46 protein-coding genes (1 of these 46 running past the window's edge) are annotated in these 57671 nt (G+C 36.1%); 34 read left to right on the top strand and 12 right to left on the bottom strand.

Annotated features, from left to right (window positions below; translation table 11 throughout):
• Positions 1–23: the end of a diphosphate--fructose-6-phosphate 1-phosphotransferase gene (locus KEM10_RS17460; RefSeq protein ID WP_212217322.1), read on the top strand. It extends 1621 nt beyond the left edge of the window; only the last 23 of its 1644 coding nucleotides appear in the window; its start codon lies beyond the left edge, outside the window; it ends in the stop codon at positions 21–23.
• A 99-nt stretch (positions 24–122) separates the two neighbouring features.
• Entirely contained in the window at positions 123–521 is a 399-nt protein-coding gene (locus tag KEM10_RS17455) for an RrF2 family transcriptional regulator (protein ID WP_212217321.1), read from the top strand.
• Between the two features lie 6 nt (positions 522–527).
• Here the strand turns inward: KEM10_RS17455 and KEM10_RS17450 are convergent, their stop codons facing one another.
• Both KEM10_RS17450 and KEM10_RS17445 read right to left on the bottom strand, forming a co-directional pair.
• Positions 528–1223 (bottom strand): 16S rRNA (uracil(1498)-N(3))-methyltransferase, encoded by a 696-nt coding sequence (locus tag KEM10_RS17450; protein ID WP_212217320.1) that lies wholly within the window; start codon positions 1221–1223, stop codon positions 528–530.
• Between the two features lie 66 nt (positions 1224–1289).
• Positions 1290–3551 (bottom strand): sensor histidine kinase, encoded by a 2262-nt coding sequence (locus KEM10_RS17445; protein WP_212217319.1) that lies wholly within the window; start codon positions 3549–3551, stop codon positions 1290–1292.
• Positions 3552–3733: 182 nt separating this feature from the next.
• On the opposite strand from KEM10_RS17445, the gene KEM10_RS17440 reads away from it, so the two are divergent.
• The 11 genes from KEM10_RS17440 (at position 3734) to KEM10_RS17390 (ending at position 22003) form a co-directional block, all read left to right on the top strand.
• A complete protein-coding gene (locus KEM10_RS17440) occupies positions 3734–4309 on the top strand; it encodes an RNA polymerase sigma factor (protein ID WP_212217318.1) in 576 nt (191 codons plus the stop codon).
• Positions 4310–4360: 51 nt separating this feature from the next.
• On the top strand, positions 4361–4705 hold the full coding sequence (locus KEM10_RS17435) for a hypothetical protein (protein ID WP_212217317.1): 345 nt from the start codon (positions 4361–4363) through the stop codon (positions 4703–4705).
• Between the two features lie 2 nt (positions 4706–4707).
• Positions 4708–5214: a Spy/CpxP family protein refolding chaperone gene (locus KEM10_RS17430; RefSeq protein ID WP_212217316.1), complete on the top strand. Its 507-nt coding sequence runs from the start codon at positions 4708–4710 to the stop codon at positions 5212–5214.
• 97 nt (positions 5215–5311) lie between these two features.
• On the top strand, positions 5312–6211 hold the full coding sequence (locus tag KEM10_RS17425; RefSeq protein WP_212217315.1) for a Spy/CpxP family protein refolding chaperone: 900 nt from the start codon (positions 5312–5314) through the stop codon (positions 6209–6211).
• Positions 6212–6532: 321 nt separating this feature from the next.
• The gene (locus KEM10_RS17420) at positions 6533–7429 is read left to right on the top strand and encodes an ABC transporter ATP-binding protein (protein WP_212217314.1); all 897 of its coding nucleotides are present in this window, start codon (positions 6533–6535) and stop codon (positions 7427–7429) included.
• Positions 7426–10752 (top strand): golvesin C-terminal-like domain-containing protein, encoded by a 3327-nt coding sequence (locus KEM10_RS17415; protein ID WP_212217313.1) that lies wholly within the window; start codon positions 7426–7428, stop codon positions 10750–10752. The genes KEM10_RS17420 and KEM10_RS17415 overlap by 4 nt, the downstream gene beginning before the upstream one ends.
• A gap of 18 nt (positions 10753–10770) precedes the next feature.
• Positions 10771–12258 (top strand): TolC family protein, encoded by a 1488-nt coding sequence (locus tag KEM10_RS17410; protein ID WP_212217312.1) that lies wholly within the window; start codon positions 10771–10773, stop codon positions 12256–12258.
• An 18-nt stretch (positions 12259–12276) separates the two neighbouring features.
• Positions 12277–13341, top strand: coding sequence for an efflux RND transporter periplasmic adaptor subunit (locus KEM10_RS17405; protein WP_212217311.1), 1065 nt, complete (start codon positions 12277–12279; stop codon positions 13339–13341).
• A 17-nt stretch (positions 13342–13358) separates the two neighbouring features.
• Complete coding sequence (locus KEM10_RS17400; RefSeq protein ID WP_212217310.1) at positions 13359–16460, top strand: efflux RND transporter permease subunit; 3102 nt, start codon at positions 13359–13361, stop codon at positions 16458–16460.
• A 25-nt stretch (positions 16461–16485) separates the two neighbouring features.
• Positions 16486–21231, top strand: coding sequence for an efflux RND transporter permease subunit (locus tag KEM10_RS17395; protein WP_212217309.1), 4746 nt, complete (start codon positions 16486–16488; stop codon positions 21229–21231).
• A 43-nt stretch (positions 21232–21274) separates the two neighbouring features.
• Positions 21275–22003: a hypothetical protein gene (locus KEM10_RS17390; RefSeq protein WP_212217308.1), complete on the top strand. Its 729-nt coding sequence runs from the start codon at positions 21275–21277 to the stop codon at positions 22001–22003.
• Positions 22004–22058: 55 nt separating this feature from the next.
• Here the strand turns inward: KEM10_RS17390 and KEM10_RS17385 are convergent, their stop codons facing one another.
• Positions 22059–22328 carry a DNA-binding protein gene (locus KEM10_RS17385; protein ID WP_212217307.1) on the bottom strand — a complete coding sequence of 90 codons (270 nt, stop codon included), beginning with the start codon at positions 22326–22328 and terminating at the stop codon, positions 22059–22061.
• Between the two features lie 452 nt (positions 22329–22780).
• On the opposite strand from KEM10_RS17385, the gene KEM10_RS17380 reads away from it, so the two are divergent.
• Positions 22781–23230, top strand: a complete 450-nt coding sequence (locus tag KEM10_RS17380) for a DUF4293 domain-containing protein (protein WP_212217306.1) — start codon at positions 22781–22783, stop codon at positions 23228–23230.
• A gap of 66 nt (positions 23231–23296) precedes the next feature.
• Here KEM10_RS17380 and odhB read toward each other — a convergent pair whose 3' ends face one another.
• Both odhB and KEM10_RS17370 read right to left on the bottom strand, forming a co-directional pair.
• Complete coding sequence (gene odhB, locus KEM10_RS17375) at positions 23297–24565, bottom strand: 2-oxoglutarate dehydrogenase complex dihydrolipoyllysine-residue succinyltransferase (RefSeq protein WP_244825974.1); 1269 nt, start codon at positions 24563–24565, stop codon at positions 23297–23299.
• Positions 24566–24618: 53 nt separating this feature from the next.
• Positions 24619–27441 carry a 2-oxoglutarate dehydrogenase E1 component gene (locus KEM10_RS17370; protein WP_212217305.1) on the bottom strand — a complete coding sequence of 941 codons (2823 nt, stop codon included), beginning with the start codon at positions 27439–27441 and terminating at the stop codon, positions 24619–24621.
• A gap of 157 nt (positions 27442–27598) precedes the next feature.
• Between KEM10_RS17370 and KEM10_RS17365 the strand changes: the two genes are divergently transcribed.
• Positions 27599–30460, top strand: a complete 2862-nt coding sequence (locus KEM10_RS17365) for a Fe-S cluster assembly protein IscX (RefSeq protein WP_212217304.1) — start codon at positions 27599–27601, stop codon at positions 30458–30460.
• 136 nt (positions 30461–30596) lie between these two features.
• Here the strand turns inward: KEM10_RS17365 and trmD are convergent, their stop codons facing one another.
• Complete coding sequence (gene trmD, locus KEM10_RS17360) at positions 30597–31274, bottom strand: tRNA (guanosine(37)-N1)-methyltransferase TrmD (RefSeq protein ID WP_212217303.1); 678 nt, start codon at positions 31272–31274, stop codon at positions 30597–30599.
• 254 nt (positions 31275–31528) lie between these two features.
• Here trmD and KEM10_RS17355 point away from each other — a divergent pair, with 254 nt between their 5' ends.
• The 5 genes from KEM10_RS17355 (at position 31529) to KEM10_RS17335 (ending at position 38723) form a co-directional block, all read left to right on the top strand.
• Positions 31529–33475: a DUF349 domain-containing protein gene (locus KEM10_RS17355; RefSeq protein ID WP_212217302.1), complete on the top strand. Its 1947-nt coding sequence runs from the start codon at positions 31529–31531 to the stop codon at positions 33473–33475.
• 148 nt (positions 33476–33623) lie between these two features.
• Positions 33624–35225: a CTP synthase gene (locus tag KEM10_RS17350; RefSeq protein ID WP_212217301.1), complete on the top strand. Its 1602-nt coding sequence runs from the start codon at positions 33624–33626 to the stop codon at positions 35223–35225.
• A gap of 20 nt (positions 35226–35245) precedes the next feature.
• Positions 35246–37102 (top strand): membrane protein insertase YidC, encoded by a 1857-nt coding sequence (gene yidC / locus KEM10_RS17345; protein WP_212217300.1) that lies wholly within the window; start codon positions 35246–35248, stop codon positions 37100–37102.
• Positions 37103–37346: 244 nt separating this feature from the next.
• Positions 37347–38189 carry an SDR family oxidoreductase gene (locus KEM10_RS17340; protein WP_212217299.1) on the top strand — a complete coding sequence of 281 codons (843 nt, stop codon included), beginning with the start codon at positions 37347–37349 and terminating at the stop codon, positions 38187–38189.
• 69 nt (positions 38190–38258) lie between these two features.
• Positions 38259–38723, top strand: a complete 465-nt coding sequence (locus KEM10_RS17335) for a hypothetical protein (RefSeq protein WP_212217298.1) — start codon at positions 38259–38261, stop codon at positions 38721–38723.
• A gap of 79 nt (positions 38724–38802) precedes the next feature.
• Here the strand turns inward: KEM10_RS17335 and KEM10_RS17330 are convergent, their stop codons facing one another.
• Positions 38803–40257, bottom strand: a complete 1455-nt coding sequence (locus KEM10_RS17330) for a glycoside hydrolase family 30 protein (protein WP_212217297.1) — start codon at positions 40255–40257, stop codon at positions 38803–38805.
• Between the two features lie 233 nt (positions 40258–40490).
• Between KEM10_RS17330 and KEM10_RS17325 the strand changes: the two genes are divergently transcribed.
• Positions 40491–41360 (top strand): 3-keto-disaccharide hydrolase, encoded by an 870-nt coding sequence (locus KEM10_RS17325; protein WP_212217296.1) that lies wholly within the window; start codon positions 40491–40493, stop codon positions 41358–41360.
• On the opposite strand, the gene KEM10_RS17320 is transcribed toward KEM10_RS17325, so the two are convergent.
• Both KEM10_RS17320 and KEM10_RS17315 read right to left on the bottom strand, forming a co-directional pair.
• Entirely contained in the window at positions 41361–42359 is a 999-nt protein-coding gene (locus KEM10_RS17320; protein ID WP_212217295.1) for a diacylglycerol/lipid kinase family protein, read from the bottom strand. It lies immediately after the preceding gene.
• A 16-nt stretch (positions 42360–42375) separates the two neighbouring features.
• On the bottom strand, positions 42376–43707 hold the full coding sequence (locus KEM10_RS17315) for a DEAD/DEAH box helicase (RefSeq protein WP_212217294.1): 1332 nt from the start codon (positions 43705–43707) through the stop codon (positions 42376–42378).
• 185 nt (positions 43708–43892) lie between these two features.
• Here KEM10_RS17315 and KEM10_RS17310 point away from each other — a divergent pair, with 185 nt between their 5' ends.
• From KEM10_RS17310 to KEM10_RS17300, 3 genes are read left to right on the top strand one after another with little or no spacing between them, the layout of a single operon-like run.
• Positions 43893–44768 (top strand): nucleoside phosphorylase, encoded by an 876-nt coding sequence (locus KEM10_RS17310; protein WP_212217293.1) that lies wholly within the window; start codon positions 43893–43895, stop codon positions 44766–44768.
• A gap of 3 nt (positions 44769–44771) precedes the next feature.
• Positions 44772–45659, top strand: coding sequence for a transglutaminase-like domain-containing protein (locus KEM10_RS17305; RefSeq protein WP_212217292.1), 888 nt, complete (start codon positions 44772–44774; stop codon positions 45657–45659).
• A 30-nt stretch (positions 45660–45689) separates the two neighbouring features.
• Complete coding sequence (locus KEM10_RS17300; protein WP_212217291.1) at positions 45690–47147, top strand: aminoacyl-histidine dipeptidase; 1458 nt, start codon at positions 45690–45692, stop codon at positions 47145–47147.
• 43 nt (positions 47148–47190) lie between these two features.
• Here KEM10_RS17300 and KEM10_RS17295 read toward each other — a convergent pair whose 3' ends face one another.
• The gene (locus KEM10_RS17295; protein WP_212217290.1) at positions 47191–47391 is read right to left on the bottom strand and encodes a FeoB-associated Cys-rich membrane protein; all 201 of its coding nucleotides are present in this window, start codon (positions 47389–47391) and stop codon (positions 47191–47193) included.
• A 4-nt stretch (positions 47392–47395) separates the two neighbouring features.
• The gene (gene feoB, locus KEM10_RS17290) at positions 47396–49867 is read right to left on the bottom strand and encodes a ferrous iron transport protein B (protein WP_212217289.1); all 2472 of its coding nucleotides are present in this window, start codon (positions 49865–49867) and stop codon (positions 47396–47398) included.
• Between the two features lie 175 nt (positions 49868–50042).
• Between feoB and KEM10_RS17285 the strand changes: the two genes are divergently transcribed.
• Complete coding sequence (locus KEM10_RS17285; protein ID WP_212217288.1) at positions 50043–50750, top strand: hypothetical protein; 708 nt, start codon at positions 50043–50045, stop codon at positions 50748–50750.
• A gap of 29 nt (positions 50751–50779) precedes the next feature.
• Positions 50780–51091, top strand: coding sequence for a thiamine-binding protein (locus tag KEM10_RS17280; RefSeq protein WP_212217287.1), 312 nt, complete (start codon positions 50780–50782; stop codon positions 51089–51091).
• Positions 51092–51128: 37 nt separating this feature from the next.
• Here the strand turns inward: KEM10_RS17280 and KEM10_RS17275 are convergent, their stop codons facing one another.
• Positions 51129–51497, bottom strand: coding sequence for a DUF3276 family protein (locus KEM10_RS17275; protein WP_212217286.1), 369 nt, complete (start codon positions 51495–51497; stop codon positions 51129–51131).
• Positions 51498–51938: 441 nt separating this feature from the next.
• On the opposite strand from KEM10_RS17275, the gene nusB reads away from it, so the two are divergent.
• The 8 genes from nusB (at position 51939) to KEM10_RS17235 (ending at position 57285) form a co-directional block, all read left to right on the top strand.
• A complete protein-coding gene (gene nusB, locus KEM10_RS17270) occupies positions 51939–52832 on the top strand; it encodes a transcription antitermination factor NusB (RefSeq protein ID WP_244825972.1) in 894 nt (297 codons plus the stop codon).
• Positions 52832–53233 (top strand): DUF1573 domain-containing protein, encoded by a 402-nt coding sequence (locus KEM10_RS17265; protein ID WP_212217284.1) that lies wholly within the window; start codon positions 52832–52834, stop codon positions 53231–53233. Before nusB ends, KEM10_RS17265 begins: the two co-directional genes overlap by 1 nt.
• Before the next feature lie 24 nt (positions 53234–53257).
• Positions 53258–53584 carry a preprotein translocase subunit YajC gene (yajC, locus tag KEM10_RS17260; RefSeq protein WP_212217283.1) on the top strand — a complete coding sequence of 109 codons (327 nt, stop codon included), beginning with the start codon at positions 53258–53260 and terminating at the stop codon, positions 53582–53584.
• Positions 53585–53634: 50 nt separating this feature from the next.
• Positions 53635–54660: a YbbR-like domain-containing protein gene (locus KEM10_RS17255; RefSeq protein ID WP_212217282.1), complete on the top strand. Its 1026-nt coding sequence runs from the start codon at positions 53635–53637 to the stop codon at positions 54658–54660.
• Between the two features lie 5 nt (positions 54661–54665).
• Positions 54666–55241, top strand: a complete 576-nt coding sequence (gene coaE, locus KEM10_RS17250) for a dephospho-CoA kinase (protein ID WP_212217281.1) — start codon at positions 54666–54668, stop codon at positions 55239–55241.
• A gap of 1 nt (position 55242) precedes the next feature.
• Positions 55243–55968: a TerB family tellurite resistance protein gene (locus tag KEM10_RS17245; RefSeq protein WP_212217280.1), complete on the top strand. Its 726-nt coding sequence runs from the start codon at positions 55243–55245 to the stop codon at positions 55966–55968.
• A 78-nt stretch (positions 55969–56046) separates the two neighbouring features.
• A complete protein-coding gene (locus tag KEM10_RS17240; protein WP_212217279.1) occupies positions 56047–56472 on the top strand; it encodes a DUF5606 family protein in 426 nt (141 codons plus the stop codon).
• A gap of 111 nt (positions 56473–56583) precedes the next feature.
• The gene (locus tag KEM10_RS17235) at positions 56584–57285 is read left to right on the top strand and encodes a hypothetical protein (RefSeq protein ID WP_212217278.1); all 702 of its coding nucleotides are present in this window, start codon (positions 56584–56586) and stop codon (positions 57283–57285) included.
• Positions 57286–57671: the final 386 nt, after the last annotated feature.

Genomic DNA, 57671 nt, shown 5'->3' with positions numbered 1-57671 from the left:
CTTTGCAATACGAGCAAAAGTAAATCATAAATAATATTTGACCCGTAACTAGTTAGTTGCGGGTTTTTTTATATTTTAGTGCCAATAAAAATATTTAGGTATTCAATAGCTGAATCAATATTATGTCGAAGATTGTTACTCTTTCAGAGGCGGCTTCAATTGCCTTACACTCAATGGTTCTAATTGCCAGAAGCGAAAAAAAGTTAAATGTTAATCAAATTGCTGAAGCAATTGAGAGTTCGAAGCATCATGTTGCTAAAGTAATGCAGCGTTTGGCCAAAGAGGATTATGTGAGTTCTAACCGAGGACCGAGTGGGGGATTTGTTCTAAAGTGTGACCCAAATACTTTGTCTCTTTTAGAAATATATGAAGCTATTGAAGGCAGAATAGCTATTCAAACGTGTCCTGGCGATAAACGTTCATGTATTATTGGAGCTTGTATGTTGGGAGATTTAGCTAAAAACATGACCCGAGAATTTAAATCCTACATGGAGAGTCATTATTTAAGTGAGTATGTATAAGTCTTACTATTCATTTAAAAGATGTATAGTATGACAAGCTGCAATTCCAGCTGTTTCAGTTCTTAAGCGACTTGTTCCCAAGGAAACCATGTGGCACCCTTGTTTTTGAGCCAATTTTACTTCATCTATAGAAAAGTCACCTTCAGGACCAATACATAGTACAGCATCCGTTTTTAATTGGTAGGCATTTTTTAACGGTATTTTTTTCTCATCATAACAGTGCGCAAAGTAAGTCTGCGATGATTTAACCTTATTGATAAAGTCTTGAAATGAAGTAAGGTCATTAACAATAGGCATGTATGCTTTTAACGACTGTTTCATTGCTGATATGGCAATTCTCTCAACCCTGTCAATTCTTAACTTCTTGCGTTCAGAGTGTGCGCAAAGTAAAGGTGTAATTTCCTGAACACCCATTTCAACAGCCTTTTCTATTAGCCATTCAAATCGGTCGATACTTTTAGTGGGAGCAACTGCTAAGTGTACTTTGTATTCGGGTTCTTTATGATGTATAGTTTCAATGGATGTTAATTGACATCGTTTATGGTGAGCTTCTGTTATACGACACTTAAAATAACTCCCATAACCATTTGCAATGGTTATAATATCACCTGTTTTATGTCGTAGCACATTTATACAATGTTTGCTCTCAGGTTCGCATAAAACTCCTTCTCCTTTGAAATCAGGATCGTAAAATAACTCCATAAAAATGCATTTTCTGCAAAGTTAGTAATTACAAAAGTATTTTTACGTCTTGATTTATGTGGAATATTATTCTTCTGCTAAAGCAACCGTTTTGGATACCAGGCAAGGTAACGATACAATAAACTCAGCACCTTTTTGGGGGCGATTTGTAACGGTTATGGAACCATTCATTAACTCAGTAAGACTTTTGGTTATTGATAATCCGAGACCGGTTCCTCCATGTTTTTTTATGGTTGATTCATCTATTTGCCTGAAACGGTCAAAGATTATTTTCTGATCATTTTCAGATATTCCGGGACCAGTGTCTTTAACTGAAATATGAAGTGTTTTAGAATCAAGCGAAGAGTAGCTTATATCAATAAAACCTGTTTCGGTGAACTTTACGGCATTTGAAATTAAGTTGAGCATAATCTGATAAAGCCGTATACGATCTGTTTTAATATAGAAAGGTACGTTAATATCCGTAACTAATATTCGTAATTGAATTGATTTATTAAGTGTTTTAATCAGCGAGCTACCAACAGATTGAAGATCAATTAAAGTGGTGTGTAAATCTGTTATTTGATAATTTATTTTCAATTGTCCTGATTCGATCTTGCTAATATCAATAATGTCATTAATTAGCGTTAAAAGGTTTTCACCACTCTTTTTTACCAATTTAAGGTACTCGAACTGCTCTTCTTTGGTTATTTCGCTATCAAGTAATAAATCGGTAAATCCCAGAATTGCATTCATCGGGGTTCTGATTTCATGCGACATATTTGCCAGAAAAGATGATTTTAAACGGTCGCTTTCTTCAGCTTTGTCTTTGGCCAAACGCAATTCATACTCTGAGTTTTTTTGCTGATCGATGTTCTGAATTACACCGGTAATTCTGTTTGGAGTGTTATTGGAATATTCAGTGATTTTACCAAGTATTGAAAACCATGAATACTGACCGTTTTTTTTACGTAATCGGGCCTGTGTTCTAAATGTGTCCGAATTACCCACTTTGTGCTGTTGATAAGCTTCTCTTAAATGAAAAAGATCCTCACTATGAATATTTGAAATCCAGTTCTTGTCAGAAAGATTCATTTCATCTATTGAGCTGTATCCTAATAAAGAGGCAAATCGATCATTGAAATACGTTTCGTGGGTAAAATAATCGATATCCCATAAGCCTTCACTTGCTCCGTCAACAGCTAACTCTAAACGTTTCTCGCTTTTTATTAAATCAAGCTCAATTTTTTTACGTTTAATCATATCTGATATTAACAGCGTGATGACAAAAAGTAGAGTTAATAGAATAATTAGCAGAAAGATTAGTTCATGCTTAAATTCAGCTATAAAATTTTGTGGTTTATTAACTATCTGGTAATTATCGATTGAATCAGGTATTTGAAAATGGTATGTTTTTAACTTTTGATAATCAAATATATTATACTGGTTTGGAGAGGTGAATAAGGGCGTGTTTTCATTGTTTAACAACTTCTCCATTAAGTAGGACGATAGCTTACCCTGATCGGCTCCTTTTAATATTTTTCCTCCCACAATGCAGTTGGGTATTAAAAAGTCCCAATTGCTGTAAATGGGTATATTTAAATCATTAAAGAAATATTGACTTTCATGAATCATTTCATTTGCAACGCCATTTCTATTAGTATACAGGCTTAATAAATAGATGGCGGTATTGTTTTTATTTATGTGTTGCAAGTGCTCTTTTAGTTGTTCTGGATCAGTAGCATCTATCGATCGGTATGAAATTCTATCAGAGAAAGGCTCCAAAGCTTCAATAAATTGTTCAAGAAAAATTTTACCAGATAACGTCTGATCAGAAATGGCTATTATCTCTTTAATGTTGGATTGCATTTGAGAGATTAATTGTATAGTACCTGAAATATCTATCTTTTCATGTACAATAGCATGCCTGGTTGAGTCGACCAGGTGGGTATATTGCTCAATATTATTAACCCCGCAGAATACAGCCGGTATATCACCCCAAATATCAGATCCACTCTCAATAAAAAACTCGAATGCTTTATTGTCAACACAAATTATACCATCAATATGTCGATCCTCAAATTTCTTTAAGTAAGTGGCTTTTAGTGCGTCAAAGTATTCATTACTCTGAAATCGTTTACTGTCCATAAACTCATTATAGATACGAACTGACTCATCATTTTTAAAATACTCACCGATTGCTTCATCAATATCCGATGACCATTTAAAGCCGATGTGGTACGAATTAAGTACCACAATTTCTTTCATCTCCTTGGCAAAAAAGCGTTGAGGATGAGCAATGAATAATATCGCAACTAAGCAAAAGTATATAACTTTTCTTCGCTTCATTCAGGGGGCGTTTGATCAATGTTTATGTTAGAGTTAAATATAGCAATTAATTTATTATTTATTAATAAGGTAGTTATTGTAGATTTGGCCAATGTATACCTGACGTAAATAAATGTTGTAAATTTATTGGTTGATTTGAAGGATATAATAATGAATGGCGTCTAAAGAGTAGATGACAGAAAATGATTGACGATAGATTATTAATTAAACAGGTTAAAGAGGGGAATAAAGATGCATTCCGGCAGTTGGTGGTTATTCATCATCAACGGGTGATTCATATCTGTATGTCATTTGTTAATCATTTAGTAGACGCAGAAGATGTAGCACAAGAAGTTTTTGTTGAAGTCTTCAAGTCGGTTTCCAGTTATAGAGAGGAGGCCAGCTTATCAACCTGGTTGTATCGTTTGGCTGTTAATAAATCATTGGATTATTTACGACAGAAGAAGCGAAAAAAGAGAGGATACGGGGTGTTGTCTACCATGGAAAATGCTGAGTTGGCAAACTTATCGGTTGTTGATTCTGATGATGTAAGTCAGGAATTGGAACTGGAAGAGCGCAAAAGAATTTTATTGATGGCTATGGATAAGCTTCCCGAGAGGCAAAGAGTTGCCTTGAGTTTGTCTAAGCTTGATGAGTTACCTCAAAAGGAAGTTGCAGAAATAATGAGTGTTTCAGAAGGATCGGTTGAGTCGCTGTTGGTGAGGGCTAAAAAGAAATTGAAAGAAATTCTTATGCAGCAAAAACAGGAAATTCTTTAAAAAGCGCAGGAAAAAAAAATAGATGACGTCAAATATAATGAAAGGACGGAGATGAAAGATAATAATAAACATAGTAATAGGATTGATTCCATAATTAACACACCTCTGGTTGATTCAAACATGAGAATTAGTGTTGATTTTGTTGATCAGGTGATGAATAAGGTGGAAAAAATTACTCCTTCAAATCCTTATTTAAAATACATGGTTAACATTGCAGCCTCTTTAGCATTTTTGATGTTAGTTGGTAATTTGTTTCTGGTAATGCAGCAAATTAACACTTCTGCCCAAAATCAGGTTATTGATGAATGGACAAGTGTTTATGAAAACAGCGATGAAAGTAGTTGGTCGGTGTACTATGATATTGAACTTTTAGCATCTTCGGATAAAACAAAATAGTTATGAGCAGGAGTTGTAAAATATGTTGGATTATTCTGGCAGTGTTTTTTGTAGGTAACCTGGTTGTTTTAAGCCTCTGGTTAACCAACTCAGGCAATAGTTCTCAAACGGGGCAATTAGAGAATAAAAACAAAGAAAAAATAAAGGCCCAGTGGAAGCAGCGCTTTATGCAAAAACTGGAATTGGATGATGCACAATTTGATGAATTTGAACGATTACGTAATGAACATCTTAAAGACGTTTTTATTTATCAAAAGCAAATAGACAGTTTGAAAGAAGGTTTAATGAATCAAACTTTTACCAAGTCAAGTGATTCGGCTGTAGTACATGATAATATTAATAGCATAGCTGAATTGCAGAAGGAAATAGAGTTTTTGAACTTTAATCATTACAGAAAAGTTCGTTCTGTTTGCAGAAACGAAGACCAAAGAGAGAAATTGGATCAAACCTTCCGCCATTGGATGGAAAAGCCTCCCGGAAGACATCGAAGAGGAAGAGGACCTCGTTAGTATTTAATCATTATTAAATTATTGATTCAGAATTAATAGCCGATCTGTCAATTGGCTAAATGGGGAAATTATGTCAAAAATTGAAAGAATTTTAAAGATGAAAACAAAATTATTTTTGGGATTGATAGCTTTAGCTATGGTAGCTGTATCAGCAACCGCCCAGCAGCAACGAAAACAAGCTTTTAACCGACAAGATTGTGTTTTAAAGGATGATTTAACGCAAGAACAGAAAGATAAAATGGATGAACTACGAGTTGCATTTTATCAAAAAACAAAAGCGGATCACAATCAGTTAAATGAATTGATTACCAGAAAACATACGCTTGAAACAACAGATCCTGTTGATAAAGATGCGTTGTTTGAATGTTTAGCTTCTATTAATACAATTCAAACGAACCTTCAAAAAGAAAGAATCAGACATTTTCAGGATGTAAAGGCCAACCTAACTGACGATCAGGTTATTTTGTTTGATGCACGTAAAAAGGGCCCCAAAGGTCAAATGGGGCAAGGCTATGGTTTGGGTAAAGGAAACCAAGGTCAATGTCCAGGTTGCGATAGAAATAGCTTTGGAAGAGGTAATGGTCAACGAGGCAATGGTCAAGGCTATGGAAAAAGCCAGGGGCAGGGAAGAGGTCAGAGAAATCAAGCTGGTCAAGGCAGAGGAACAGGGCAGAGACGAAACCTGACAGCTTTGGATTTAACAGATGCTCAAAAAGAGTTTATGGATCAATCGCGTTTACAGTTATTGAAAAAAGAACAGACTCTTAAAAATAAACTGAATGAATTAAATGCTCAGTTAAAAACTCAAACAACCGGAAAAAACATCAATTTAAAACAAGTTGATAAAACAATAACTGAACAGTCGGAGATAAAACTTCAATTAGCAAAGCTTAGGGCAGAGCATAAAATGGAAGTTCGTAATCAAATGACAGATGAACAAAAGATGGCCTTTGACAGCAGGGGATTTGGTAGAAAAGGAAGGCATGGCAGACGTTAAAAATTAGAAAACTATTATAGTTAGCTTAATTGTTAATAAAGAGGTGTTCATAATAGCTTGAGCGCCTCTTTTTATGTCTATCCGTAATTAAATTTTAGTAGATTATTAAATATTATTAAAAAAAGTGGAATTTTATTGAAGGATTAATAGTCTATCCAACGTCAAATTAGAGTAATTGTATACAGTGTTCGATTACGAACATGCTGTATCATAAGCGTACACTTTTTTGATCTATAAATAGAGCTAAATAGCAGACAGTAAATGTACTGTGTTTAATAGTACGTTTTTTGTTTATTGTAGGTTAACCTAAATCTAAATGTCTTGAATATAGAAATTAAAGATCTGAGTCAGGTTTATAAAAATGATTTCAGAGCACTCAACCGAGTTAATCTTGAGATTAACCCGGGAATGTTTGGTTTATTAGGACCCAATGGAGCCGGAAAATCAACATTAATGCGAATACTGGTTACTTTGCAAAAGCCTACTCATGGAGAGGTGTTTGTAAATGGTATGCCATTATCTAAGAATCGTAAAGAAGTACGCTCGTACCTTGGATATCTGCCTCAGGATTTTCGTTTTTTTGCTAAACTACGTACTTGGGAATTTCTCGATTATGCCGCTTCTTTGGCGGGAATAAAAAGTAAAAAACAGCGCTTATCAGCTGTAGATGATTTACTTGAACAAGTTGGTTTATTTGATGTTCGAAACCGATTTGCCAATAAGCTTTCCGGAGGTATGAAGCGTCGTCTTGGAATAGCACAGGCTTTAATAGGTGATCCTAAAATCATTATTGTTGATGAACCTACAACCGGATTGGACCCCGAAGAGCGTATACGATTCAGGAATATACTTTCTAATCTTAGTCAGAAAGAGGTTATTATTATCCTTTCTACACATATTGTAGGTGATATTTCATCTACCTGTAGTCAAATGGCGTTATTAAATTCCGGAGAAGTGCATTTTACGGGTTCACCCGAACAATTTATTAAGCAGAGTGAAGGTCATGTATTTAAAACTTCAGTCACTTTTGATGAAATGAAACGCATTAGTGAAACATTTCCGGTTATTACTTCAATCCCCGATCCTGCCGGATATGAGGTGGAGTTTGTAGCAGATAAACCCAATGGCTGGAAAGCATCGGAAGTTCAGCCCAATTTAGAACATGCCTATGTGTACTTTATGGAATACCTGACTAAATCCAAAATTGAATTAGAATGATCTCACTATTTAATGTTAGAACGATAGCTCGTTTCGAGTCTAAAACACTGCTCAGGAGCTGGTTCTTCAGAATATTTTCTGCAATAGCCTTATTTTTTCTTTTAATGTTTAACATGTTTGCGGTGGCAGGTATTGCTGAAGGTTCGTGGCCAGGACGTCTCATCCCGTCCGGTGTGCCTTATTTTAATATGTGGATTTTAAATATTGCCCAATCCATAATTGCCATTTTCTTATCGGCAGATTTTTTAGGCAGAGACAAAAAGCTGGATACCACAGAAGCTTTTTATGTTAGGAGTATGTCTAATATTGAATATGTTACCGGAAAGACACTAGGTATTCTTAAAGTTTTTGTTGTTTTAAATGCTATTGTAATGGCATTAGGCATCCTTTTCTCATTAATTGGAAGTGATACAACTGTAAACTGGTCTTCATTTATTCTTTATCCTTTATTAATTTCCTTACCAACGCTGGTATTTATTTTGGGTTTATCCTTTTTTGTGATGACGCTCATACGAAACCAGGCAATTACATTTGTGGTTTTATTAGGACTTGTTGCCTTATCCTTATTTTATTTGAGAAACAAGTTTTTTGGTTTAATGGATGTACTTGGTTTCTATATGCCATTTATGCGTTCCGATTTTACAGGTTTTGGTAACGAGTTAGATTTAATATTAGTTAGGTCTTCCTTTTTATTGTTAGGTATCTTTTTTATTCTGGCAACCGTGTGGCGTTTACCCCGACTGGAACAACAAAAATTTGCCAAATATACATTATTGGCAGGTATGCTTATTACTGGCTTTGGGGCATTAACTATGATGTCTTTTAAAGCTATTGGAGATAATCAAAATGTAAATTTAAGAGCAGAAGTTTCCAGGTTAAATCAACAACTAAAACCGTCAGCCTATAACATCAATAATTATCACATCAATTTAATTCATAAAGCAGATAAGATTGATGTAATAGCTCAGTTAGAGGTGGGGTTGAAAGATGGGAAAAACGGAGATCTGGTATTAGCCATTAATCCAGGTTTAAAAGTCAAAAAAGTTAGTATTGATGGGAAAGATGTGACATTTGAACGTCAGGCACACCTGTTAACTGTAAAAAAGAACTCCATTGTAAAAGGAAGCTTCACAGTTGAACTTAACTATGAAGGGACTATTAACGACATAGCCATGTTTCCTGAGGTTGACGACGAAACCTTATTATCATTAAATCGTCTCGATCCAATCATTGCCAATAAGCAATTTAGCTTTATCACCAGTAATTATGTCTTGCTTACACGCGAAGCGAACTGGTATCCTGTAGTAGCTTCTGATTTATACTGGACACGTTATCCGTTTGTTCGAATGGATCTTGATGTGCAATCAAAACCTGGTTTGACTGTCATATCGCAAGGAAATTCAAAAGACGAAGAAGAAGGTAGGTGGTCTTTTACTTCTCAGCAGGCTCTGAATGCATATAGTGTGGTAATTGGTACTTTTGAGAAAGTAAGTACAATGGTTGATAGTGTGGAGTTTAGTTTGTACTACCATCCTAAACACACATTTTTTAAACCTTTCTTTACCGAATTAGAAGATACAGCTTCGGTGTTGATCCAAAATATAAAAAATGATTTTGAGAGGCAATTAGCGGTAAGTTACCCTTTTGATAAATTCTCAATTGTTGAGTCTCCCATAAACTTCTATAGTTACCTGCGAAACTGGTCGCTATCAACCGAAGAAGTTATGCCAGAAATGGTGTTTTTTCCTGAATGTGGAGGCGGTAACTGGCAAAATGATATAAAAAATCAGAAGAGAAGAACAGAGAACCGGGGTCGCAACCGGAATGAAGAAATGTCGGAGAAAGATGTACAAATTGAAATCTTTAAGAGTTACATCGGAGATAATTTTATACGCCCACGACGTTTTTTCTTTGGAAGACGACAGTCTGGAGAACGCAGTGTTGAAAACTGGGGGAGATATCAGGTTTTTCCACTATACTTTACTTATGCCAATTCAATTGAAGAAGATGGTTATCCATTGTTAACAATAGCCCTTGAAAATTATCTTCACGAACGTTTAAGTTCCAATGTCCCAGGTGGATTTGGAGGATTAAGTACCAATGATGAAGTTATTTTGAAGCTGAAGGACAGAAGTTTAAATGATTTGATTGAGGAGGAAGATGTGAATGTGTTGGGTAATGTGTTTGCTTCCAAAGGAAATCAATTGATATCAAGTTTTAAAGTTAATACCAATGCAGTAACCTTCGACCGTCAATTAAATGAAATTGTTAAGAACACTCAATTTAAAAATATCGAGGTTGAAGAATTTACATCTTTAATGGATCAATTATCGGAATCTGATTTTAATGAGTTGTACAATAATTGGTTAAAAGATGATAATGCACCAGCCTTTTTATTTGGTAATGTTGATGTTTGGGAGATTAAAGAAGGTAATCGCATACGCTATTTTGTGAAAGTACCGGTTGCCAATAAAGGCGATATTGATGGAATTGTAGGTTTAACCATTCGTGAAGGAGAAAGAAGAGGAGGCAGAGGTCGTTTTCGTTCTGAGTTTTCAATGGATCAGTCGTCCAATGCTAAGAGCTATCTTATAAAGAAAGGCGAAACGGTTGATATCGGATTTATTTTAGATGAGGTGCCACGCGATGTATCAGTTAATACCTATTTAGCCCGAAATATACCTTCTAATCAGAGGTTAAATATAAATGCTGTAATTAAAGATAAACGGGTTGTTGATTTTTTCGAAGGATTACAACCTTCCAGCAAAAAACTGAGGTATGCCGAAAAATTTGAGGTAATTGTTGATAATGAGGATGACGGATGCTCGTTTGTAAATACCGGCGAAAGTAGAACCATTAAAGATTGGTGGCTAAGTCGACAGAATGAAGAAGATGAAAACGAAACCTACGGAAGAATTCGATTTTGGAATACTCCGGTAAAATGGTCGCCTGTTGCTGGAGAGGAATTTTTTGGAGAGTACCTCAAGTCGGGTTATTACAAACGTAAAGGAACAGGAGAAGGATATGTTAGCTGGACCGGACAGATTGAGGCTCCGGGGAATTATGCTGTATATGCATATGTTCCTGATATAAGGGGACGTTTCCGTGGCCGTGGAGACCGAGGGTATGAACGCGATTTTCATTATACAGTGAATAGTGATGACGGCGAGGATGAAGTTGAAATTAAAGTCACTCAAGATAATAATGGTTGGTTATATCTCGGAGACTATTACTTCTCTGAAGGAGCAGCCACAGTAAAGCTTTCTGACTTTACAAAAAGCGAATATGTTATAGCTGATGCAGTTAAATGGGTAAAAAAATAATAAACTTAATCATAAACCATGAATAAAAGTATAATTGGATTGTTTGTGCTTTTCTTTTCGATGTTTGCCATAAATGTGGAGGCTCAACGCCTGATGACTTTGGAGCAATCGGTGGAAGAAGCTCTGAAACAAAGTCCTGATATTGTTAGAGCACGATATAATCTGGAAAGATATCGAGAGTTGCTCAATGCTCAAAAAGCATCTTTGAAATCAAATTTTCGATTGGATTTATCACCTTTTCAGTATAGTAATAGCAGAAACTACGACCAGTCGAATCAAACCTGGTACAACGATGAAAATTTCACTACTTCAGGTGCGTTTAGTGTAAGTCAACCCATTTTATTTACCGATGGAGTTGTTTCATTAAATAACAACTTTGGCTGGCAAACGAATAAACGTGATGATATTAATTTCGATCCGTTTACGGGTTTTACCAACAGTTTGAATCTACGCCTGGAACAACCTCTTTTTACCTACAACAGGCGTAAAATGGAGTACAAAGAGATTGAGTTTAATTACGAAAACTCTCAATTAAATTATGCGCTTCAGGCCTTAAATGTTGAACGACAGATAACGCAGTACTTTTATCAGATTTATCAGGCTCAAATGCAGTTGATTACATCGCGTGAAGAACTGGCCAATAGAAAAAAGAGTTACGAAATCATTAAAAATAAAGTAGAAGCAGGTTTAACTGCAAAAGAAGAAATGCTTCAGGCTGAGTTGGATATGATGTCAAGCGAATCAACTGTGCAAAACAACGAAGTAGATCTGGATAATATCAAAGATAACTTCAAACAAATGTTAGGCATGGACTTTTCGGAAGAGATAATGGTTGTTGCTGAAGTTTCTGTTTTACCGGTAGATATTGACCTTCAGAAAGCAACTGGTTTTGCACTTGAGAACAGAATGGAAATTCGACAAAGAGAAATTGATGTTGAAATGGGGTTGTTTGATCTGATTACCACTAATGCTACCAATGAGTTTAAAGGTAATTTGGCTGTTCAGGTGGGGTTGTTCGGTAATGCTGAAAATGTGAATAACATCTACGACCGGCAAAACAGGAATGATAACCAGGATGTACAGTTTACTTTGGAAGTGCCGTTGTGGGACTGGGGAGAGAAAAAAGCACGTATGGAAGCAGCTCGATTGGCTCAGGAAACTAATGAATACAATCTGTTGGATGAAAAAAAGAACATTGTTCTATCTGTGCGCCAAATAGAACGTAATCTAAAAAATTATCTGAAGCAGATTGAAATAGCCAGGAAGAATGAAGAAAATGCCCAGCTGACATACGAAATTAATCTGGAGAAATATCAAAATGGTGATTTAACCAGTATGGATTTGAATCTGGTGCAAAATCAGCTAACTCAGGCTAAGAATAATAAAATTGATGCTCTGATCAGTTACAAACTTGAATTGTTGAATATGAAGCTTCAAACACTATTTGATTTTGAAAATCAAAGAAGCATTATGCCTGATGTTATTAATTACGAAACCATACAATAAGCCTTAAATACAAAATCGATGAAAATATTACAACATACTCTTTTAGTTGCTGCCACACTGGCTGCACTGTCGTCTTGCAGAAACGAATCTTCGAGCTTTGATACGGATGTTGCCGTTAATGTATCAGTTGAAGAAGTAAAATATAAACCCATTGAGCAAACTTTGGTTACAACAGGTTCTATTACTCCAACAATGGATGTAACAGTTACCTCCGAGGTGGCAGGTAATTACCTTTTACAAACCAATCCGGCAACAGGACAGAAATATAAGATGGGTGATCTTGTTAAAAAAGGACAACTCATCATTAAGCTGGAGGATAAGGAGTACGAAAACAATACTAATATTGAAGGTACTAAGCTGGAAATGGAAATTTCTGAGATGGAATATACCAAGCAACAAGCCTTGTATGAAAAAGGCGGTGTAACCAAACGAGAACTGGTTAATTCAGAGAATACACTTCTTTCTGCTAAACAGTCGTATGAGAATGCTCAGATTGCAATGGGCAAAATGGATGTGAGAGCTCCTTTTACAGGTGTAATTACTGATCTGCCTTATTTTACTCCCGGCATCAGGGTTGAAAGTGGTACCGAAATAATGAGTATGATGGAATATACCACCATGGTAATGGATTTAAGTATGCCTGAAAACCTAATGGGGCATGTACAGATGGGGCAACCGGTAAATATTATGAATTATTCATTACCTGATGACACCTTAAAGGGACGTATCTCTGAATTGTCACCAGCCATTGATGTGGAGGCCCGTACTTTTAAAGGACGTATAAAAGTGGAAAATAAAGATGCTTTGTTAAAGCCAGGTATGTTTGTTAAGGCTGAAATTGTTGTGGACCATCGCGATAGTGCTTTAGTTATTCCAAAGGATGTAATTTTAACAGAAGGAAACCGTAAATTGGTTTATGTAGCTAAGAAAGAATTAGCAGAGAAAATATATATCCGCACAGGTATTGAAACTATAAACGAAGTAGAGGTGCTAGGAAAAGAATTGCAGGAAAATGACCGACTGATTGTGAAGGGCTTTGAGACCTTGAGAAATCGATCAAAGATTAACATCGTTAAAAAGTAATCCTTTAAATTGAATTTATGAGAGCCATTTCACGATTCTCAGTTAATTATCCGGTCACCGTTGCAATGATTGTTTTGGCCACTATTTTGTTGGGCATAATATCATTATCGCGTTTGGGAACGGATTTATTTCCTGAAATGCAAAATCCACGCATTTATGTTGAGCTGGATGCGGGTGAGCGATCGCCCGAAGAAATAGAAAAGCGTTTTGTTGATCAGATAGAGGCACTATCGGTACGGCAAAGTGGAGTTACCAATGTTTCATCGGTCAGTAGAGTTGGTTCAGCTGTTATTACCGTTGAATATGATTGGGGTAAAGATATTGATGAGGCGTTTTTAGATCTACAGAAAGCCCTTACAACAGTTAGTCAGAATGAAGATATAGAAGAGTTAAATATTTCACGTTTTGATCCTAATGCATCACCAGTAATCAAAGCCGCATTCCGAAACGACGAAATTACTGATATGAATGAGCTACGAAAAGTGGCTGAAAACTATATTCGTAATGAATTAATCAGAGTGGAGGGAATTGCTGATGTTCGAATATCGGGCGATGAAGAAGCCCAGGTATTAGTTGTAGTTGATCCGGGTTTGCTAGAGGTTAACGGATTAACCATGTCATCGGTTTTGAGTACCATAAATAGTTTTAACCAAAATGTATCAGGTGGATCTATTGAAGAAATGGGCCAACGATATATTATTAAAGGATTAAGTGCTTTAACCCATTTAGATGATGTACGAAATCTGGTGGTTAAAACAACCGGTACATCAAATACGTCAACCGCAACTTCAACTGCTGCTACTAATACAGCAACATCAGCTATATTATTAAAGGATGTTGCTCAGGTACGATTTCAAAACCGTGACCCTGAAAGTATCGTTCGGTTAAATGGAGAGCGTTGCTTAGGTGTTTCTATTTATAAAGAGACAAAATTTAATACGGTTGAAGCTGTTGAGAAGCTTGAAACAGCATTTGCTTCCATTCAAAAGCGATTACCTTCTTATGAGTTGGTTGTTATTAATAATCAGGGAAGATTCATACAAAGTGCAATTGGCGAAGTGCAAGAAAGTGCACTTATAGGTATTATCTTCGCAGTATTTGTGTTGTTTATTTTTCTTCGTCGCTTTGGTGTTACATTAATAGTAAGTTTAGCCATACCAATCTCTATAATTGCCACTTTTAATCTGATGTATTTTAATGGTCTTACCCTTAATATTATGACATTGGGAGGACTGGCCTTAGGTGCTGGAATGTTGGTTGATAATGCCATTGTGGTGGTTGAAAACATCTTCCGGAAGATGCAGCAGGGAATACCATTAAAGGATGCAGCAATTGATGGTACCAGCGAAGTGGCAGGTGCCTTGGTGGCATCAACCCTTACAACCATTGTGGTGTTTTTACCCATTGTTTACATTCAGGGAGCATCAGGAGAGTTATTTAAAGATCAGGCCTGGACAGTTGCATTCTCGTTACTATCATCTCTGGTGGTTGCCTTATTGGTTATTCCGGTAATGAGTAATCTCTTCTTAAAAGGGAAAAAGAAGAAGGAAGTAAAGGTGATTGAGCAGGAAGCCGGATTTAAATCATACGGTAGGTTTTTAAACGGAGTTCTTGAAAAGAAAGGGTGGATAATAGCTGGTAGTGTTGCATTGGTTGTATTAACAGTTTTGGTTATTCCTATGGTAGGAAGTGAATTTATGCCCGAGACACAATCAAACGAAATAACTGTTGAAACTGTTTTGCCTGCCGGGACTTCATTAAACCGAACCGATGCTACTCTGCTGCAAATGGAAGAAATGGTGAAAGGTTCTTTTGGTGATCAGTTAAAGACAATCTATACGCATGCAGGTCCTGAATCAAGCGAATCAACTTCTTCAACTGAGCAAGGTGAAAATACTGGTTATTTAAAACTGGTTTTGAAAGATGAGGTTCATATTGCCTTTACAGATTTAGTGAGCCATATCAATCAACTGTTTGATGGAGTAGAAGGTGTGGAGTTGCGATATGTACAAGATCAATCGGCTTTACAAACAGTATTAGGAACCGATGAAGCACCCTTATTAATCGAGGTTTCGGACGAAAACTCAGATTATCTGGAAGAAGCATCGGCTTTGGTTTCAGAATTACTGCGCGAGGATAATGATGTTTACAATGTTAAGAGTTCGTTTGAAGATGGTGCTCCGGAAGTTAACATTGTTATCGATAGGGTTAGAGCCGGAATATTTGGTTTAGATGTGAGTACCATAATGTCAAGCGTTTCTGATTATTTGTCGGCAAGAGATGGAGGAACAATGGAAATGAAAGGGGAATTAACCAGTATTAAGCTTGAAACACCTGATGTGCGTTTGGAAGAATTGAAGGATTTAAAAGTTTCTACAGGAGAGAGAGAAGTTTTTCTTTCTGAAGTATCAAAAATAAGTATTGGTCAGGCACCCCGTGAGTTAATTCGTAATAATCAAAAGAGGGTGGCAAAAATTACAGGAATGGTCAGCGACCGTATACCGTTTGATCATTTGGTAAATGAGCTGGAAACAAAAATTACTCAACTCGATGCTCCTCCAACATCAACCATTAAAGTACTGGGGCAGGAGCAAAGACGAAAAGATGCCTTTGGTAGCTTACAATTTGCTTTAATATTGTCTATTGTGTTGGTGTACATGGTAATGGCTTCTCAGTTTGAGTCGTTAATTCATCCATTTACCATTCTGCTGACTATACCTTTGGCAGGTGTGGGTGCTGTTTGGGCCTTCTTTTTACTGGGTAATACATTTAACATTATGGCCTATATCGGTATTGTGATGTTAGGTGGTATTGCAGTAAATGACTCCATTATACTGGTTGATGCCATCAATCAGTTCAAACGATCGGGCATGGAGTTAAAAGAAGCCATTGTGGCGGCAGGCCAACAACGAATCAGACCCATTTTAATGACCAGTTTAACAACCATACTGGCATTAGTCCCCTTAACCATTGGTTTTGGCGATAGTGCCTCGTTACGCGCTCCAATGGCAATTGCTGTTATTGGGGGACTGGTTACGTCTACATTGCTAACGCTGGTTGTTATTCCGTGTGTGTATCATGTATTTGACCGATTGTTTGCCAGAAAACAACATAGTTGATCATTATCATCCAAAGAAACAGTAAATGAGAGAAATTATAAATAGGAAGGTACTGATCAGCATGCTCTTTGTGGCACTTACCATGTTGGGTGTTATCTCATACAAACAATTGAAGTTTGAGCTGATACCCAATACCGAACTACCTATGCTTTTTGTCAATGTTCAGGCAACAGCCCAGCTCGACCCAAAGCACATGGAGCAGGAGGGAGTAATTCCCATTGAAGGTTTGGTGAGTACTCTCGAAGGAATTGAAAAAATCGAAACGCGCATCAGACCGGGTAGTGCAACCTTATTTGTTTATCTGACCAAAGAAACGAATACTAAATATGCCTATCTGAAGCTGGTTGAAAAAATTGAAGGTTCATCATCAGTGTTGCCTGATAATATGATGGCAACGGTTATTAAGGCTGATTTGGAACAGATGAACAATCAGTTTATGACTATACAGGTCCGTGGAGAAGGTGGCGTTGATCGTATTCGAAATATTATAGAACAGGATCTGCTTGAACAATTGCAGAGTATTGATGGTATTTCAAGTGTTCAGGTGAGCGGTGGTCGTCAGAAGTCGGTTGAGATTATTTTCAACCAGGAGGTACTGGATAGCTACGGTTTGACATCAGGGCAGATCAGCCGGATGATTACACAGGGGCAAAATGAAAAAGTTTTTGCCGGTGAGGTAGTAAAAGATGGACGCAGGTATTATGTGACTGCTGAGGCTGACTACAACCATATAGATGAGATTAAAAATATTGTTGTTAAGGATGAGGGACCTGTTTTACTGAAGGATATTGCCATTATAAATTTTGGTGTTAAAGAAGAAGATTCGTATAGCCGAGTTAATGGTTTGGAGACAGTTTCCATCAGTATGGCTAAGGCTTCGCAGGTAAACCTGATTGATCTTTCGAAGAATACATTAAAAGTAATTGATAGAATCAATCAGGAATATGAAAGCAAAGGACTGGAGTTGGTAGTAGAAACCAACTCAGCCGAAACCATGGAAAGCAACCTTGATAGTATCATTGAACTGGCTATTATTGGAGGGATTTTGGCTTTGTTTATTCTTTGGATATTCCTGAATAATATTCCGCTGGTGGGAATGGTAATGTTATCAATACCGATTTCGGTTTACGGAGCTTTTAATTTCTTTTATGCCGCCAACATTTCCATTAATGTATTAACATTGGTTGGATTAGCTTTAGCCATTGGAATGTTACTTGATAACAGTGTGGTGGTGATGGAAAACATCTATCGGGTAGCTTCCAAGGGTAAGCATTCGAATGATGAAAGTGTTATTAAAGGAACCAAAGAGGTGTGGCGATCGGTAGCAGCTGCTACCTTAACAACCATATCTGTCTTTTTACCTTTTGTGTTTTCCGAGAATGTAATGTTTCGCGAGGTAGCCCGTCATGTAAGTGTATCAATAGTTTCAACGCTTGTAGTGTCACTGTTGGTTGCTTTACTACTGATACCAATGCTTAGTCACTTGTTCTTGTCGGGCATAATGAAGCATAAGATTGAAGCTTTAGAAAAATTATCGTTACATAATCGTATCGTTCAGTATTACATCTTGCTGTTAAAAGCAACATTACGAAAGCCGGCTGTCACTATTTTATCAGTGATTCTGTTGTTTTTCATGGTTCTGATAATTTCAGTAGGAGTTAGCATTACCAGTGCAAGAGAAGCAGAAACACCTGAATTTAACATTTCGGTTGATATGTCGTCCGGATCAACACTGGATAATACGGATATTGTAGTGCGCGAGATTGAAAAACGCTTGGAAGATCTGGGTGAGAAAGAGGATGTTATTAGTCGTGTGCAGGACGAAGAAGCTTCATTAACGATTAAATTGGTTGAAGACTACAAAGGAGTGGCTAAAAGAACCATTCCTGAAATCAGACAAGATATACAACAACGTATTAACAATGTTAGAGGAGGTCAAATAAGCCTGACTCAAAGTTCAACCAGCTCCATGGGTGGTGGCGGTGGCGGCGGTTTTGGGGCTAACCCCGGAGCCGGCATGATGATGATGATGGGACTGGGAGAACAGGAAGAGAAAGTAGTGATTAAAGGAGAGGATTACGATCAGATGTTGATGGTTGCCAACGATATCAAATATTACCTCGAAAATAATATTGATAATATGCAAAGGGTCAATATTTCATCCTCCAATAATCGACCAGAGGTGCATTTAAATATGGATCCGTATTTAATGGGCTTATTTAACGTCTCTCCGCAAAATGTTTTATCCGAACTATCAACGTTTCGGGGAGAAGTAAGTTCCGGTGGTCAACTGAAGGTAAATAACGAGACTTACGACATTGTAATGAAGACGCTGGATGACCCACAGCAAACAGAAATACCTCCTAAAACGATGGAGGAATTGCAGAAACTTAACGTAACTACTGCAAGTAATACCATTATTCCATTACACAATTTTTCCGAGATAAATTATGCATCGGGACGTTCTGAAATATTAAGAGTCAATCAGGAAAAGCAAATTGAAGTTTATTATCGTTTTGCTGATGAGGTGAATGAATCAAACACATTATTAGAAGATGCTCGTCAACAGATAGATGATTTGGTTGCAACCATTCCTTTACCAACATCAGTATCGGTTGATGTTATTCACGAAGAGGATGTATTTGCTGATTATAAGTTTCTGGCCATGGTGGGACTGATCCTTATTTTTATGATTTTGGCATCGGTATTTGAATCCTTAACCGCGCCAGTGGTGATGCTATTCTCAGTACCCTTAGCTGCCATTGGTTCATTACTGGCATTGGTATTGACCGGTAATTCATTAATGAATTTCAATAGTTTTATAGGTTTCTTAATTCTGCTGGGTGTAGTGGTGAATAATGGAATTCTTTTAATCGATTATTCACGACAACTGCGTAAAGAAGGTTATGGTCATGCCAGAGCCTTAATGCAAGCAGGTATTTCACGTATTCGCCCTATTACCATTACTGCCATTACCACTATTATTGCCATGATGCCACTGGCTATGGGTAAGTCAGAATATGTAAGCATCTTAGGAGCTCCGTTTGCTATAACAGTGGTTGGAGGGTTAGCATTCAGTACTTTACTTACTTTGGTATTTATGCCAACTTTTGCATTTGGTTTTGAGCATTCACTCGAATGGATCCGATCTTTGCCTGTAAAATTGAAATTGGTTATTTTCTTTTTCTGGGGTTTAGGAATTTGGTTTGTTTATGCATGGTCCGATGTTTCATTTGCCTGGCAATTACTTTATTATGTGTTGATTTTTGCTGGTGTACCAGCTGTGGTATATTTTATACGCTCATCACTGCGAATGGCCAATAGCCAGTTAATTGCTCAGGATGATGAAGTTACTATTACGGTTCGTAACCTGGTAAAAGTGTATGATCGCGATGGGCGTTTTACCCGTGAAAGAAAAGCCAGAGATGGCAAGCATAAAGAGCTATTATCGAAAAAAGAGGTTGATTTGAAAGAAAGCCTGAAAAAGTTGATTTGGCAATTGCCATTATTGGCTTTTATGGGATATTTCACCTGGTGGTATCTCGAGTCAAAATTCATGGGACTGGTATTCACAATGATCAATTACTTCATCTTAAAAGCTGTTTACGATGCAATTGCATTATTATGGAGGTATAACAGACAAACGGAAACGTCTGCTAAATGGGATAAAAGAATATTATTCGTTTTCAAATATGGTTATCCTTTGGTTGCTTCAGTAGTTTATTATTTCCATTGGGAATCTTTGTCAACGGCTATTACTACTGCATTAATATGGTACCTGTTATTGGCATTAATCGCTTCAGGTAACAAGTTAAAACGTGAAAGAACCAATATAGAACGAGTGACAGGACGTTTTGCCGGTATGCGCAGAAGTTACTATAGGTTTTTGAGAGGCATTCCTTTTATTGGCAAAGAAAAAACACCATTTAAAGCTTTAAAAGGAGTTTCGTTAGATATTAAAACCGGTATGATTGGTTTGCTGGGACCTAATGGTGCCGGTAAAACTACTTTAATGCGCATTATTTGCGGTATTTTAGATCAGAGTTATGGTAAAGTTTATATCAATGGTTTTGATACAGCAGAGAAGAGAGAAGAGCTGCAAGGTTTAATTGGTTACTTACCTCAGGAGTTTGGAACGTATGAGAATATGTCGGCCTTTGAGTTTCTGGACTATCAGGCGATGCTTAGAGGAATCAATAATGATGATTTAAGAAAAGAACGGTTAGAATATGTGCTGAAGTCGGTACATATGTGGGAGCGAAAAGATGATAAGATCGGATCATTCTCAGGAGGTATGAAGCAGCGTATTGGTATTGCCATGATTTTACTTCACTTACCTAAAATATTGGTGGTTGATGAGCCTACTGCAGGTTTGGATCCACGTGAGCGTATCCGATTCCGTAATTTGCTGGTGGAACTGAGTAAAAACCGTGTGGTATTATTTTCGACCCATATCATTGAAGATATTTCAAGCTCTTGTAACCAGGTGGCTGTTATGAAGCGTGGAGATCTCAAATATTGGGGTGTTCCTAACGAGATGGTAAATATTGCCAAGGACAAAGTATGGCAGTTTGATGTGATAGCAAGTGATTTTGAAGAGGTGAATAAGAAATTTACCATTGTTCATCACATGCGCGACGGTGATAATATTCGGGTTCGCTGCTTAGCTAAAGAAAAACCAACAGAGAGTGCCATACCTGTTCAAGCTGTTTTAGAAGATGCCTACATGTGGTTGTTGAAAAATGATGAATTAAATCAAAAGGCTCAATAAACGTTTATCAATCTGTTTTCTTAAAAATGAAAAATCGAAGTAAATGGAAAATTTAAAATATAGTTTAAAAAAAGGGATAAGCGGAACCTACATCACTTTTATAAGGTATAACCTAAAGGTAGTATTTGGGAACAAATTTGTCTACTTTCTGGGAGCTTCATTAATCTTTTATTTTCTGGTTACACTAATCAATTTGTTTACATCCGATAGCGAAAGTATTCAAGGGGTTTACTATCAGTTGATGTTTCCAGCCTTTTTATTGATTTTCTTTCCTACATCATACGGGATACAAAATGATGAAGATGCCCGGATTCTGGAGATTCTGTTTGGTATACCCAATTATCGATACAAAATATGGCTATTACGTTTGGTAATTGCTTATTTTATTGTGTTCTGGTTTATATTCATTATGGCTTCACTAAGTAGTGTTCTGATTATAAATGTGCCTAAATGGGAGATGACTTTGCGATTGATGGTTCCGGTTGGTTTTATTGGTATGATGGGATTCTTTTTTAGCACAGTGGTAAAGAACGGTAATGGAACAGCTGTAGTGGTGGTAATTATTGGTCTCTTAGCCTGGATTTTAGTTGAACTTTTAGGTAATAGTGCCTGGAATCTGTTTTTAAATCCTTTTGACTTACCTAATGATATGAGTGAAGTTGTTTGGTCAAATATTGTTGCAAAGCATATCCGAACGTGGCTGATAGTATCGGTCGTAGCAGGGTTATGGGGCTTACTTAACCTACAACAGCGAGAGAAGTTTATAAAATAGCAGATAGAAAAAAAGCGCCTTTAAGGCGCTTTTCTTATATTGAGTATCGTACAGACTAACTTTCAGCCATTCTTCCTTGATGGCTTAAAATATCGCGGGCCATTTCTAATATTGTAGTATCATCCAATTCCACAATTCCACCATCCGGGCCTTGCTCTAAATGGATTCCTACACTTCTACCTCGATCGTAGTTGGCACCGCCAAAGTAATTTCTTACAGTCTCTACGTCGAGGTGTAATTCTTCTGCTATTGTCTTAATACTTCCATCAGGCAGACTATCTTTAATCTTCCTGAGTTGATTAAATGTGATTGTTGCTGTACTCATATTGATAAGTTTTAAGTAACACAATACTGAGTAATAAATATAAAAAAATAAATTAGATATTAAAATTAATTTAATATTAAAGTGTTAATTATGAGCTATATTATCGCGCGATGTTTTGTGTCGAATTCGATCGTAATGCATTGTGTTGAAAAGGATGTAATTGATTAGCCAGGTAAGGATTGCTTGTATGTTAAAGATAGAATTGGAGAGTAAGAATAGGTTACTAAAAATTGATGAAATTGTAATGTCTATGTGGCAAAAAGTTAATATTTAAGATAGTGTATATTTATACAGTTTTTAGCTCCTATTATTTCGCTCCGGAAAAATAAGAGCTAAGCTATTTACCTTGTCTTATTGAAATTTAAACCTTTTTTGGGTGTGATAAAGAATATTGTTGTGGTATTAGGGCCGAAATATTAAATTCGCATGTTCAAAAAAGAAAATTAATACACATGATACAACGTATTCAATCTGTTTATCTACTAATTAGTGCACTATTAACGGGCAGTATGTTTTTTGTGTCATTAGCCGATTTGGCAAATGATGATGCTACTTATACTCTTTTATATAGGGGATTGGCAAATAGTGAAGAATTAACTACACAAACTTTACCATTAGCTATTTTGGTAACGGTTACCACATTAGTTTCGTTGGTAACAATCTTTTTATATAAAAAGAGAATGCTTCAAATTCGTCTATGTGGTTTAAATATGGGATTGCTATTAGGTACTACAGGAATGATTTATTTCCTGGGATCGCAAGCGGCAAAAGAACTGTCAGCTGAGATTTCATATAACATACCAATGGTATTTCCAATTGTTGCTTTAATTATAACCTTTCTGGCAATTAGATCGATTGGTAAAGACGAAGCCTTAATAAAGTCAATGGATAGAATACGATAAGGAATTGTAAGAGATAAAAAACGGGATTTCTATTTGAAATCCCGTTTTTTTGGTTTTATGATGTCTTTAAAATCCCAGTACCTGTTCTTCTGGATTATAACCACCTTGCAATAACTTAGCAGGATCTTCCAGCATTTCTTTTACTTTCACCAAAAATCCAACCGAATCTTTCCCATCAATAATTCTGTGATCATAGGAGAGAGCCAAATACATAATAGGTCGTATTTCTACCTTACCATTCACAGCCACCGGACGCTCAACAATGTTATGCATCCCCATGATGGCTGATTGTGGAGGATTGATGATTGGAGTACTAAGCATCGATCCAAAAACACCACCATTGGTAACCGTAAATGTTCCTCCATTCATTTCTTCAATACTAATCTTTCCTTTACGTGCTTTTTCAGCCAGATTTTTAAGAGTTGATTCAACATTGTGAAGTTGAAGTGTTTCAACATTTCTGATAACCGGTACCATTAATCCTTTAGGCGTTTGCACAGCAACTGAAACGTCATGGTATTCGGGCATCACTATTTCATCTCCGTCAATCATGGCATTTACCATAGGGTGATGTTTTAAAGCCAGTGAAGCAGCTTTTATAAAGAAGGACATAAAGCCTAATTTAACACCATGGGTATCTATAAATTTATTTTGATACTTTTTTCTCAGTGCCATTACAGCCGACATATCTACTTCGTTAAAAGTAGTGAGCATGGCTGTTTCGTTTTTAACTGCAACCAAACGTTGACTTAGCTTCTTTCTAAGATTCGTCATTTTTTGGCGCTCCATCTCACGGCTTGTTTCACGAGCAATAAATGCTGAGCTTGTACTTTTTGAACTATCAGCAATTGGTGCATTTTTAGCTAATTCAACCTCCTTGGACGATATTCTTTTGAGTCCGTTAATAACATCATCAACTGATAGATTGGCCTCTTCCATCATTTTTTTTGCTAGTGGCGAAACCTTTGCTTTATCGTACTGAGTTGAGGTTTTTGTTGGAGCCGTATTTTCTTTAGCAGGTTCTTTTTTCTGTGTCTCTTCCTTTTGTTCTTCACTAACCGGTTCATCTCCTGATGGGGCAGAAGGTGCTTCGCCTGCAAACTCGGTATCTATTGAGCAGGCAACCGAATCAACAGCGACTGTTTCTCCGGCTTCAACCAAAATTTTAACCTTTCCGGCTTCACTAGCTAATAATGCAAGCGTTGCCTTATCAGATTCAATTTCGGCTAATTCCTGATCTTTTGCCACAATATCTCCATCTGAAACAAGCCAGCTGGCAAGCTCCACTTCTGAGATGGATTCTCCTGGGGTAGGGACTTTTATTTCAACTATCATATTTCAACATTTCTGAGTCAGACCAGAGGCCTGAAAAGGGTAATTTAGATTGTTTAAATAGAGAACCTCGGTGGTTCTTCAAAATATTTATGTTGTTTCAGAATTTCTGTTCTGGTTTTTCCTTCAACACATTGTAATCCACAGTATTTCTGTTTGCGTTTACAATGACATTTTTTGAATACTTTATTAATTATCTCTGTTTGTCCAACAACATGAAGACCATTTAACCCTGTAGCCGGACTTCCACTTGCCAGTCTTGCAACAGGAACTAATTCAACATCCTTCATTTTGTTTTGAATGTAATACCATGCTCCCATGTTTTCTGGCTCTTCCTGAACCCATAGATGCAATAAAGCATTTTTATATCTCTTATTGATAGCTTCTACCTGCTCCTTTGGATAAGGGTGAAGCTGCTCAATTCGAACAAGAGCTATATCTGTAGCATTTAATTCTTCTTTACGGGCAAGTAAATCGTAATAAACCTTACCATTACAATACACAACTCTCTTAACCTGATCTACTTCAACATTGTTATCGTCAATAACTTCTTTAAATCCATCTTTAGTAAAGTCTTCAATGGAAGAAACACATTTAGGGTACCTTAACAGACTTTTAGGAGTAAACACTACCAATGGAACCCTGAAATTACGTTTGACTTGACGACGTAATACATGAAAAAGATTGGCTGGTGTGGTACAGTTAATAATTTGCATATTGTTTTGTGCCGATAAGGAAAGGAATCGTTCAACGCGCGCACTCGAATGTTCAGGTCCTTGTCCTTCAAAGCCATGGGGAAGAAGTAAAACCAAGCCATTCATCAAGCCCCATTTTTCTTCGGCCGACGATATGTACTGGTCGATAATAACCTGAGCTACGTTGTAGAAGTCTCCAAATTGAGCTTCCCAAATGGTTAAACCACTTGGTTTTGCTAAGGCGTATCCGTACTCAAACCCCATTACTCCATATTCAGATAGCAGGGAATTATAAATATCAAATTTCGCCTGGTCTTCAGTAATAAATTGTAAAGGACGGTATCGTTCTTCACTATCTTCAACGGTCATTACAGCATGGCGGTGAGCAAAAGTACCACGTTCAGCATCCTGACCACTTACACGAACCGGATGACCTTCGGTTAGCAAAGAGGCATAAGCCAGCTGTTCTCCAAGCGCCCAATCAAGTTTATCATTATCAACCATCGAAATACGGTCTTTAACTATCTTCTCTAGCTTCTTGAAGAATTTTTTGTCCTCCGGTAAATGATTTATTCTATCCAATAAGAACTGAGCCTTTTCCTTCTCTATTGAAGTATTAGGTGATTGTTTAAAATCTGCGTCATTTGAATATTCATATTCCGTCCAGTCATCATGTAAGAAACGTTGTATAATAACCTTATCAATTTCTTTTGATGCTGATAAGGCATCCTCAAGTTGTTGATTAAAGTTATTGGCTTCTTTCAATGCGTCTTCTTTCGACACTATATTTTCCTCCTGTAGTTTCAGATTGTAAATGTCACGAGGATTTGGATGTTTAGCAATCGCTTTATATAGCGTTGGCTGGGTAAATCTAGGTTCATCACCTTCGTTATGTCCATATTTTCGATACGAAAGAATATCAATAAAAACATCGGAATTAAAACTCTGACGAAATTCAATAGCCAGCTCAACTGCGTAAACCAGTGCCTCCACATCATCACCATTTACATGAAAAACCGGTGATCGGGTTACTTTACCCACATCAGTACAGTAAGTCGACGAACGGGCATCAAGATAATTGGTGGTGAAACCTACCTGGTTGTTAATAACAATATGAATGGTGCCTCCGGTTTTATATCCTTCCAACTGGGCCATCTGAACTACTTCGTAGGCTACACCTTGCCCGGCAATGGCAGCATCGCCATGAATGACAACAGGAATTACTTTATCGTAGTTTTTATCGTATTTATGATCAATCTTTGACCGTGAAATACCCTCAATGATTGGAGCCACCGTTTCGAGGTGGGATGGGTTAGGAGCCAGGTTAACTCTAACTTTTTTGCCTGTTTCGGTTTCTATATCATTGCTGTATCCAAGGTGATATTTAACATCTCCCAATGAAATGCCATCCTCGTATTCATCGCCATTAAACTCTTTAAAAATATTTTTATATGGCTTTTGTAAAATATTGGTCAGTACATTTAAACGCCCCCGATGAGCCATACCAATCATTACTTCCTCAACTCCCATTTCAGCCCCTTTATTAATAAGAGCATTTAAGCCGGGAATAAGCACTTCAGATCCTTCGAGAGAAAAGCGTTTTTGGCCTACAAATTTTTTGTGAATAAAGCTTTCGAAACCTGCAGCCATATTTAACTGGTGAAATATCTTACGCTTTTTTTCTGCGCTGAATTTAGGAGTGTTTAGCTCCATTTCCATCTTACCTTTTAGCCAACTAACAACTTCGGGATGTCGAATGTAGAGATATTCCACTGCTACTGATTGACAATAGGTTTGCTGTAAATGTTCAATTATTTTGCGAAGTGGAGCTTTGCCAATACCAATTTCGTTACCGGCATGAAAAGTAGTATCCAAATCTTTTTCTGATAACTTAAAGTTCTCCAGGTCCAGGGTCGGATAGTATTTTCGACGCGATCGAACAGGATTTGTTTTGGTAAAAAGGTGTCCTCTTTGACGGTAAGCATGAATCAGGTCTAATACCAGAAATTCTTTATCAACCAGTCCGGAACCATTGGGTTGTGCGTAGTTTTCAACTGCAAAGTCAAATCCCTGAAAAAATCGTTGGTAACTTTCGTCTACCGACTCAGGATCGTTTTTATACTGTTGGTATAATTGATCGATGGCTTCTATGTTACTGTTGCCAACGAATGAGAATTTATCCATAAGAATTTAGTTTCCTATTGATTATAAATGTTAGTACAGAACAATAGGTTCTGCTTTCGGGGCAGCAAAGTTAAGCAAATAGTATACTAACATCTGTCAGTTATGTCTTATTTTAAGTACAAATGTTTAATTTCAACCTCGAAAATCAAATATACTTATGACATCAGGATTCCTTAACGCCATTGCCTCGTATTATTATCAAAAAACAGACTTGTCGAAATATTGTTTCGTGTTTCCGAGTCAAAGGGCTGGTATTTTTTTCACAAACCACCTCAGACAGTTAATTAAGGAACCTGCCTGGTCGCCAAAGATTATTACGGTTAACGATCTGTTTGCTTCTTTGTCATCTTCAATAGTGGCCGATAACATAACCTTATTATTTACTCTACATCGTATTTATGCGCAGGTAACCGGTAAAGAGATCAGCTTTGAAGAGTTCTTGCCCTGGGGAGAGATGCTGCTGAATGACTTTGATGATATAGATAAATACCTGGTTTCGGTTGAACAGCTATTCTCAAACCTGGTATCATTAAAAGAACTGGATGATGATTACTCTCATTTGACAGAGAGACAATTGGAAGCCATACAATCATTCTGGAGTGCATTCGAACAGAAAAAAAGATCAGAACATCAGGAATATTTTTTGGAAGCATGGAAACAAATTCCCAGAGTTTATAAGGCATATCGCGAAGAGTTACAGAAGGATGATTTGGCTTATGAAGGAATGGTTTATCGTATTATTGCTGAAAAACTGATTATTGGTGATGAGGTTGATATTCAATGGGAAAAAGTGGTTTTTGTTGGTTTGAACGCCTTAACCCCTGCAGAAAATAAGTTGATGAAGCATCTGCAAAAGAAGAAAATGGCTGATTTCTTTTGGGATTACTCGCCCTGGATGATGGAGAAAGGTGAGGAAGTGAATTACAAACGTCGTGGACCCGGGTTCTTTATCGAAGAAAATTTATTGCATTTTCCTTCACCAAAAGATTTTAAGATGCCCTTAATTCAGGAAGGGCCAGAAATAACCATAACAGCCGTTGCCAACCCAACCGAACAATTAAAATCAGTTCACCAATTTTTGGAAGACGAATATGTGAGAGATATGAAATCGGCCGTGGTATTGGCTGATGAAACCTTATTGATGCCGGTGTTACATGGTATTCCTCCTAAGGTTGATAAGGTAAATGTTACTATGGGTTATCCTTTGAATCATACGCCTGCATTTGGTTTGATTGATTTATTATTGAATATGCAGCAGCAAATCCGTAAAAGTAGCGGAAGTGATGTTTGGATGTATCATCGTCATGTATTACCGTTGTTGCAACAACAGTATATTACAATGTTAGCGGTTGAAGATACCCGAAAACTGCATAAACAACTGGTTAAGAAAAATGCCATTTTTGTAAAAGCCAGCGAATTACATATCAATGATTTGTTTGCAAGTATTTTTACAAAGGTTGATACCGGTTCTCAGTTATCGACCTATTTAATTGAAATTTTGGGTAAGGTTTATGAACTGCTTCAACCCGATGAAAATAAAATACTTGAAAAGGAATTTATTTTTGCTTTACAGAAATGTATCGTTCGTTTGCAGGATTTATTAGAGCAAAATGCCCAGGCTGATATTGATACCAAAACTTGGGTTCGGTTATTCAAAAAACTGGCTGAATTTCAAACGGTGCCATTTCGGGGGGAACCCTTAGCCGGTTTGCAAGTAATGGGTATTCTAGAAACCCGTGCTCTTGATTTTGATAAGCTAATAATATTGGATTTAAACGAAGGTGTATTTCCACGAACATCAGCACCCAATACTTTTATTCCTGCCACACTTCGGTCTGGATTTGATCTGCCAACCATAGAATTTCAGGATACTATCTTCTCATACTATTTCTTCCGATTAATACATAGAGCTAAAAAAGTTGAGGTTTTGTATTCAACCGGTGCGCAAGGAATGAAATCTAACGAAATGAGTCGGTACTTGTATCAGTTAAAGTACGAGTTTAATGCAAAAATCAGTACACGCACTCTATCTGGGCAGGTACAGTTGTTAAATCCACCCATTGTTAGCTCCGGTAAAGGCGAAAAGGTAATGGAGCGATTGTCTGTTTTTAAATCAGAAAACGATAAAATGCTTTCACCAAGTGCTCTATCAGTGTATATCGAGTGCCCGATGCGCTTTTTCTATCAGAAAATTGCCGGTATTAAAGAGCCTGATGAAATTACCGAAGAGGCTGATGCCCGTATTTTTGGATTGATTTTTCATGATGCTGTGGAGCAATTGTATCAAGATAAAATAGGGAAGGAAGTGACAGCTGAGGATGTTGATTATTGGTTGAAAAACACAATAATTATAGATCAGCTGATTAAAGATGGCTTTAAAAAGTTTTTGATGATGGATTATGATCAGGGACGGCAATCGTTTGCCGAGATACAAGGTCGTAATGTTATGGTGTTTGAGGTGATAAAGCGATATCTAATTCAATTCTTAAAACTCGAAAAGAAAAAGGCTCCGTTTACCATCCTCGATTTGGAAAAAAAGGTACAATGGAATTACACTACTACAGAGGGATTGAATCTAAGGCTGGGGGGTATTATCGATCGTTTGGAAGAAAAAGATGGTATTTGGAATATTATGGATTATAAGACAGGATCAGGAGTTGCAGAAACATACTCTATTACCGAACTGTTTGATACCGACAAACACAAAAAAAATAAAGCCATCTTTCAAACATTGTTGTACTCTTTGATACTGGATGAGACAGAGGATTCCTTGGTTCCCAAACAACCATCGGTAATTTGGGTGCGCGATGTATTTAAGTCAACTTACGATACGAAATTATATTTGAAGGAGGGAAGAAGTAAGAAAAATCCAATTCTGTTACAATCAGTGAAAGACCAATTTAAAGCAAACCTCGAAAACTTACTCGAAGAAATATACAATGAAGAAGTACCATTTAAAGGAGCTGAAGATACTGATAAATGTAGGTACTGCACTTATAAGGTGCTTTGTAATAGATGACAATAATTATTAATTATCAAAGGCTAATGATGACTGAAAGTTGAATTGTAGAGTTGTTGAACTGTTGAATTGTTCATTATATTAGTTTCAATTTAACAATTGTGCGACTCAACAATTAAACAATACAAACTAACCATTAATCCTCAAGCAGATCCGGTCGTATTTGTTTGGTACGTTCAAAGGCTTTTTTCTCGCGCCACTCATCTATCTTAGCATCATTACCGCTTAATAAAACATCGGGTACTTTCCAACCATTATAATCAGCCGGACGAGTGTAAACCGGGTGAGAAAGCAAACCATCCTGAAAACTATCAGTTAAAGCAGAGGTTTCATCAGACATAACACCGGGTATTAAACGGATTACTGCATCACTGATTACAGCAGCCGCCAATTCACCACCTGTTAAAACGTAATCGCCAATGGTGAGTTCCATAGTAATGTAATGATCGCGAATGCGTTGATCTACCCCTTTGTAATGCCCACACAGTATAATAATATTGCCAGATAACGATAAAGTATTGGCAATTTTCTGATTAAAGCGTTCTCCATCAGGAGTTACATATATAATATGATCGTAATCTCTTTCCGATTTCAGTTTATCGATTAAATCAGCTATGGGTTGAATAGTCATTACCATTCCGGCACCTCCGCCAAAAGAGTAATCATCCACTTTTTTGTGCTTATCAAGCGAATAATCCCTGATATTATGAAAATGCATTTCTACCAAGCCCTTATCCACCGCTCTTTTTACAATTGATTCGGTTAAAGGCCCTTGAAACATATCAGGAAAAAGTGTAAGTATATCTATTCGCATTACAATCCTATATTTTGGCGCAAAGATAATAATATTGAATCAAGAATTATCAATGCATAATGTAACAGGTTTAAATCAAATAATAGTCGCTTTATTTTTGGTTGGAAAAGAGACTTGTTTAACGTACATATATAGTAATGTTAATATTTGATTTTTAGCAAAAAAGTTTGCCACTTAAGCGATAAACAATATATTCGTAAGATAAAAGAATTGAGACAGAATCAGTGGATTCTGCGAATTAGAACTGAAAGCTTATGGAAGCAAATGACCTAAACAAACCATTGGAAGATGAAAATGGTTTGAATTCAGAAAATCAATCTGAAAATGTGCCTGTAGAGAACACTGCGTCTGAAAAAGAAGAAACGAAAGAAGAAAAAGTTGAAGTTCAACCAGAACCAAAGGATGCAGAAAAGGTTTCTGCGGAGGTAGCGGAGAAGGATTCAGACGAGGAAAAGGATAAAACCGAGGAAGTTGAGTTGGAGCCGGTTGACCATATTATGCTTCATAAAGATGAATTGGTCAAGCGCCTGAAAGATGTATTAAAGAACTATCCGGTTGAGAAAATTAAGGAAGAAGTAGAAGCCATTAAAGGAGCTTTCTATAAAAAACATAAGGCTGAGCTTGAAGACCTGAAGCGCAAGTTTGTAGAATCAGGTGAGTTGGAAGAAAACTTTGCACCTCCGGTTGATAGCCTTGAGATTGACTTAAAGCGCTTGTTGCAGGAGTTTAAAGCACGAAAAGCTGAGTTTAATCGTCGTTTGGAAGAAGAAAGACAAAATAACTACCAGGCCAAGTTAGATGTAATAGAAGGTATCAAGGAATTGATTAATGGACAGGAATCATTAAATGAAACTTTCCAGGCTTTCCGTGATTTACAGCAACGCTGGCGTAACATAGGACATATTCCACAAGAGAAAGTGCATGATTTGTGGGAGACCTACAACTATCATATCGAGAATTTTTATAACTACATAAAAATCAATAAAGAGCTTCGTGATTTAGATCTGAAAAAGAATTTGGAAGCTAAAATTGGTCTTTGTGAGAAAGCTGAAAAATTATTGTTGGAACCAACCATAGTAAAAGCTTTTAAAACATTACAGAAGTATCACGATCAGTGGCGCGAGATTGGTCCTGTACCTCATGATAAAAAAGAAGATTTATGGGCTCGTTTTAAAGAGGCTACTTCTTTAATTAACAAACGTCATCAAGAATATTTTGAAGGATTAAAAGATCAGTTACAAAAAAATCTGGAGGCTAAAACAGAGTTATGCGAAAAAGCAGAAGCATTGATTCATGTTGAATTGCACTCACCCAAAGAATGGGAAGCCAAAAGTAAGCAATTGATTGAATTGCAAAGTATCTGGAAGACGATTGGATTTGCACCTAAAAAAGATAATAACAAAATATACGAGCGTTTTCGTTCAGCTTGTGATTCATTTTTTAATGCAAAACGCGAATTCTTTAAGTCATATAAATCAGAGCAGACTCATAACCTGGAGTTGAAAACAGAATTGTGTTTGCAAGCTGAATCGATGAAAGAAAGTACTGATTGGAAACGTACAACCGATGAGTATATTAAGATTCAGAAACGTTGGAAAGAAATAGGACCTGTTCCTCGTAAGCAAAGCGATGCTATTTGGAAACGATTCCGATCGGCTTGTGATGCTTTCTTTGATCATAAATCAAACTTCTTTAGTCATAAAGACGAAGAGCAAGAGAAAAACCTGGAGTTGAAAGAAGCTCTGATTAAGGAAGTAGCTGCTTTTGAAGCATCTGATAACTCAGAGGAGAATTTTAATAAGTTACAGGATTTTCAGCATCGTTGGTCCGAGATTGGTCATGTGCCAATTAAAGATAAAGATCGAGTAAATCAGGAGTTTCGTGGTTTGATTAATCAATATTTCGATAATTTAAATTTGGATGAGTATCATAAGAATGTTGAGAAATTCCGAAATAAGATCGAGAATTATAAGACGAACAATTTGTCGGGCGACAGATTAACTCAAGAGCGAAATAAGATTATTAATAAATTAAAACAACTTGAGAACGACATTACGGTTTGGGAAAATAACATTGGATTTTTTGCCAAATCGAAAAAGTCGGAAGCCTTGGTTCGTGACTTCAAACATAAAATTGAAACAGGACGACGAAATATCAAGTTACTTAACAAGAAGTTAGACATGTTGGAAGACATGGATTAGTAATAAAATAAGAGGGTCGACAAAAAGTCGACCTTTTTTTTGTCGCAAAGCACTAATGATTCATCGTTTTTGATGGTATTTTTCTACCTTTGTGGTTTTTAATTTTGACTCGTCGGAGTTGATGGATTAATAATTTAAAAATACTGTTGTGCCAGAAACAAGATATGTATTTGTCACAGGGGGTGTAGCCTCCTCATTGGGAAAAGGAATTATATCAGCCTCGTTGGCTAAGTTGTTGCAAGCAAGAGGTTATAGTGTTACAATTCAAAAGTTGGATCCGTATTTGAACGTGGATCCCGGAACGTTGAACCCGTATGAGCACGGAGAATGTTATGTAACTGAAGATGGTGCCGAGACTGATTTGGATTTGGGACACTATGAGCGTTTTCTAAATGTGCCTACATCGCAAGCTAACAATGTTACTACAGGTCGTATATACCAAAATGTGATAAATAAAGAGCGTAAGGGCGATTATCTGGGTAAAACTGTTCAGATTATTCCTCATATTACCGATGAGATCAAACGTAATATCAAATTACTTGGCAGCAAGCATAAGTACGATGTGGTAATTACCGAAATTGGTGGTACGGTTGGTGATATTGAATCATTACCATATGTTGAGGCAGTGCGTCAGTTAAAGTGGGAACTGGGACACAGAGCTGCAGTTATTCATCTTACCTTGGTTCCTTACCTGAATGCGTCGGGTGAGTTAAAAACCAAACCAACACAACACTCGGTTAAAGCATTATTAGAAATTGGTGTTCAACCTGATGTTCTGGTGTTGCGTACCGAGCACGATTTAACAACAGATATCCGTAAAAAAGTAGCATTATTCTGTAATGTGAATCCAAAGGCTGTTGTGCAGTCAATTGATGTAAAAACTATTTACGAGGTTCCTGTTAAGATGCAGGAAGAAGGGTTGGATGAAATTATTCTTGAAAAAGTACAATTACCTATTGCTGAGAAACCAGCCTTAAAAGAATGGAAAGGTTTCTTGACAAAAATGAATAAAGCCACTAAAGAAGTTAAGATTGGTTTAGTGGGTAAGTATGTTGAGCTGGCTGATGCTTATAAATCCATTATAGAAGCATTGATTCATGCGGCTACTTACAACGATCGTAAAGTAAAAATTGAACTAATTCATTCAGAAGGATTGACGGATACAAATATTGCCGAAAAATTGAATGGATTAGATGGTGTTTTGGTTGCACCCGGATTTGGACATCGTGGTATTGAAGGTAAGTTAGTTGCTGTAAAATATGTTAGAGAAAACAATATTCCATTCCTGGGTATTTGTTTAGGAATGCAATGTGCTGTAATTGAATATGCTCGTAACGTTTTAAATTTACCTGAGGCCAATTCAATTGAGATGAACCATAAAACAGCTGATCCGGTAATTAACCTAATGGAGGATCAGAAGAATGTGAGTGAAATGGGGGGTACCATGCGTTTGGGAGCTTATGAGTGTTCGTTAGTAAAAGGAACCAATTCGGCACAAGCTTATGGTAAAGAGCTGGTTCACGAACGTCACCGTCATCGCTACGAATTTAACAGTGAGTATATCGAAGCTTATGAAAAAGGTGGTATGAAAGCTGCCGGTTGCAACCCTGATACCGGTTTGGTTGAGATAATGGAAATTCCAGCACATAAATGGTTTGTTGGGGTTCAGTTCCACCCTGAATATAGCAGTACGGTTCTAAAACCTCACCCAATTTTCATGGCATTTATTAAAGCCGCTATCTCTGAATAAAAAAATATAACAAGTTTAAAATGGATAGAAATTCAATAACTGGAATTATACTAATTGTGCTCATTTTTGGGTTCTTCACATGGTGGAATCAGCCATCGGATGAAGAATTGGCTGAGCAAAAACGAGTTCGTGATTCTATAGCATTAGTAGAACAGCAAAACGCAGAAGCAGAACGTCAGGCAAAAGCAGCAGCTGATTTAGCTGAAGAAACTAAAGTTGTAGAAGAAAAGGATTCAGCAACTATTGCGCAGGAAAAAAGCAGTAGATACGGATTATTAGCTGATGCAGCAGAGGGTGAGCAAAGTTTTGTTACTTTAGAAAATGATGTAATGAAGCTTACATTGAGCAATAAAGGTGCTCGTGTTTATTCAGTAGAATTAAAAGAATACAAAAATTACGATGAGAGTCCTGTTATACTAATGGATGGCGATAAAAACCGCTTTGGTTTTAAGTTTACTCATAGTAGCCGATTCTTTCATACCAACGATTTATACTTTACTGCATTACCACAAACTTCATCCAATAAAGTTGATTTTGTTGTAAATGCTGCTGAAGGTAAATTAGTTTTCTCATACGAATTACCCGAAAATAGTTATATGGTTGATTTTAATATTGCCACTCAAAATTTGGGTAATGTTATTGCAACCAGCAACGGATCGTTGGATATCGACTGGGATATGGAAGTGCCGGCTCAGGAAAAAGGAGTTGGTTTCGAACGTCGTTATTCAGGTATTTACTATCGTTTTGCTGAAGACGATGTGGATCACATATCTGCAAGCGGTACAAAAACGGAAGAATTAAGAACTAAGTTAAAGTGGGTAGCTTTTAAAGATCAGTTCTTTTCATCAGTATTCATCTCAAATGATAACTTCTTAAGCGGAAATGTAAAGGCTGTTACACCAGAAGATGATAATGAGCCTGTTATTATGGATGCAACAGCTATGGTTGCCGTTCCTTTTAGTGGAAACGATCAGCACAGCTTTAACTTTTATTTTGGTCCTAATGACTTTAAAGCATTAAAACCTTATGAAGATTTAGGCCTTCGTCAGTTAGTTTATTTGGGCTGGAGCTTTCTTCGTTACATCAACCTGGGTGTAATTGAGGTTTTCCATTTCTTTGAAAGATACATAAGTAATTATGGATTAATCATCTTATTATTAACTGTTTTAATTAAGTTGATTCTTTTCCCATTTACTTATAAGTCATATGTTTCAACAGCTAAGATGAAGGTGTTGAAGCCTCAGATTGAAGAGATCAACAAGAAGATACCAAAGGATAAAGCAATGGAGCGTCAGCAGGCGACCATGGCCTTGTATCGAAAGGCAGGAGTAAATCCTATGGGTGGATGTTTACCTATGTTATTCCAGATGCCTATATTGTTTGCCATGTTCCAGTTTTTCCCGGCATCAATTGAACTACGTGGTGAGAGCTTTTTATGGGCAACAGATTTGTCATCGTACGATGCTATTATTAGCTGGACAGGTGATATTCCATTAATCACTAAATTCTATGGTAATCATATTAGCTTGTTTACCTTATTAATGGCAGCTACCAATATTGTATATACTTATATCAACCAGGAGATGACTCAAAGCAGTCAGCAAATGCCAGGTATGAAAGGTATGATGTATATGATGCCTGTAATGTTCCTGGTATTCTTTAATAATTATGCAGCAGGTTTAAGTTATTACTATTTCATCTCAACTTTAATAACCATTGGTCAAACATTATTGATCCGTCGTTTTGTTGATGAGAAAGCTTTATTAGCTAAACTTAAGGCTAATCAAAAGAAACCAAGTAAAAAATCGAGTTTTCAAAAGCGTTTAGAAGACATGCAAAAACAGCAACAAATGTCTGCTCGTAATCGTAAGAAATAAATATTAGAGAATTAGATAATGTTAAAAAGGCTGTTCCATATTTGGGGCAGCCTTTTTTATTTAACTGTATTAAAATAAAGTGGTTACTTTTTATAAACCAATGTCAAATTTATCTGTTTAGATTATACCAGTTAACATGTGTCAATTCTATTTCTTATCATAGGTCAAGTGTGCGAGGCTCGATTACACTGTACATTTGTATCAAAGAAATTACTTAAACAAAAACAATTAAAAACTTAAGAATATGAAATTAGGAGTTACAGGCGCAACAGGACAATTAGGACAATTGGTTGTTGAACAGTTGAAAAAAAGAGTAGCAAGTGAAGATGTGATTGCTTTGGTTCGTACACCAGAAAAAGCAAAATCATTAGGAGTTGAGGCAAGGGAATTTGATTATGCAAAACCAGAATTATTGGCTGCTCAGCTAGACGGAATTGATTACTTATTACTTATTTCTGGAAATGAGATAGGACAAAGAGCTATACAGCATTCAAATGTAATTGAAGCAGCTAAAAAAGCAGGTATTAAATGGATTGTTTACACTAGCTTATTACATGCAGAAGAATCATCGTTAAGCCTTGCCGGAGAACATTTGGCTACCGAGAAGGCACTGAAAGAGTCAGGTTTGGAGTATACTGTTTTGCGTAACGGTTGGTATTCCGAAAATTATACTGGTTCTATACCCGGTTCGGTTGAAGCAGGCGCTTTTGTGGGTAGTGCAGGTGATGGTAAAATTTCATCAGCAGCGCGTGTTGATTATGCGGAAGCAGCTGCAGTTGTTCTTTCTGATGATAGTCACAAAGGCAAAGTTTATGAATTATCAGGTGATAACGCTTATACCTTAACAGAGTTGGCAGAAGAAATTTCGAAACAAACTGGTAAGACTATTCCATACAGCAATATGCCGGAAGCCGAGTACTCTAAAGTATTGAAGAGTATTGGTATTCCTGAAGGTTTTGCCGATGCAATTGCAGGATGGGATGTAGGTGCCTCTAAAAATGATTTGTATGATGAAGGTAAGCAGCTTTCAGAATTAATTGGCAGACCCACAACGCCTATTAGTGAATCGGTGAAACAAGTACTTTAAAAAAGATTACTAACAATACTTTAAGGTTCTGTCGGTTTACACGGGCAGAACTTTTTTTATCCTTGAATGATGAAAGAACAAAATAAAAGACGATTACAAATAGGGCAGGATTACATTCAGTTTGATTTTATTCAGAATAATAGTATTGAAAAGGAAATGAAGCTTAAAATAGGTTATGATTTTATTATTCAGAAGTTTTTTAGGCATGATGTCCCTAATGAAGCAGAAATTGAATATGCCATAAACTATATTGAGGATGAATTGATGAGTAATAAAGCTTTACTAAATGTTGAAGATGAATTAACAACAAAGGATACGGCTATGATGGATCTGTTTCGAAAAAATGGATTGAATGAATCGAAATATGATCGTCAACGTGTTGAGGATTTGTTTAATCAGTACGCTTATATTATTATGGGTGCCTCTCCGGTTATTTCAGGAATTGATATTAATAAAAAGGATATAGCCGTGATATTGGTATTGAGAGAGATAATGCATCATCTTAATTTCAAGAGTATTGAGTTAACCGATTAATAAATAACTAATATTATAAAATATAAAAAAGAGGATCTCCATTTGGAAATCCTCTTCGAATCAAAAAATACTAAAGCTATTATTTGTATTTGATTACAAATGTTGATATGCTCTGCTTGGGAGCATTATAATGAAGAGCTTTTTTCTGTTTTGAATAGCCATTTGCAATGATTTCGCAATTTTCTTCTCTTGAAGTCCGATATAACTGAATGTCATAATTTTTAAATCCAATAGAGGATAGGTTTACTTCAAAAGTGTTTTCTTCACTAGATTCATTAAGTATTACGGCAATAATTTCTTTATCATCCGGACTTACCGCCATTAGAACTTTATTATCCTCCGATTCAATTATCGAATAACCTTGTTTGATAAAGCGTGTTACCTGCATGCGCACGTAGAATTGTTTCATAATTCGATACTTCTCTTTTTGGTGGTTAGCACTCATTAAGCCCCATACATCGCTGCCGTATTCTATTACCTGCCAATCAAGCCAAGCTGAAGGTTTCATAATTTGTAAATCGTCAAACATACGTTGTGCCATACCCAGGTTGCTCTCAAGTCCTCTTCCGGCAATACCAATGGGACCTGATTCGGATTGCCAGAAGGTTTTCCCCATTTTATCTGCCAATTGGCGAGCTTCTATACGGTCATTGTTGTTACCTCCATAACTATGTGTATTTATTTGCCCTAACATATCTTTAATGTCACCTGCTTTTAAGTATGCCTTCATGGTGCGGTTAAAGCCAGAAATATCTGTTTCATCAGATGCAGAAAGAACTGTATTTAAATCGGTAGCTTTTAATTTGGGATATAAAACCCGAAGAAATTCCATTTGAGCTTTAATGCTGAAGTGACATCCTTCCTGACCACCCATATGTCCCCAATAATTAGTTAATGGCTCATTAAATGGTTCCAGTGTTTTAAATTCTATATTGTATTTCTTTTTATAAAACTCGCAAACATCAATCAGGTAATCACCAAAAGCATTGTAATACTCCGGTTTTACATTATCTGCAGATGAAGGATTATTTCCTGCTGAGCAACCGCTGTACGTCATCCAATAAGGAGCTGAATTAGAAAAAGCTTCAAAAACAGCATCTTCTCTTTGAGCAGCTAGCTTAAGCATTATTTTACGCTGTCCGGCATCGGCCGACCAATCGTAATCAGCATCTTCAGAGGCTTTGAATCCTTGCATTTCAGCTCTTACTCCTTTCCCTTTTGCCATATGGCCCGGATTACCAGGTTGAGACAGGTGAGAAGGATCATCACCACCGCCAATGTTGTAGCGGAATATATTCATATTTAGTTGGTCGGGCGAGGTTATTAAATTAACTATTTCATCGATGGTTTCTTCGTCTTCCCATTGTCCCACCATGTGAGCCCACCAACACAATGATGTACCCCATCCTTCAATGGTTTGTAGTTTATTATCGGGATTGGGCTTTACTTTAATTGTTTCCTGAGATCTACCTACATGCGTAGCAAAGGCAAACAAAATTGCGATTAGTACTGATTTTTGTAATATGAATTTCATACAATTAAATTAAGATGTATTTTCAGTTATGGATTTTTTAGCCTAAAGCTCTACCTTTTAAGAAGCTTGCTTAATCGAAAATAGCGTATCTTACATTTAATTAATATCAATAAACAGGCATAAAGTGTCATTTTCTTGACATGAATTATTATATAATTACTATTGACTGATATGTGATGGAAGAGAGATTGTTACTATTATTTGTAACTTCACATATACTAAATACTTGCTTTATGAAAAAATGTCTCACCTCTATCTTGCTTTTATTATTATTCTCGATGTGCGATCAACCTCACGACAATTGGATAAATTTACTAGATGAAGATCTTTCACAGTGGGATACTTTCCTGAGTTATCGGCATAAATTAGGATATAACGGAGAGATACCAACAGATGATAAAGGGAATGAAGTTTTACCTATTGGCCTGAACCCAAATGGATACAATGTGTTTTCAATGATTAATGAAAACGATGAAAATATTTTAAGAGTGAGTGGTGAGATATATGGTTGCATTATTTCAAAAGAAGAATATGCAAACTATCATCTTAAACTTAAAGTGAAGTGGGGAGATAAAAAATATGAGCCGAGAAAAAAATTACTGAAAGATTCTGGAATCTTATATCATTCAATTGGTGATTATGGTGCCGATTATTGGCGCACCTGGATGTTATCTCAGGAACTGCAAATTATGGAAGGTCATATGGGTGATTATTGGAGTCAGTTGACCTCAGCTATTGATATTAAAGCTTATCTTCCTGAGTATATCATGAATCCGGTTGCCGATGAAAGTCAATCCTTTTTACCAATGGGACAAAATGAAGAGATTGCAGGTTTTTGCTTGAGAAGTGCTAATTACGAGAAACCAAATGGTGAGTGGAACACCATTGAGCTAATATGTTTTGAGGATAAAAGTTTGCATATTGTAAACGGTAATGTGGTAATGATATTACAGAACTCAAGATATATACATAATGGTAAGGCAAAATCCTTAACCAAAGGTAAAATCCAAATTCAGAGCGAAGCTGCAGAAGTTTTTTATAAAGACATTCAACTAAAACATCTTAATATGATGCCTGCAGAATACAAACATTTGTTTGATTGATTATTTGTCATCATTGCCCAACAAACCCTTTGGTAAATGAGGTAAGTTTGGGATATGGGGTAATGGCGGAATCAATTCTTTTAAAGTATTTAAAGGGTCGAAAAATGCATTTCTGTTGAAATCATCAGGAGGGACCACCACTTTTAATGATAAAGGATTGATTTCTATTTTAGCTTTTTGTCCTAATTTAACAGGTTCGCCATCAAGGTGTCCTAACATGGGTTCATCACATTCTATTTCAATATTTTTTGCTCGGGTAATAACATCATAAGGACGTTGATCAAGACTCTGGTCAAGCAAGCTGATTAAAAGGGCAGGAGCCGTAAACTTTGGAAATTCCTTTATAATACAAACATCAATTAATCCATCGTCAATTTTTGCTTGCGGTGCTATATGTACATTATTTCCCCATTGTGATGAATTGGCAAAACTAAGTAGAAAGGCAGGTAGTTTATATTTTTCACCCTCAATGGTAATGGTGTAGGTCTGTGATTGATAATTGGCAAATTCTTTAGGTATCATTTTCATGTATCCCAATGGACCGCGATCTTTTATATCGGCAAATTTATGACTGATGAAAGCATCAAATCCAATACCTGCAACATTTAATGATGCCTGACCATTTACACTTAAAGTATCAATGGTTTTAAACTTCATTTCGTTAATAACCTGAATGGCCCGGTTAATACGAAGCGGAATCTGCAGGTATCGAGCAAGTCCGTTACCCGAACCGGTAGGAATAATGGCCATTGCTGTTTTACTACCAATTAGTGCCGATCCAACTTCATTAACCGTTCCATCTCCACCTACAGCTACTACAATATCAAATTGTCCAATAGCTGCTTTCGATAATTCATGGGCATGGCCCCGATGTTGAGTATATTGGATTTCATATTCACCTTTTTCGTTATTAAAATCTTTACTCAGCAGATTTTCTATGGTTTTTTGTTTACCAATTCCCGAAATAGGATTTATTAAAAAAAGGATCTTTCTTTTCATTGAAATGGATGGTAGATTATTTTCGCTTCTGACCTCTGGTTTTTGGCTTTTTGTATTTGGCAGCTAATTTACGTCGGTAAGAGCCTCCCAAATTAACTTTTTTGTTTTTTTCTTTCTTCTCGTGAAAAGCAGGACCACTTTGAATTACAGGTTTGGGAGCTTTGTTTACTTTTAATCCAGCCAATACTTCTTCTTCGGATGGAAGCAGCATTTCAGAAACCTTCACTTCAGCCGGTAATGGTTCAAGAGTTACTGTTTTTTTCATTAACTTTTGTACCGCTTCCCATTGCTCCATTTCATCATCCGATATAAAAGCAATAGCTAACCCTTCAGCATCGGCTCTACCCGTTCGGCCAATACGATGAATATATGATTCTGGTACTTCCGGCATATCATAGTTAACTACATGACTAACATGTTGGATGTCCATACCCCTGGCAATAACATCAGTGGCGATTAAAACTCTGCGATCACCATTTAAAAACTCTTCTACAGTTCTAAAACGGTTATTCTGCGATTTGTTAGAATGTATAACTCCAATTGCCTCAGGATAGCTCTGATCCAATTCATTAAATAAAAGATCGGCTATTTGTTTGTTCTTAACAAATACCAATACCTTATTCATCGATTCATCAGTGTTGAGTAAGTGAATCAGTAAATTACGCTTGGTATAGAAGTTAGGAGCCATATATCCACTTTGGAAAATGTTCTCCAAAGGTGTTCCGGTAGCTGCCACTTCAACTCTTTCTGGTTGATAAAAATGATGAGCGATAAGTTGATCTACATCTTCGGTGGTGGTAGCTGAAAACATCAGGTTTTGACGTTTTTCGGGCAGTAGATCCATTATTTGCTCTAACTGAGATCTGAAGCCTAAGTTCAGCATTTCATCCACTTCATCAATAACCAGTTTTTGAATGGTTTTCAATCGCAAAACACCGGTTAATGAAAGATCTATTAAACGACCAGGAGTAGCCACCAACACATCCAATCCTTCATATACCAATTCTTTTTGTGTATTGATATTGGTACCACCATATACACCACCAATTCTCACGTTCATGTATTCGGTAAGCTTTTTAAACTCGCCTGCTACCTGTTCAACCAATTCGCGGGTTGGAACCAATACCAAAATGCGCGGATGGCGTTGTTTTGAGAATTTTAGTTGACGTAAAATAGGTAATATGTAAGCAAAGGTTTTTCCTGTTCCGGTTTGAGCAATACCTACCATGTCGCGTCCTGACATGATAACCGGGAATGCTTTTTCCTGTATAGGAGTTGCCTCATCATATCCCAAGTCATTTAAGGCGTTAAGAAGTACTGTGTTGATATTTAATTCCGAGAATTTCACTGTATCATTTTTTAATTCGACTACAAAAGTACATTGTTTAATGCTATTCTTCTAATTACATTGTAAAAATGCTGCATTAGTATTGTGTTCTTTTTAATATTTCAATCAAACTCGGGTTTAATAGTGATTATTGCCTTCCTTTTTCTCGAAAAAAAATCATTAATTTGAACTAAAATTAAGTTAACATGAGAAAAATAGAAGCTTCAGAATTAATCATCAACAATGATGGAAGTGTTTTTCATCTGCATTTAAAACCTGGTGAAATAGCTGAAAATATAATACTTGTAGGTGACCCGGGGCGTGTTGAAATAGTAGCCAGCTTCTTTGATGAAATTGAATTAAAGCGATCTAATCGAGAGTTTGTTTCCTGTACCGGAAAATATAATGGCAAGCGTATTACAGTGGTTGCGACGGGTATTGGTACTGATAATATTGATATTGTGGTAAATGAGCTGGATGCTCTTATGAATATCGATTTTGAAACAAGAACTGTTAAGCCAGAAAAGACTTCTATAAATTTTGTAAGGATTGGTACTTCCGGTTCACTGCAAGAAGATTTGCCGGTTGATACCTGGTTATTAAGTGATAAAGGAATTGGTTTTGATGGATTATTGAATTTCTATGCGAACAGAGATAGTGTTTGCGATATTGATTTTGAAGCGAATTTTAAACAAAGCTTGAATTGGAATCCTCAATTAACTTCACCATATGTAATTAATGCCGCTGATGATTTATTAATAAAACTCGAAGGTCCGGAAGTTGTTAAAGGAATCACTATTTCAGCTCCTGGCTTTTACGGTCCGCAAGGGCGTGTTTTACGTTTAGAGTTAGCTGATCCGGATATTAATGAGAAAATTACTAACTTTAGATATAACGATTTAAGAGTAACCAATTACGAAATGGAATGCTCTGCTATTTATGGCTTAAGTGCATTGCTTGGGCATCATGCAGCAACTGTTTGCGTTATTATTGCTAATCGCTTGGCTGGAACTGCAAGTAAGGATTATAAGCCAGTAGTGAAAGAGTTGATTAAATATGTGTTGAATAAACTTACAAAATAGTTGATGAAGAAGGAAAGGATAAAAGCTCTAATCACTTTGTTAGACGATCCTAATGAAGAGGTTTTTTCTTCAGTTGAGAATGAATTACTGAAGGAAAGAGTGGATATCGTGCCCGAATTGGAAGAAGCCTGGGAAAACTCATTGGATAATCTTTTTCAGGAAAGAATAGAGACCATAATTCATAATATTCAGTTGCAGGATATTTTTATAGAATTAAAGAAATGGTTAAAGACAGATCATAGTAATCTGCTCCAAGGTGTTTATCTTGTATGTAAGTATCAGTACCCTGAGCTTCAGCTATCAAATATTACTGATGTTTTGTCAGACTTAAAGAAAGAGATTTGGCTGCAACTAAACGAGCATTTAACATCACTTGAGAAAGTACGGGTTATCAATCATATTTTATTTGATAATCATAAATATTCGCGTAATACTAATCGCTTTTTGGCGCCGGAAAATAATTTTATAAGCGAAGTTTTAACTACGCGAAAAGGAAATCCAATTTCTTTATCAATTATTTATTCGCTTTTGTGCAATCAGTTGGGAATGCCAGTTTTTGGTGTAAATCTGCCTAAAAACTTCATTCTGGCTTTTATGGATGAATCAGGGATTGTTGAAGAAGGAGAGATTGTTGATACCAGTTCGGTAATGTTTTATATCAATCCTATAAATAAAGGTGCCGTGCTAGGGAGAAAAGAAATTGAATATTTCATAAAACAGCAAAAGTTAGAACCCAAAGAAGAATATTTTCTGCCATGCGATAATCCGGTAATCATACGTAGGTTATTCAATAACCTGGTTAATGCATATGAAAATAAAGGGGATGAAAACAAAAAAAAGGAGATAATGCATCTGCTTACCTTATTTAAAAATTACGAGCAACCTAAATAAGTTTAACCTAATTAATAAATACTTATTCAAATGGGTAAATTATCACATCTTGAACCCAATACAATTTGGAACTATTTTGAAGAAATATGTCAGGTTCCAAGACCCTCAAAAAAAGAAGAAAAAATTATACAGTTCTTGCTTGATTTCGCAGAAAAGAATGAGTTAGAAGCAAAGAAAGATCATATTGGCAATGTTTTAATTAAGAAGCCTGCCTCCAAAGGTATTGAGAATTTGAAATCGGTGGTTTTACAGTCGCATATCGATATGGTTTGTGAAAAAAACAGCGATACTAAATTTAATTTCGATACCGATGCCATAAAGCCTATTGTCGACGGCGAATGGGTAAAAGCTGAAGGTACAACTTTAGGTGCAGATGATGGAATTGGTATAGCTGCCCAAATGGCTATTCTTGCGTCTGACAATATTGAACATGGTCCTATCGAATGTTTATTCACAGTAGATGAGGAAACAGGTTTAACAGGTGCGTTTGAGCTTAAAGAAGGCTTCTTTGATTCTCGAATTTTGCTTAATCTTGATTCTGAAGATGAAGGAGAATTGTTTATTGGATGTGCTGGGGGAGTAGATACTATTGCTGAATTTCCGTTTTTATATGAAAGTACTCCAAAGAATGGATTTGCCTTCAAAGTTACTGTTACGGGATTAAAAGGAGGTCATTCCGGTGATGATATTGAAAAAGGATTAGGAAATGCCAATAAAATATTAACACGTTACTTGTGGGAAATGCAGCGCGATTGCGAAATGCGTTTAAGTAGTATTGATGGAGGTAACCTTCGAAATGCGATTGCACGGGAGGCTACCGCTATTTGTGTGGTTCCATCTAAGTACAAAGAGCAAAGCAGAATTTCTCTAAATATTTTGTTTCATGATGTGCAAATGGAGTTAAAAACAACAGAACCTCAATTAAGAATGAAACTGGAATCGGTTGATTTACCTGCAAAAGTAATTAATCAGGAGGCCCAGAATAATCTGTTGAATGCTTTGTATGCCTGTCCTCATGGTGTGATGGTTATGAGCAGGGATATTGAAGGTTTAGTTGAAACTTCAACAAATTTGGCATCAGTAAAAATGAATACCGATGTTATTTTGGTAACAACTAGTCAACGTAGTTCAGTTGAAAGCTCAAAAGACGATATTGCTCAAATGGTAGAATCGGTATTTACCTTAGCCGGTGCTGAAGTTAGACATACCGATGGTTATCCTGGCTGGACGCCAAACACTGATTCCGAAATATTGAAAGTTACCAAAGACTCGTATATTAAATTATTCGATAAAGAACCTTTGGTTCGTGCTATTCATGCAGGATTGGAATGTGGTTTGTTTCTGGAAAAATATCCGGGAATGGATATGATATCATTTGGACCTACTATTAAAGGGGCACATTCGCCAGATGAACGAATTAATATTGAAACCGTACAAAAATTTTGGGATCATCTCTTAGATGTCTTAAAAAACATACCTGAAGAATAAGCAAAAAGCCCGGTTTCAATTTACCGGGCTTTTGTTTTTACGTTTATTTTTCTTCAAGCAAAGTTGGAAACCTGCCTTTCTTTATATCTTTAAATAAATCTGTTTTGGCATCACAGGAAGGGCAAGCACCTGCAGGTCCGCATACCGAACCACCTTTAACAGGTTTAAATATTCGGTAGAAGAAAATAAATACCTTATAAAAGGCCCATGCTACAACCAGATATGTTAGAATTTCCTGAATCATAGAGCTAAAACAACAATCCTCCAATATGGTTCACTGCAAATGCCAGAATCCAGGCTAATCCTGTTGTGTAAAAGATAGTAAACAAAGCCCATTTCCATGATCCGGATTCTTTTTTAATTGCTGCAATAACGGCAACGCATGGAAAATAAATGAGTATGAATACAAGAAAAGCAAGTGCATTTACTTTATTAAATACTTTGCTACCATCAACATGCCTCTCATCTCTTAAACGGCTGATAAGTTGAGAACTGTTCTCATCACCTTCTTCACTTTGATAAAGTACAGCCATTGTACTCACAACAATTTCTTTGGCTGCAATACCGGTTATTAAACTAACTCCCATTTTCCAGTCAAAACCTAATGGTTCAATTACAGGTTCAATTATTTGCCCTAGATGACCAATATACGTTTCTTCTTGTTGTTTACTTAACTTTTCAATATGCAATGAGTCGATGTTTTTTAGTAGTACTTCTTTTTCCAGTGCGGAACTACTATCCATGCCAGCTTGCAATTGCTCAATCTGTGCGTCGTATTTTTTTGCAATTTCTTTGTTTTGAGGAAAGTACCCCAGGAACCATATAATTACTGATGCCACCAATATGATACCACCCATCTTTTTAAGATATTGATATCCTTTGTGCCACATATGGCGCAATGTATTTCGAATAGTTGGAACACGGTAAGGAGGAAGCTCCATTACAAACGGTACATCGTCATGCTTAAACAGAAATCGTTTAAATAAACGAGCCATTATTACAGCTATCAGAATACCTCCTCCATACATGGCAAACAGAATGGTGCCGGCATTATTAGGGAAGAAAGCTCCTATAATAAGAATGTAAACCGGTAAACGGGCACTGCACGACATAAATGGATTAATCAACATTGTAAGAATCCGATTGTTACGATTCTCTATGGTTCGTGTTGCCATAATGGCGGGCACATTACAACCAAAACCCATTACCAATGGAATAAACGACTTACCATGTAAGCCCATTTTATGCATTATTCTATCCATGATAAAAGCAGCACGAGCCATATAGCCAGTGTCTTCCATAAAGGATATAAACAGGAACAGAATAAGAATATTGGGTAAAAAGATGATTACCCCACCAACACCTCCGATTATTCCATCCACCAAAAGATGTTTAAATGAACCTTCAGGCATTACATTAGTCAATAAATCTGATAAAGCCCCCACACCGGCATCAATCCAGTTCATAGGATACTCTCCTAATCGGAATGTGGCTAAAAACATAACCCACATGAAAAGGATGAAGAACGGAAAACCCAGGTATTTGTGGGTGAGAATATTATCTATAAGTTCCGTTTTTCGTCTCCTTGTTCGGGGCTTTTCTTCCAGGGTTTCTTTTAAAGCTCCTGCAACAAAACCAAATTTGGCATCAGTGATTAGCGTTTCTGTATCCTCACCGGTTCGTTTTTCAATTTTATTGATTTGATTCTCGATTTCAACAACCAGATCCTGGTAAATTTCTTTTTTCGATAAGAAATCCATCAGTTGATTATCTTTTTCTAAAGCTCTAACTGCAATGTATCGGGGTGACATTCGGTTTTTTAAGTCACCACTTTGAACTCTTAAATGAGGCTGAATCTTTTTTATGGCATTTTCAATTAAATCGCCATAGTTTATATGTATGTGCCTTACAATAGGTTCTTTGTCTTCATATACATCTATCAATTTATTAAATAGATCATCCAGTCCTTTGCCTTTTGAACCAACAGTAGGAACAAAAGGAATACCCAACATTTTACCTAGTTTGGAATAATTAAATTTATCGCCTTTGCGTTCCAGTTCATCAAACATGTTTAAGGCAACTACAACCTTAACATCTAAATCTATTAATTGTGTTGTTAAAAAAAGGTTGCGTTCAATATTGGAGCTATCCACAACATTTACAACAATATCTGGTGTTTCACCCAAAATATATTCCCGAACGTACGTTTCTTCAGGTGTATAGGCCGAAATGCTATAGGTTCCCGGTAAATCAATAATATTGAATTTGAATCCCTTATGCTGAAAAGTTGCCAGCTTGGAATCAACAGTTACTCCGCTGTAATTGCCAACATGTTCTTTGGCGCCACTGGCAAAATTAAATATTGTGGTTTTGCCGCAGTTGGGATTTCCAACCAAGGCAATATTGATGGTTTTGTGCTTGTGGGTTACCGATTGTTTAAGTAAATCATCACCAAAAGTGCCGTGATATTCAAGCGGAGCTAACTCCTTAGCTTCTTCCTTGGTTACTACTTCAATCAAATCCGCTTCGCTTCGGCGAAGAGATATTTTATATTCAAGAATTTGGTATTCAATAGGATCTTTAAGTGGAGCATTTTTAATTACCTTCACTTTTTTCCCCTTTACAAAACCCATTTCTAATATGCGCTTTCGAAAGGCTCCATGTCCCTTGACTTTTACGATTACGCCTTCCTTGCCATTAGTTAGTTCTGATAATTTCATTCAAAAAATACTCCCAAACTTGAAACGTCTTGTTAATAATTTCGTTTACAAAAATAGATTACACGATTGGTTGTTACAATACCAACATATTGGGATTCTTTATTGTTGAATTTTTTTGTATAGCCGATTGTATAAAACTCAATTTTGACATTAAGGGTGATAAAGATAATAATAAATGGAAAGTTATAAAGAGAAGATAAAACAATATGGTAATAACATAATGGTATTAGAAGAAGAGATAGATCTGAAGTTGCAGACAGAATACCTAAAAGAAAGTGCTGTTGTGAAAAAGGAAATCGATCAGACTCAGGTTTTAAAAGATAAAAACAAATTGTTTGATGATGGAATGAGTTTGAACGAAAAGCGTAAACTACTTACTAAATTGGCATCTATTAACGAAGTTGAAGCCTTTCGAACTTTGGAAGCGTACCGTAATAAACCCGATAAATCATTGATGGAATGGAGTGTACTTGCTTATCAGGAGAGTAAAATGTTATTACAAAGTACTTTAATGGATAAGCCTCCTTTATTTATATCTACCGGGTTAGGAGGGAAAGGAATGAAGCTTCGTTATTTTGTGGTGATAAAAGCTCAGGCAAAAAAATATTTTACCGATTTTCAACAGCAAATTATTATCCAGGAATTAGATTATGCTTTTAATAAAAATAAAGCAGAATTGGAGGACCTTCGCTTTTTTGGTTACTTTGCCACGATTACAGCTTTAGTGCCTCTTGAAACAGGATTGAAAAAACTCTTTGCCGACATTATTAAAAGTTGTAATGAAATGGGTGATTTTGTTGATACAGGTATGCTAATTACTAATTCGGCAAAACCAACGTTAAATCAAATTAAAAAGGCCATCGATTCTTCAAATAAAAAGTAAAACAAAGATGGCTGCAGAAATATAAAACAATGAAAGATAAACAAGTTAATGTAGCCATTCAGGTTTTGCCATTTGCAAATCCTTCAGAAACATATTCAATAGTTGACAAAGCAATAGCTGTTATTGAACAATCGGGTTTAAAATATAGAGTTACTCCGTTTGAAACAGTTATTGAAGGTAAATATTCTGAAGTAATGGAAGTAGTTTTAAAAGCACAGGAAGCCTGTTATGATGGAAGGGCAGAAAGTGTGCTTTGCAATTTAAAAATTCAATCACATTCTCAAAAAGAGGTTACTATTGAAGATAAAACCGGAAAATATGATAATAAAAAAGGCTGTTAAAACAGCCTTTTTTTATTTTTTTATAACAATCTAATTGTTATTCATGTAAATCTTCAAACTCAACACTTGTATATTCCTTAGAAGAGATAGGTTCTTCTTGAAGAACTTTGTCTGTTTGAGGTGCCTCAAAGTGTTGGTTCTTTTTAATGAAATCAATAGTTTCCTGAAGACCATCGGCAAACTTGTCGAAATCTTCTTTATATAAGAAAACCTTATGTTTTTCAAAATGATACCTTCCATCCTGATCGTATCTCTTTTTGCTTTCAGTAATGGTTAAGTAATAATCTTCTTTTCGTGTAGCCTTTACATCAAAGAAGTATGTGCGTTTTCCTGCCCTTACTGCTTTCGAAAAGATCTCCTCTCTTTCATTCTTTTCAATTTCTTCTTTTTTATCAAATCCTTCCATTGTGTTTTTTGCGTTTAGGAAACATATTGTATGGTTCAAAAGTGGTAAATATTTCGGTATTAACCAATCTTTTTTTACAAAAATTCGATGTTTTTTAATTTTATTCACATCATTTCGCATTGAATAAAATAATGCAAATGTTTGATTAAATAAGGCATCTGCGATTGATGAGAGACTAGATTATTAATGATTAAAAAATAACCTTTGTATAGATATGAATTACAGTATTTTTCAAGTGACTATTTAATAAAATATTTAAAACTATTTATTTGTATTTTATACAGTTGTCTTCTTTGTAAGGAATTACTGTTTTTTTAACAATTATTTTTCTTCATAAATTGAAGATTATCCACTAAAAAAACTCTACTTTTGCAGCAATAGTAAAAAAAAAGTTCTTATAGGATGTTAAGTAGAAGATTGTTAAGGGTAAAGGTTATGCAAATGGCTTACGCACATCACCAAAAAGGTGAATCATCCATTCAGCAAACCGAAAAAGAGTTGTTTCATAGCATTACCAAATCTCACGAGTTATATCATACTTTCCTGTTGCTAATGCTTGAATTGAAGACATTTGCAGAAAAAAGGATTGAGTTACGAAAACAAAAGAAGCGTCCTTCTGAAGATGACTTAAATCCCAATCTGCGATTTGTTGAAAATGCCTTATTAGTACAGTTAGCCGACAATAATGAGCTATTAGCTTATAATGCAAAAAATGGTAATCCTTGGGTTAACAATCCAGAAGTAGTTAAAGGTGTATTTGAAGCAATCACGAAATCTCAATTGTATATTGATTACATGGAAACTGAGCCGGGTGATTATGCTGTAGATACTAAATTTATTGCTAAGTTAATTGAGAAGGTAGTAGCTCCATACGATGGTTTGTTTTCATTGTTTGAAGAGCAAAGTGTTTACTGGAATGATGAGATTGAATTTATCATCTCAATGGTTGTAAAAACGGTTAAAGGCTTCTCGCAAGAAAACGGAGCTGATGAGCACCTTCTGCCTGAGTTCAAAGATGAAGAGGATGAGGATTTTGTAAAGCAGTTGTTGCGTAAAACACTTGTTAATCAAAAAGAAAACATGGAGTTGATTAAGAAGTTTACTAAAAACTGGGATTACGATCGTGTGGCCTATATGGATATAGTTTTAATGCAAATTGCAATTGCTGAAATAGTAGAGTTTAAAAATATTCCGGTCAATGTTTCATTAAATGAATATATCGAAATTGCTAAGTTTTATTCAACCAATAAAAGTGGGTTGTTTATTAATGGTGTGCTGGATAAAATTGTAGATCATTTAATCGAACAAAAAGTTATTAATAAACCAAAGGCTTAATGAATTTTCGATTTGTTTTCAATTTATTCTTTATTGCTTTGTTATTTCTGGTTTCGTGCCATAATAAAGTGTCAACCAAAAGAGGAATAAGTAAAGGATTTGTTGAATTCAAAGAAAAATCTTTTAGTTTTGGAGCGTTAAAAGAAGGCGATGTAGTAGGTCATCGCTTTATTTTTGTCAACTCAGGAACCGAACCTGTTTTAGTATTAAATGTTGAAAAAAGCTGCGGATGCACAGATGTTAAATATCCGCAAGAGCCTGTTAGAGCCGGTGATTCTTCTTTTGTTGAATTGGTTTTTGACACCAGAGGATGGCAGGGGCGACAGGTTAAGCAAGTCAAAGTTCTTACCAATGATTCCATTGGAGTTCGAGAATTGAGAATTTGGGCTGATGTAAATTAAAAAATTGAAATATAATAGAGAGTTATGAATTTATTGAACGTATTTTTAAGCTTGCCACCTCAGGCTGCTGAAGGAGGTAATCCATTATTAAACTTTGCACCTTTTATTTTAATTATCGTAGTATTTTATTTCTTTATGATTCGCCCACAGATGAAGCGTCAAAAGGAATTACGTAAATACCGCGAAGCTTTGAAAAAAGGTGATAAAGTAATTACTACTGGCGGAATTTATGGTAAAGTTTCAGAAGTAAAAGATGCTCATGTTATTGTTGAAATAGCTGATAATGTAAAAGTTAAAATGGATAAGTCTGCCATTGTTATGGACATGACTGACGTGGCAACTAACAAGTAATTTTTTTTTAAAAGACCATTGTTTACATTTGTGTATCAATGGTCTTTTTTATGGATAAAATGAAGGCTTTATATAGCCGGTACCTCACATATTTAAAAGCTCGTATAAAAGAGTTACGAGAGGATAGAAATGCCTTAATATTTTTATTCTTTCTCTTTCTATCTACCTGTTTCTGGATACTCAATGCTTTAAGTAAAGATAATTATACAACAGAATTAAAGTATCCAATTCGCTATACCAATAGTAACAAAGATGAACTTATAACTGGTGACGTACGTCGCGACTTGACTTTAAAGGTTCGGGGCGGTGGCTTTTCAATTCTTAATTATCATTTAAACGAAAAGTTTTTAACTCAAACTATTGATTTAACAGGATTGCCTCGGGTAAAATTAAAAGGCTCCGAAGGTGTTATTATCTCTACCAAAGAATATCAGAACAGAATTGAAGGAAAACTTGCTACCGGTATGTCATTAGTTGACATTTCACCAGATACACTTTTTGTTCCTTTGGTTGATAATTTATACAAAAAGTTACCTGTTGTACTGGATGCCAAAATAGATTTTGCTCAGCAATGTCAGTTGGCGGGCCGTATCACCATTCAGCCAGATTCTATTACTGTATCTGGTCCCAGCAATATATTGGATACTTTAACTGCCATCCAAACCAAAGGTCAATTATTCTCAGAACTGAAGGATACTTTAAAGCGTAATGTTGGTTTGAAAGAAGTAGATTGGTTGACATACTCTTCTAAAAGGGTAGTTATTAATATACCAGTGGAACCTTTTACCGAAGCATCTGTACAGGTGCCTATACATGCAGAAGGTTTACCGGATTCATTACAATTAAAAGCATTTCCGTCAGAAGTTAATGTATCCTATCGTTTAGGTTTATCAAAGGCTTCCTATAAACCTTCCGATTTCTCGTTTGCACTTGATTTTTCTGTTGTTGATTTAAATAATTTACCGCATAGAGTAAAGGTGAAGTTGAAAAGAAAACCTTCCCAAATTGGACAAATGTCTTATACGCCTTTGTTTGTTGAGTTCTTATTAGAGAAAAACAGTAAGTCTTCAAATTAAAAATCATGTTGAAAGTTGGTTTAACAGGAGGTATAGGTAGTGGCAAATCCACAGTTGCCCAATTATTGGAGGTTTTGGGAGTGCCGGTATATTATGCCGATGATAGGGCAAAGCAAATAATGAATACGCAGATTGAAGTAGTTGCTCAAATTAAGCAGTTGTTGGGAGAGGAGGCTTACCAAAACAAGGTTGTTAATCGTACGTTTGTTGCCCAAATGGTGTTTAATGATAAGGTTTTGCTTCAGAAATTAAATCAGATCGTACATCCAGCTGTAAAAAACGACTTTGAGCAATGGTGTCGATTTAATTCTAACTCAAAAATAGTTGTGCAAGAAGCAGCTATACTTTTTGAGAATGGTGGCTTTAAAAAGTTTGATAAAATGATACTTGTAACAGCTCCGGTTGAAACTAGAATAAATAGAGTCATGCTGCGTGATAATGTATCAAAGGAGAAAGTTATGGAGCGAATGAATAATCAATGGACTGATGAACAGAAGATTGAGTTGGCTGATAAGATAATTGTAAATGATGATAAACAATCAGTGATTGAACAAACAATAGAACTGATAAAAGAACTTTAATATGGGATTTTGGGGATCGTTACTAGGAGCAGGATTAGGTTGGTGGACATTAGGACCAATTGGTGCTATCATGGGATTAGTGTTTGGTCATATGACTGAAGAGCAGTCTGGTTTCCTAAACCAGGAAAAGGACAGAAATTCACAATCACGTAATGGTTTCTTGGCCTCTTTATTAATTTTGGTAGCTGCCGTTATGAAAGCAGACGGCAAAGTTGTAAAGGCTGAATTAGAATTTGTGAAAAGAAGTCTGGTTCTGACTTTTGGAGAAAAACAAACAGCCGATGCCTTGCTTTTATTACGAGATATCTTAAAACAGGATATTCCAGTACGTGACGTGGTTCATCAAATTAGAGTTAATGTACCCTATGATTCAAGATTACAGTTATTACATTTATTATATGGTATAGCTAAGGCTGATGGTCATTTTTCAGAAGAAGAAAAACATCTTATTGTGTCTATCGCTCAAGGCTTGGGTATTTCCACTTCCGATTTTGAATCAATAAAAGGTACTTTTGGAACAGATTTAAAATCATCTTACAAAGTGTTAGAGATTGAGGAGGCAGCTTCTGATGATGAAGTGAAGAAAGCTTATCGTAAAATGGCCGTTCGTTTTCACCCTGATAAAGTTGCTCATTTGGGAGATGATATAAAAAAGACAGCTGAAGAGAAGTTTAAAAGCGTCAATGAAGCCTACAATAAGATAAGAAAAGAAAGAAACATGAAATAGGACTGATGATATCGTTGAGTTTTATTTTGGATAAAGAGGATTAATTTTATTTTTGCAGCAAAATTAAAAACGGAATTTATGTTGAAAGGATTATTAGCCATTTCAGGACAACGTGGTTTGTTTAAAATGGTTTCTCAGGCAAAGAATTCGATTATTGTTGAGTCGTTATTAGACGGGAAACGTATTCCAGCTTACGCCACTTCGCGCATTAGTGCCCTTGAAGATATCTCAATTTACACTGAAGAAGAAGATGTAAAATTAGCAGATGTGTTCAAAGCCATTTACGAAAAAGAGGATGGGGGTAAAGCAATTGATCCAAAAAGTTCGGGCAATGAGCTAAAGAATTATTTCGAAGAGATTTTACCTTCGTATGATAAAGACAGGGTTTATGTTTCAGATATTAAAAAGGTATTAACCTGGTATAATATCCTAATCGAAAATGATTTGATTGATCCTAATGCAGTAGATGAAGAAGCTGAGGAAGAAAGCGAATCTGCAGAGTAATCTTTGTAATAAGATATAAAAAAGGAGATGGCATTGATGTCATCTCCTTTTTTTATGTTTTTGTATTTTATTTATATTCGCTTTAATTATTTAACCTCTTAAGCTTAATTTATGAGAAAGTTACTTTTTATTGCCGCAATATTTCTTTTTGCAGGAAATGTTCAATCACAGACAGATGTATACAGTATATCAAGTGGAGAATTGATATTTGGTTGGGCAGATGTTGAGTCAGATGGACAAAACTTAGCCAATAACATGCGTTTTACTGCTTTTCTTCATTTGGGGCAATATGTGCATTTCGATTTTAGTAATGCTATTGGTATATATTCTGGTGTTGCACTGCGTAATATTGGTTTTATTACCGAAGATGATGCATTAGATTTAGAAAAAGAAAAACATCGCTCTTATACTTTGGGTATGCCGGTTGCTCTTAAGCTGGGATCTTTTCGAAATAACACATACATATATGGAGGTGCAGAATACGAATTGTTGTTTCACTATAAATATAAATACTGGGAGGATGGTCAAAAATATAAAACATCGGAATGGTTTAGTAACCGAACCAACCGGTTTGTGCCATCATTGTTTGCTGGAATTCAACTTCCCAAAGGTTTAAATTTGAAATTCAAATACTATTTAGATGATTTTCTGAATACTGATTTTAAAAAGGGAGACAATCCTCGGAATGATTATTCGCGATTTGGAAAAACGCAAATGTTTCATGTATCGCTTTGCTGGCAAATCAATACCAAAGACATTAGAAAAGTATGGGATTGGGAATATGAATCTGAATCGATGGCAAGGATAAAATAAGCTTTGATTACTTAAATGATATAAAGGTGCAATTATTTTGCACCTTTTTTATTTTACTAACTTCTTTATTACTATGCTCAAAACACAAATTAACATACCTTACCTTCAAAAAGATTGGATTTTGATTTGGTCCTTTCAAAAATAACCGCTTATTTTGCATCCGCTTTTGAGAACAAGGGTTCTAAAGAAAAGCAGAGCAGGCGGGCGATACAGAACGTTTGTGCATATTGAAAGTAAAGAAAGAGAGAAGGGATTTTGAACTAATTTTTAGTTCGCTGCATTTAATAAAAGGCTAAGTGACGGCGAAGAAAAAAAACTTCAAAAAAACTTTTGGAATTTAGAAATTAAATTCTTTATCTTTGCAGCCGCTTTTGAGGATAACGATT

It is taken from the genome of Carboxylicivirga linearis (genome assembly GCF_018271995.1).
Classification (GTDB): Bacteria; Bacteroidota; Bacteroidia; order Bacteroidales; family Marinilabiliaceae; genus Carboxylicivirga; species Carboxylicivirga linearis.
This window is presented reverse-complemented; position numbering and strand designations above follow the sequence as displayed.

Bases quoted from the DNA above. Each gene is read 5' to 3' on its own strand.
- KEM10_RS17455 (WP_212217321.1), top strand. From the start codon at position 123: ATGTCGAAGATTGTTACTCTTTCAGAGGCGGCTTCAATTGCCTTACAC.
- KEM10_RS17450 (WP_212217320.1), bottom strand. From the start codon at position 1,223: ATGGAGTTATTTTACGATCCTGATTTCAAAGGAGAAGGAGTTTTATGC.
- KEM10_RS17445 (WP_212217319.1), bottom strand. From the start codon at position 3,551: ATGAAGCGAAGAAAAGTTATATACTTTTGCTTAGTTGCGATATTATTC.
- KEM10_RS17440 (WP_212217318.1), top strand. From the start codon at position 3,734: ATGATTGACGATAGATTATTAATTAAACAGGTTAAAGAGGGGAATAAA.
- KEM10_RS17435 (WP_212217317.1), top strand. From the start codon at position 4,361: ATGAAAGATAATAATAAACATAGTAATAGGATTGATTCCATAATTAAC.
- KEM10_RS17430 (WP_212217316.1), top strand. From the start codon at position 4,708: ATGAGCAGGAGTTGTAAAATATGTTGGATTATTCTGGCAGTGTTTTTT.
- KEM10_RS17425 (WP_212217315.1), top strand. From the start codon at position 5,312: ATGAAAACAAAATTATTTTTGGGATTGATAGCTTTAGCTATGGTAGCT.
- KEM10_RS17415 (WP_212217313.1), top strand. From the start codon at position 7,426: ATGATCTCACTATTTAATGTTAGAACGATAGCTCGTTTCGAGTCTAAA.
- KEM10_RS17410 (WP_212217312.1), top strand. From the start codon at position 10,771: ATGAATAAAAGTATAATTGGATTGTTTGTGCTTTTCTTTTCGATGTTT.
- KEM10_RS17405 (WP_212217311.1), top strand. From the start codon at position 12,277: ATGAAAATATTACAACATACTCTTTTAGTTGCTGCCACACTGGCTGCA.
- KEM10_RS17400 (WP_212217310.1), top strand. From the start codon at position 13,359: ATGAGAGCCATTTCACGATTCTCAGTTAATTATCCGGTCACCGTTGCA.
- KEM10_RS17395 (WP_212217309.1), top strand. From the start codon at position 16,486: ATGAGAGAAATTATAAATAGGAAGGTACTGATCAGCATGCTCTTTGTG.
- KEM10_RS17390 (WP_212217308.1), top strand. From the start codon at position 21,275: ATGGAAAATTTAAAATATAGTTTAAAAAAAGGGATAAGCGGAACCTAC.
- KEM10_RS17385 (WP_212217307.1), bottom strand. From the start codon at position 22,328: ATGAGTACAGCAACAATCACATTTAATCAACTCAGGAAGATTAAAGAT.
- KEM10_RS17380 (WP_212217306.1), top strand. From the start codon at position 22,781: ATGATACAACGTATTCAATCTGTTTATCTACTAATTAGTGCACTATTA.
- odhB (WP_244825974.1), bottom strand. From the start codon at position 24,565: ATGATAGTTGAAATAAAAGTCCCTACCCCAGGAGAATCCATCTCAGAA.
- KEM10_RS17370 (WP_212217305.1), bottom strand. From the start codon at position 27,441: ATGGATAAATTCTCATTCGTTGGCAACAGTAACATAGAAGCCATCGAT.
- KEM10_RS17365 (WP_212217304.1), top strand. From the start codon at position 27,599: ATGACATCAGGATTCCTTAACGCCATTGCCTCGTATTATTATCAAAAA.
- trmD (WP_212217303.1), bottom strand. From the start codon at position 31,274: ATGCGAATAGATATACTTACACTTTTTCCTGATATGTTTCAAGGGCCT.
- KEM10_RS17355 (WP_212217302.1), top strand. From the start codon at position 31,529: ATGGAAGCAAATGACCTAAACAAACCATTGGAAGATGAAAATGGTTTG.
- yidC (WP_212217300.1), top strand. From the start codon at position 35,246: ATGGATAGAAATTCAATAACTGGAATTATACTAATTGTGCTCATTTTT.
- KEM10_RS17340 (WP_212217299.1), top strand. From the start codon at position 37,347: ATGAAATTAGGAGTTACAGGCGCAACAGGACAATTAGGACAATTGGTT.
- KEM10_RS17335 (WP_212217298.1), top strand. From the start codon at position 38,259: ATGAAAGAACAAAATAAAAGACGATTACAAATAGGGCAGGATTACATT.
- KEM10_RS17330 (WP_212217297.1), bottom strand. From the start codon at position 40,257: ATGAAATTCATATTACAAAAATCAGTACTAATCGCAATTTTGTTTGCC.
- KEM10_RS17325 (WP_212217296.1), top strand. From the start codon at position 40,491: ATGAAAAAATGTCTCACCTCTATCTTGCTTTTATTATTATTCTCGATG.
- KEM10_RS17320 (WP_212217295.1), bottom strand. From the start codon at position 42,359: ATGAAAAGAAAGATCCTTTTTTTAATAAATCCTATTTCGGGAATTGGT.
- KEM10_RS17310 (WP_212217293.1), top strand. From the start codon at position 43,893: ATGAGAAAAATAGAAGCTTCAGAATTAATCATCAACAATGATGGAAGT.
- KEM10_RS17305 (WP_212217292.1), top strand. From the start codon at position 44,772: ATGAAGAAGGAAAGGATAAAAGCTCTAATCACTTTGTTAGACGATCCT.
- KEM10_RS17300 (WP_212217291.1), top strand. From the start codon at position 45,690: ATGGGTAAATTATCACATCTTGAACCCAATACAATTTGGAACTATTTT.
- KEM10_RS17295 (WP_212217290.1), bottom strand. From the start codon at position 47,391: ATGATTCAGGAAATTCTAACATATCTGGTTGTAGCATGGGCCTTTTAT.
- feoB (WP_212217289.1), bottom strand. From the start codon at position 49,867: ATGAAATTATCAGAACTAACTAATGGCAAGGAAGGCGTAATCGTAAAA.
- KEM10_RS17285 (WP_212217288.1), top strand. From the start codon at position 50,043: ATGGAAAGTTATAAAGAGAAGATAAAACAATATGGTAATAACATAATG.
- KEM10_RS17280 (WP_212217287.1), top strand. From the start codon at position 50,780: ATGAAAGATAAACAAGTTAATGTAGCCATTCAGGTTTTGCCATTTGCA.
- KEM10_RS17275 (WP_212217286.1), bottom strand. From the start codon at position 51,497: ATGGAAGGATTTGATAAAAAAGAAGAAATTGAAAAGAATGAAAGAGAG.
- nusB (WP_244825972.1), top strand. From the start codon at position 51,939: ATGGCTTACGCACATCACCAAAAAGGTGAATCATCCATTCAGCAAACC.
- KEM10_RS17265 (WP_212217284.1), top strand. From the start codon at position 52,832: ATGAATTTTCGATTTGTTTTCAATTTATTCTTTATTGCTTTGTTATTT.
- yajC (WP_212217283.1), top strand. From the start codon at position 53,258: ATGAATTTATTGAACGTATTTTTAAGCTTGCCACCTCAGGCTGCTGAA.
- KEM10_RS17255 (WP_212217282.1), top strand. From the start codon at position 53,635: ATGGATAAAATGAAGGCTTTATATAGCCGGTACCTCACATATTTAAAA.
- coaE (WP_212217281.1), top strand. From the start codon at position 54,666: ATGTTGAAAGTTGGTTTAACAGGAGGTATAGGTAGTGGCAAATCCACA.
- KEM10_RS17245 (WP_212217280.1), top strand. From the start codon at position 55,243: ATGGGATTTTGGGGATCGTTACTAGGAGCAGGATTAGGTTGGTGGACA.
- KEM10_RS17240 (WP_212217279.1), top strand. From the start codon at position 56,047: ATGTTGAAAGGATTATTAGCCATTTCAGGACAACGTGGTTTGTTTAAA.
- KEM10_RS17235 (WP_212217278.1), top strand. From the start codon at position 56,584: ATGAGAAAGTTACTTTTTATTGCCGCAATATTTCTTTTTGCAGGAAAT.